Here is a 57,671-nt window from a genome sequence, read left to right on the forward strand (position 1 = left end):
AACAATAGTAAGGCCCAGCGATTTTATTGCACCACTATTCATTACCGAAGGAGAAAATGTGAAGGAAGAGATCAGCTCTATGCCAGGTTATTTCAGGTATTCTCTGGACCTTACCATTAAGGAAGCCAAAGAACTCTGGAGCCTGGGTATAAAAAGTGTGTTGCTGTTTGTAAAAGCACCGGACAGTGTAAAAGATAACAAAGGAACGGAAGCCGTTAATCCGGATGGATTAATGCAACGCGCCATCCGTGGCATCAAAAATGCCATTCCTGATATGGTAGTGATGACTGACGTGGCCCTGGATCCTTACTCTTCCTACGGTCACGATGGCATTGTGGAAGGTACTGAAATTGTGAACGATCGTACCGTGGAAGTACTGGCACGCATGAGCCTCAGCCATGCGCAGGCCGGCGCTGACTTTGTAGCGCCCAGCGATATGATGGACGGCCGTATTCTCGCCATCCGTAACATCCTGGAAGAAAATGGTTTCGATAAAACCGGTATCATGGCTTACAGCGCCAAATATGCATCCTGCTTCTATGGTCCTTTCCGTGATGCGCTGGATTCAGCTCCTGGATTCGGCGATAAAAAAACATACCAGATGGACTACGCCAATTCCCGCGAAGCCATCAAGGAAACACTGATGGACATTGAAGAAGGCGCCGATATCGTGATGGTAAAACCTGCAATGGCTTACCTGGATATCATGCGCATCATTAAAGATCGTACTACCGTTCCCGTTAGTGCCTACCATGTGAGCGGAGAATATGCGATGATTAAAGCAGCAGCAGAAAGAGGCTGGCTCGATGAAAACAAAGCCATCCTGGAAACAATGACCAGCATGAAACGCGCAGGTGCAGACCTGATTGCCACCTACTTCGCAAAGGACGTGGTACGACTGCTGAATGCATAATTTCCTATCTTGCATAAAATAATAAACCACCAACAGATGTACAGCAAAAGTGAAATGTTATTCGGGAAAGCAAAGCAGGTAATTCCCGGCGGTGTTAACTCTCCCGTAAGGGCATTTAAAAGTGTAGGCGGCACACCCATCTTTATGGAACGCGCAAAGGGCGCCTACATGTACGATGTAGATGGCAACACTTATATCGATTATATCAATTCCTGGGGCCCTATGATCCTTGGCCATGCTTATGAGCCGGTTGTTAAAGCCATCCAGGAATATGCTACCTACTCTACCTCTTTTGGTGCACCCACTGAACTGGAAATTAAGATCGCTGAGCTGATTGTATCCATGGTGCCTAATATTGACATGGTGCGTATGGTGAACTCCGGTACAGAAGCTTGTATGACAGCCCTCAGACTGGCAAGAGGCTATACCGGCCGTAACAAATTCATCAAATTTGAAGGCTGCTACCATGGTCACGCAGATGCGTTCCTCGTAAGCGCCGGCAGCGGCGTAGCTACGCTGGGTATTCAATCTGTTCCCGGTGTAACCGCTACCGTAGCCGAAGATACCCTCACTGCCCCTTACAACAATTTACCTGCAGTAGAACAACTGGTAGCTGAACAAGGCGCTGAAATCGCCGCCATTATTATAGAACCGGTAGCAGGCAACATGGGGTGCATTCTGCCGCAACCAGGCTTTCTGGAAGGACTGCGCAAGATCTGCGATGCAAACAATATCCTCCTCATATTTGACGAAGTAATGACCGGCTTCAGGCTGGCTCGTGGTGGTGCACAGGAATTACTGGGCATCAAAGCCGACCTCGTCACCTTCGGAAAAATTATTGGTGCCGGTATGCCAGTAGGCGCTGTAGCAGGGCCGAAAGCTATCATGGAAAACCTGGCCCCTGCCGGTAAAGTATACCAGGCGGGCACCCTGAGTGGTAACCCGATTGCCATGATTGCCGGATACACCTTGTTGCAAACGCTCAACAATAATCCTGTTATCTATCAGCAACTCGAAGAAAAAGCCAGCTACCTGGTAAATGGATTAAAAGAAGCCTTTGGCGCCGCAGGCATTGTACACAGCATTAACCACATAGGATCTATGCTGAGTGCACATTTCACGGAATATCCTATCGTGGATTTCTCCGCTGCTTCTGCCGCCAATAATGAGTTATTCAAACGCTTCTTCCACGCCATGCTGGAACGTGGAGTATACCTGCCACCTTCTGCTTTTGAAAGCTGGTTCATGTGTAATGCACTCACCACCGAAGATCTCGACAAAACCATCGCCGCAGCTAAATCAGCTATGCAGGCTATCAAATAGTTAACAATTCAATCCTGTGCTGAGTGGAAAAGGCTGTCTCATCTGTTGAGACAGCCTTTTATTATTTTCCCGAAAGAATTAAAGGGCACATTGCCATTCGCTATATTCTGTATAATCCTGACTTCTGGTACCATCAGGCCACTCATAATGGTACGTACACTTATATCTTCCCGGTGATCCCCCTACCCACTGTGATGCTGTATATTCTTTTGAACCTAGCGTGCAAACACCATTGATACATTTTTTGGAAGGACCGGTACAGGTTACGCATGGACAGGTACCGTTCTGATTGGCGTATGCCTGCGCATAAGCCTGTGCCTGCGCATTTGCATCTGCCACAGATATTGTTGATGAAAAAGCACCTGCCGGCAAATTCACCAATACCGAGCCTCCCGGCTGTACACTACAGTTATTCCTTGTATAGTTCTGATTAATAGCGGCACTCAAAAACCTGGTGCCACAAATAGGTTCATATTGATCAAAAACAGACCATAAACCAACGGTAGGGTTATCACTTGCAAACTTGCTCTTATAGGCACAAATGGTTAGAACATTTGGTTGAAAGGCCATATACATCTGCCGGATAGTTATACCTGATACATTATCCCATGGCTCTGCAGCATTTGACCCGTCTGCCAGGTCATGATACATCCCGGACGGTATCCATTTAGCTCCAAAAAAGTATTTCTCTCCCTCAATTAATGTCGATAAGGAATACAATTGACCTACAGTATTGCCTGCAAAAGGATCAGTTGCTTTCATAAAGCCTGCAGGATATCTGCGCAGGGCAAAATTAGTTCCGATGTATTGCGCCCATGACTCAGCCAATGCCATTACACCCGCATCTGTTCCGGTGCCGGAGCCATATGGATTTGAGCTTGCCGGCTGGGTCACGATCTCGGCGTTTATTAAAGTCAGATACCAGGAACTACCCACCTGATTAAACTGCGACGCATGACCAAGCTCATGAAACAGCGTTTGTGATAATTGTGAACTATAATAAGATGGTTCCGCATCACTGCCAACGTTGATAATCATGTCTGGGATAAGTACATTCATATAGCCAAGCAAGCTGGGAAACTGGGTAGCCAGATTAACGTTGCCGCCCCACATGCCATTTAATACTTTTTCTACGACACCTGTACCAAAATTAACATGCCCAAACAATGGCGTGCTCATATTTCCAAATGCACTACCACCGCTTCTCCACACAGCATAACATACCATATGGCCAGGCGCTGCCGGAATATTTTCCTGTGCGCAATACTGGTCATGATATGAATAAGCGTTCAGGATTTGCGACCAATAACGTTGTTTGGTATGCCCGTAAAAGTCAAAATTTTTGTTGTCGCGCATCGCACAACTACCCACCCCTCCGTAAATATAATTAGGACCAATCAGGAAGTCCTTCAGAATCGCCAACACACTGCCAACGGTGGTACTGGTGGTAGTGAGCGGCTTCAAATCCACCCGGTAATTACTGAACATGACCCCCATTATGGTACCAAAACTAAATCTGTAGGGGATTTCATAATACCCATTATCGTCTGTTTCCGTAGACACAGGAATGCCAAAAACAAGTGCCCACACTCTTGCACGCCTTACCGGCTCCATGGTGTTACGTTCCGTGTCCTGGTAACGCACCTGGCCATGCGGCTTTTTAAACAAACAGATGCCCAATAACTGCGGACTGAAACCCGCTTCCCGCATTGCCATACTAACAACGCCACTATCGCTGTCGGGGACATACAAAATGGTATCCAGCGCCTGATACTGCAAACTGGTAAAGGTGGGTAGCTTGTTTAATAATGTATCCCCTACCGGAGTGATCCCATATAACTTGCCATCCCGCAATTGCTGAATATTAGCTTCTGTCAGTGAGGAATCACCATATACCGCACCATTACCAAATGGAAAATCCATCATTTTTGAGCCGCTGCTGTTTTCAAAATACTTAAGCTGCTCAGGCGTCATATTGGTAGGATCTATGCGATAATAAACATATTGGGAATACACCGTAAGATCAAACGTAGCGCGGGCATTTCCACTTTTGGGACCTTCCGCCTTCAGTTTAGCCATCACCTTTTTCATATTACTAAGGGAAAAAGGATTGGTTCTGGGCACCAATTGTACCTGGGCCGGGGGGCTAACACTACCTGCTGCATTTTCGCGTTTACAATGCCAGGCAAATAAAACAAAACAGGCTACCAGTACTAACTGGATACTAACAATAAATTTTTTCATCAAAACAGGGATTAATATTGGTTAAGGATTCGGGTTAAAATGCAGTCTGGAAAAGAATAATGGGGTTAAGGTTAAGAATAGTCAATCTCCACAAACAATAGCTACAAGTTAAAAAAGTATTTCAATATAATGATAACTTCTTTTCCACATTTTTTTACTGGAAAGGTTTATCAACAGGTATCAGGAAAAATAATCTCATTACCGGTTATCCAAAAATATTTCCTTTACAATAAACTAACGGACAAATAAATTTAAAACGATTATTTTCGTGGCTCAATGAGCGAACGCCTGCACATATTAAAACGCTGGACAACCATTTGTTTCCTGCTGTGCCTACAGCTGGTAACCGGTGTCACGCCTGTGTTTTCAGCACATCGCCATTTAATGCTGCGCGATATCGCCATCCAGCAAACGCAGCAGGACCAATTAGAAAATCTCATCCATAAACTTCCGGTACAACTGGAAGCAGATGATGACGGCACTGATGTATGGCAGGTTACGAAACACCGGCGTAAAACCCGCTGGTATCTTTCCTCCACTGCGCCACAGGTAAGTACCGCCACCCGTATCGTATACCTCGATGCAGATAATACTGCACGCAGCATATATATTCCTATTAACAAAACCGGAGAATACGAACGTCAGAAGTCCTTTCTGCCAGCGTACTACTCATTCCTCTTCCGGTTTACCCCTTTCTGAATACACTACCTTTTCCATTTTTCATTTGTAATTTTTTTTAGGGAGATGCCTGCCTTTTCTGCTATCACCGCGGAATAGCATCTTACTGTGTTGTATTCACAAATTCCGGTAAAACCGGGATCAATATTTTATTGCTATGCGTCAATATACAGGGATCCTTACATCGCTGATCGCCCTTTTTATGGCTGGTTGTGCCACCAAAGGAGAAAGTACTAATAAAGAAGATTTAAAGACATTGCCAGTTACCGTACTGGTTACCAAAGATACCATCCTGCACCGCTCATACGTTACAGATATACAGGCAGTGCAAAACGTGGAAATACGTGCACGTGTAAACGGTTTCCTCGATAAAATATACATCGATGAAGGCCAGGAAGTTAAAAAAGGCCAATTGCTTTTCGGCATCAGCGACGCCGAATACCGCGCCGAACTCACTAAAGCAAAAGCAGTACTGAGCAGCATGATCGCAGAAAGCAAAGCGGCCGCACTGGAACTGGACCGCGTTACCATGCTGGTGGATAAAAAAGTAGTGGCCGCCTCTGAACTGGAGGTTGCCAAAGCCAAGCTGGCAGCGGCTCAGGCTAAAATCGAAGAAGCCCGGTCTGCTGCCGACAATGCCGAAATGCGCCTGTCGTACACCAGCATCCGCGCTCCTTTCGATGGGATCATTGACCGCATCCCACTGAAAAAAGGAAGCCTTATCAGTGAAGGTACCCTGCTTACTACGGTATCGGATACACGTGAAATATATGCTTACTTCAACGTATCAGAAACAGAATATCTCCAATACAACAAAGCATTAGCCAAAGGCGATAACAGCTACCGCCAGGTAGCACTGGTGCTGGCAGATGGCTCCGATTATCATCACATGGGCCACATAGAAACCATAGAAGGAGAATTTGAAGAAAACACCGGCTCTATCGCCTTCAGGGCACGCTTTCCCAACCCATCCAAACTCCTTAAACACGGCGCCAGCGGTAAAGTACGGCTCACCACCGAAATGGATAGCGCCATAATTATTCCGCAAAAAGCAGTATTCGAAATGCAGGACAAAAACTACGTATTTGTAGTAGATGCCGCCAATAAAGTGAAGATGAAAAACTTTATTCCGGCCGCCCGCTTTGCACATTTCTACATCGTGAAATCCGGTCTGCAACCCGGTGAACGAATCGTTTGTGAAGGCGTACGCAACATCCGCGACGGCATCGAAATTGCCCCGCGCAGCCTGCCTATGGATAGTTTACTGACTTTATAATCACGCGCTTTTAAGCCGAAATCAAGGAACCAATGTTTGACACTTTTATAAAACGACCGGTGCTATCACTGGTCATATCGCTTATTATCACACTGGTAGGCTTATTGGCCCTGTTCACCCTTCCAGTGACACAATTCCCGGATATTGTGCCGCCTTCCGTAACAGTAACGGCCAAATATACCGGCGCCAACGCGGAAGTATCGGCCAAGGCGGTATCTACCCCGCTGGAAAGAGCTATCAACGGCGTACCCGGTATGACGTATATGTCGTCTGTATCCAGTAACGACGGGATCACCGTAATCCAGGTATTTTTCCAGGTAGGAACAGATCCCGATCAGGCAGCCGTAAACGTACAAAACAGGGTAGCCACCATTATTGATGAATTACCGGAAGAAGTAATTAAAGCCGGTGTGACAACGGAAAAAGAGGTAAACAGCATGCTGCTCTACCTCAATATTATGAGTGAAGACACCACGCTGAATGAACAATTCATCTACAACTTTGCAGATATCAACGTACTCCAGGAACTGAAACGTATTGACGGAGTAGGTCGTGCAGAAATCATGGGGGCCAAGGAATACGCCATGCGCGTATGGCTGAAGCCCGATCGTATGCTGGCTTACAACGTTTCCGCCGATGAAGTCATCCAGTCTATCCGCAAACAAAATATCGAAGCCGCCCCCGGTAAAACCGGCGAAAGCTCCGATAAAAATCCACTGATGCTGCAGTACGTTTTACGATACACCGGTAAATTTTTTGAACCGGAACAATACCAGCAAATTGTACTCCGCGCCGGACAAGATGGCTCTGTACTTCACCTCAAAGACGTAGCCGACGTTGAGTTTGGCTCACTCACTTATAGCATGGTATCCAAAACAGATGGAAAACCTTCTGCGTCTATCATGCTCAAACAACGTCCCGGCTCCAATGCCCGCGAAGTAATTAACAACGTGAAGGCGAAAATGGAAGAAATGAAAAATACTTCCTTCCCGCCCGGCATGACCTTCAACTTTAACTACGACGTATCCCGCTTCCTCGATGCATCTATTCATGAAGTAGTGCGCACACTGTTTGAAGCATTCCTGCTGGTATTCATTGTAGTATTTATATTCCTGCAGGATTTTCGTTCTACCCTCATTCCTGCGCTGGCCGTGCCTGTAGCCCTGATTGGTACCCTGGCCTTTATGCAGATGATGGGCTTCTCTATTAACCTGCTCACACTCTTTGCACTGGTACTGGCCATTGGTATTGTGGTAGATAATGCCATTGTAGTAGTAGAAGCCGTACACGTAAAAATGAGTGAAGAGCATCTTCCGCCCCTGGAAGCCACGCTGGCGGCAATGAAGGAAATTAGCGGTGCATTGGTAGCCATCACACTGGTAATGTCGGCGGTATTTATTCCGGTAGCATTTTTATCCGGTCCGGTGGGCGTATTCTACCGGCAATTTTCCCTCACATTAGCCATTTCTATTGTTATTTCCGGTATCAATGCCGTAACGCTAACGCCTGCACTCTGCGCTATCATGTTGAAGGATACGCATGGTAAACCACGCAAAAAGAATCTCCTGCAGCGGTTTTTCAACAGCTTCAACAAAGGCTACAACGCCACTGAAAATAAATATGCCAGGTTGATCAGCTTCATCGCCGGCAGAAGACTCATTACTTTGGCCTGCCTTATATTTTTCTTCGCTGCTACCTGGGGCATCAGCGCCATCCTGCCTTCGGGCTTCATTCCTACGGAAGACCAGGGAATGATCTACGTAAACGTAACCACGCCTCCCGGCGCTACCGTGGAGCGTACAGAAGAAGTGCTGGACCAGGTACAGGCCATCGCCGCCAAACTGGGCGAAGTAGAATCTGTATCTACACTGGCCGGCTATAGCCTTGTCAATGAAGTAGCAGGCGCCTCCTATGGAATGGGTATGGTGAATCTCAAAACCTGGGATCAGCGTAAGGCATCCGTACAAGACATTATCGAACAACTGCAAAAACTCACCGCTGATATTGCCGACGCCAGCATTGAATTTTTCCCACCGCCCACCGTTCCTGGCTTCGGTAACTCCAGCGGGTTTGAATTACGGTTGCTGGATAAAAGCGGTAGCGGCGACTTACGCCAAACTGCCCAAATCACTAACCAGTTCATCGATGCATTAAAAAAACGACCAGAAATAGGAAGTGCTTTCACCAGTTTTGACGCGGAATTTCCGCAATACCTGATTCATGTGGATCAGGCCATGGCAGCCAAGAAAGGCGTGAGCATAGAAAATGCGATGAATAACCTGCAAACCTTAATGGGCAGCTTCTACGCCTCTAACTTCATCCGTTTCGGACAAATGTATAAAGTGATGGTGCAGGCGGATCCGCATTACCGCACCAAACCAGATGACCTGCTACGCCTCTACGTAAAAAACGACCGGGGCGAAATGGTGTCTTACTCCGACTTTGTAAAACTGGAACGCGTATACGGACCGGAGCAGCTGACCCGCTACAATATGTACACCGCCGCTATGATCAATGGTGACGCCAAACCTGGCTTCAGTAGCAGCCAGGCCATTGCAGCCGTACAGGAAGTAGCCGCCAAAGAACTACCCCGTGGATATAGCTATGAGTGGAGTGGTATGACAAGGGAGCAGATTCTTTCCGGCAACCAGGCGATTTATATTTTCATGATTGTACTCGTATTCGTGTACTTGTTGCTGGCAGCACAGTATGAAAGCTTCCTGTTGCCATTGCCGGTACTATTATCGCTGCCTGCCGGGATTTTCGGGGCCTTCTTATCGCTCAAATTACTGGGACTGGAAAACAACATCTATGCACAGGTAGCCCTGGTGATGCTGATTGGATTGCTGGGGAAAAATGCTATCCTCATCGTGGAATTTGCGATCCTGAAAAATAAACATGGCGCAACCGTACTAACAGCGGCAAAAGAAGGCGCAGTATCCCGTTTACGTCCCATTCTCATGACCTCCTTTGCTTTTATTGCGGGATTGATTCCACTTTGCATTGCTTCAGGCGCAGGCGCCATGGGCAACCGTTCCATTGGTACTGCCGCCGCAGGAGGTATGCTCATCGGTACCATTTTCGGGGTCATCATCATCCCCGGCTTGTATGTACTATTTGCATCTATGATCCCTCAGAAAAAGGTTTCACTTAAAGTTTACACAAATGAATAAACGTATTTATCAATATACATTATACGCTTGCCTGGCCACTACGGCCATGGCTTGCAGCACCCAAAAGGAAGTGCAGCTACCGGAACGTATTACCGTTCCCGTTAGCTCCACTTCCACCGGAGACACCCTTTCTCTTCAACACTTTTCGCAGGTATTCAGTGATCCGCATTTACGGGCACTGATCGATACTGCACTGCATCGGAACTTCGACCTGCTGTCTGCCGCGCAGCGTGTTACTACCGCGCAAGCCAACCTGATGATGGCAAAAAATGCGTGGCTGCCAACGCTCAACGTAGCCTTGTCTGCTGGTGTAGATAAATATGCGGATTATACCCTCAATGGCGTCGGTAATTTTGATACCAACCTGTCGCCTAACATTAATAAAGATCAACGTATTCCGGGCCCTACGCCCGAGTACTTCGCAGGCCTGAGAAGCAGTTGGGAAATAGATCTCTGGGGCAAACTCAAAAGCCAGCGCCAGGCAGCCTATGCCCGATTCCTGGGTAGCCAGCAGGGACGCCGACTGCTCACCACACAAATAGTGGCGGGTGTTTCCGGCCTCTACTACGAACTGGTAGCGATGGACAATGAACTCGCTATCATACAACGTAACATCAAGCTGCAGGAAACTGCTGTTGCCACTGTACATATTCAAAAAGACGGCGGACGTGCTACAGAACTGGCAGTACAACAATTTACCGCACAGCTGCTCAGTACACAGGCATTGGAATTTGGGGTAAAACAGGAAATTGCTGCACTGGAAAACCAACTCAATGCTTTATTGGGACGCCTGCCACAAACGATTACGCGCAGTCATCCGAAAGAATTACAAACATTACCCGGCGCTATCCAGCAGGGTATTCCCGGCCATTTGTTACTGCAACGTCCGGATGTACAACAGGCGGAACTGGAATTACAGGCCGCTAAAGCAGATGTAAAAGCAGCAAGGGCAGCTTTCCTCCCTTCCTTTACTATTACGCCTTATGCAGGGTTCAATGCGTTTAAAGCAGGATTGCTGTTTCAGTCGCCCGCATCCATTGCCTGGGGCGCAGCAGGGAGCTTAATGGCCCCTGTCTTCAATAAAAAACAACTAAAGGCACAGTATAATATCAGCACCGCCGGTGCATTTACGGCTTTCTACGATTATCAGCAGGCCATTGTAAATGGATACCAGGAAATTGCTTCTGCGCTGAATAAAGTGGATAACCAGCAACAGGCCTTTGCGCTGAAAAACAAGGAGGTATTGGTATTGCAGGAAGCCGTGTCAACGGCCAATGTATTATTCACTACCGGGTACGCCAACTACCTGGAAGTGATTACTGCACAAAAAAATGTACTGGAGGCTGAATTGGCGTTAGTTACTACCCGCCGGAACGTTTACCAGGGAATGGTTTCCCTGTACCGGGCGCTTGGAGGGGGCTAAGGCTTTTGTATTGTCCGGGATTAAACTGGTTATACTGATTTTTATTTTTCGATTTTAAAAGATATGAGAAGATAAATTCGTTTAAATCTTCCAAAAAGATCCAAATTCTTTCAAAATCAAAAAATAAAAATCAGTATAACCAGTTTAATCCCGGACAAGCCAAAATTCCAGTTATTTCTTCTTATGGGAAAATATCCAGGTCATTAACCCCGGTTCTACAAAAACATTGTCCCAGCTATTATGACCTACGCCGGCATATTCGGTATACTTCTCTTCTGCTCCCAGCGCTTTCAGTTTCGCGTCGTAGGCACGTGAAGCTTCGGTAGGTACTACCTTATCTTCTCCTCCATGGAAAATCCATACAGGCACTTTCTTCGCAAAACGGTGGGCTTCGGCCACATTGCCGGCGCCGCAAATCGGAAATGCTGCCGCAAATGTTTTAGGCCGGGTGCTGATCATATAAAAAGTTCCCATACCGCCAAGCGATAAACCACCTATATACACCCGCCTGGTATCTACTTTTCCACTGGCCAGTAAGCTATCCAGCAGAGAGTTCAGCAGGGCAGTAGGCGGTGTCGGGCCTTCATTGAGCGGGAAATCGCCACGGATAACTTTACCGCTACTGTCGCGATCAAACTTCATTGGCGCCCAGGTCTGATCCGGCGGACATTGCGGGAAAAGAACAAAAGCCGGGTACTTGGCGCGGATACTGTCACGCAGGAACATATCGCCGCCATGCAGCAACTGTGCATTGTTATCGGTACCCCTTTCCCCTGCCCCATGCAGAAAAATAACCAGCGGATATTTTTTATTGGTATCATAGTTTGCCGGTAACAGCAAACGGTAGCGAAGTACATCACCTTTACGGCTAAACGTTTGATAAGTATACTGTGGAAGATCCTGTGCAGCCGCTACTATACCAGCCAGGAGCAGGCAGCCAAGGAGAAAGCTTTTCAGATAACGCATATTAGAATTTTGTACCTAATATACTACCGGAAAATCAGTATTTCAGTGTGAAGTGTTGTTTGACTTTAAAATCTTTCCTGAAAAATACCAACCCAATGAAAAACAGGTCAATAGTCATGGTCACCTGCGGGTGATCCTGAATGGTATGCCAGGCGGCTTCCATATCTGGGGTCCAGTGGATATCATCAAATATAAAAACGGAATACTCGTCGGCAAACTGCAGGCATTGTTCAAAATATGCCAGCGTCGGCTCCCTGCGGTGGTTCCCGTCTATATAAACCCAGTCGGGTAACTGCATTTTTTTTAATACATCAGGCAGTACCGTATCAAAGTTGCCGGTGATTTGCTCAATGTTTTTGATATGCAGGGCTTCAAAATTTTTAGCGGCTCGGGCTGCAATATTAGGACAACCTTCGATGGTGTAAATGCGGGCATGTGGGGCCGCTTTAGCCATATACGCCGTAGAAAGGCCCATAGAAGTCCCTAATTCAAGGATTCTGCCTGGTTGGAGGTATTGTATCAGCCGGTAAAACAACTGCCCGAATTTAGGCTGTTTGGCGGCGTAACGGGTAATGTCCCGGACGCGGCGCTCGTTACCGGCTGATATCAGGGAACCAGCGCCAAGGTCGGTTACCTGGAGTGTTTCCTCACTTTTCAGTAATTGTTTGCGCAACTGTTCTATCTCCCGGAAAGCAGCATGCTGCTTTTTGTCCAGCAATACATCCTCTATGAGTGCATACACAAAAGGTGAATGTACATCATGACGATTGCCTGAAGTAAAAAAATACTTCAGATACTTTCCCGCTAAATTATACTGTTGCGCTAAACCCACTGACTATCTTAATTTTAGTAAATCTTTCCTTTCATCAAACCCCACATATGCAAACGATGCTGCAGGGATACCCTTAATACACCCAGGCCATAAATAGCGCTGCGCTTGAAATTGATACTGGAAGCCTCATCGAAATATTTAGTAGGACAAGTTACCTCTGCAATATCATATCCTTTCATAAATATCTGAGACACCATTTCATTGTCAAAAACAAAGTCGTCATTGTCAACATTATAGTTGATATTACGTAACACTTCTGCCGAAAAAGTACGGTAACCGGTATGATATTCACTCAACTTCTGGCCAATCAGAATATTCTGGGCCAATGTTAAACAACGGTTAAATATGTACTTATACATCGGCATTCCACCCTTCAGCGCGCCCTTGCCCAGGATTCTGGATCCAAATACCACCGGATACACATCGTTGGCAATAATACTGCACATTGCCATAATCAGCTTAGGCGTATACTGGTAGTCGGGATGCAGCATCACTACAATATCAGCTCCTAATTCCAACGCTTTGTTGTAACAGGATTTCTGATTTCCGCCATAACCCTTATTCTTGTCGTGACGAATCAGATGCTTAATACCCAGCTGTCGCCCTACTTCCAGGGTTTCATCCTTACTGGCATCATCTACCAATACCACATCGTCAACTATTTCAAATGGAATTTCCCGGAATGTTTTTTCCAGCGTAAGCGCTGCGTTGTAGGCCGGTAATACAACCACAATCTTTTTATTATTCAGCATGAAAGCGGATCAAATTTGGACGCAAAGGTAAGTCACCTGTCGATAATTAAAAATATATCATTGAAAACCATTATTTCACCACCTATCATGATTTAATTTTAACTGTTATTAATTATTTATCTTTGCATGATGATGTTTTTGGCATCATATTTTCTTAAATTTTTGTTAACAAAAAGCAAAAACAACATGTTAAAACACCTACCAACGGAAATGAAGCATGCTAAACGCTTGACACACAAGCCCGATGAGTCGTTACCGTTAGTACATCTGGCCCTAAGATGCTTTGCTACAGGATGGATTAAATTTATATCAGCACCTCTTGTTTTACTTTTTACACTCCAGACGGCGTATGCACAGGATCCGGAACTGAAAGGAACCGTTGCCCCTGTCATCAAAACCCAGGATACCACCATTCGTAAATTATTGGAAGAAGTACAACGGATTACAGATAATGACAAGCAGAATTCTAACGCTATTCAAGCGTTACTGCAGGGGAAGGACTTCGATAATATGACCAAATATGACCTGATCAAGAATAATATTATCAATGCCAGCGAAACTTACTACCTGCTGAATAAAAAAATAATAGATCTCAAGTCACGTACTACTACCAACAACCTGGATGTGTTCATTACTTCCCTCAACAACCCGGAAAGTAAAGCACTCGGGTTTTCCCTGAGCGACCGTATCGTAGAACTGGTAGAAAAAATCATTCTCAAGAATAAAGGAGATAAAAGTGAGAAGAATTCCAAGATTGTTGAATCTACCAAGTCGATCATCAACAGTCCTATCTTCCAAAGCTTTACCTCTCTTACGCCACCGCTGGCCATCGCCAATTCTGTGATGAACTTCCTGCATAGTGTGAGCGTAAATAACAAACAGATTAATCAGAAGTCATTACAGGAATTCGAAAAGGAGCTCAACAAATACGTTGTATATTATACTGCATTAAATGATGCCAACCAGAAGTTCGAATATGGCCTGAACTTTAACAAAGATCAATTGAGTCTCCTGCAGGACAACCTGTTTGATCACCTGTCGTTCACTGCTACTTCCATGAAGTTTCCGGCGCCGCAAAAAGGCAATCAGAGCCTGAGCCAAACCATGAATGAATATTTCATTGACTTCAAAAAAGAAAAAGTAGTAGACTACTTCAATAAACTGGAAGAAAAATATTCCAAAGGCAAACGGATCGATTATGAATCCCTGCTTCGCGAAAATTCTTCCCTGAAAGAAGTAAACAACCAGCTGGAAGACCTGGTATTACAAACCAAACGATTTGAAAATCTGTACAATGAGTATTTCACCCTGCTGGATTCTTACTATACCAAAGTAAACAGCTCGCTGAAAATTGCACAGGACAATGGTTTGGCAGATAAAAGTATTATCGATACCAAACAGGCAGAGTTCAGAAACCTGAAAACGGAAGCAGTAGGCGAAATACAGGCGTCTATCAACATCCGTGAGCTGTACACCAATACAGAAAAAATCAAGTATAGATACAGAATATTCTAGGCGGCGAAAGGCACCGGAAAGAGCTTAAAACAGCACAAAAAGCCATTGAGGCGAGTAACCTAAGCGTGTTAGTATGCGAAGTAGTTATCCGCCTCAATGGCTTTTTCCTTTGCGCTTTCTGCTTTAAGTTTTTCCTATAGATTTTATTGATACCTTTGCCCCATCAATTAGAGGAACATGACAACAGTTCAATTGGAGTATATTGTTGCGGTAGATACTTACAGAAGTTTTATCATGGCAGCGGAGAAGTGCTTTGTGACTCAGCCAACGCTCAGCATGCAGATACAAAAACTGGAGGATGAACTAGGCATTAAATTGTTTGATCGTAGCAAATTACCGGTAGTCCCTACAGAAATTGGTGTGTCGGTAATCGCACAGGCAAGGATTATCATCAAGGAAAATGCGCGCATCCGCGAAATCATTGCCGACCAGAAAAAAGAAGTACAGGGTAACCTGAAAGTAGGCATTATCCCTACCTTGGCGCCATACCTGCTACCCCGTATTCTCACCGGATTTATGAAGAAATACCCAAAGGTAAAACTGGAGATCTGGGAATATCCTACGGAACAGATTATGCAGCAACTGAAACAGGAATTGCTGGATTGCGGTTTGCTGGCTACTCCCCTGCATAATCCACACCTGGAAGAACATCCGCTGTTCTATGAATCGTTTGTGGTATACACCTCGAAAAGCAGCCCATTATTTGAGAAAAAAATAGTGAAGGCAGAAGAACTGGATATTAAAGAAGTGTGGTTACTGAATGAAGGGCATTGCATGCGCAACCAGGTACTGAATATCTGTAAGGATAAATTCACTATGGGAGACAACAAAAACCTGGAATACAACACCGGCAGTGTGGAAACGCTGAAAAGAATGGTAGATCTCAACGAAGGTTATACCATTTTACCGGAGCTGTCCTTACAGGACCTAACTACCCGCCAGTTGAATATGGTACGTTATTTTAAGGCCCCTGAGCCGGTAAGGGAAATCAGCCTGGTAACACATCGCCACTTCATTAAACAGGCGCTGATAGAAGCCTTTAAGAAAGAAATCCTGGTGCATGTACCGGATAAAATGAAGGCACAGAAGAATAAAAAAATAATAGAAATATTGGAGGAGCATAAAGCGTAAAGCAGAAAGCTTAAAGCTATTAAAGCGAATGACCAGAGCGAGTATTGAATTACTCATACGCTCTGGTCATTCGCTTTAATAGCTTTGTGCTTTCAGCTTTATGCTTTATGCTTTTTTAGCCGGTGTATAATATTTCATTGCTTCCGGCATCAGTTGCTGTAATTTCTGTACACGGGTAGCATCACTTGGGTGAGTGCTTAAAAATTCTGGTGGCTTTTGTCCATTGCTCATATTCGCCATACGGGTCCAGAAAGGAATAGATTCCTGTGGATTGTATCCGGCCATGGCCATGAAAATCACGCCCAGGTGATCTGCTTCCAGCTCATTGCCGCGGGAAAACGCCAGCATACCTAAATTACCCCCTACACCAAAAGCCTGGTTAAACAGGTTGACTGCAGTAGGATTCTTGTTCAGGGCTACAGCGCCTGCCACCTGTATACCTTGTACTACCAATCCCTGGCTCATACGCTCGTTACCATGGCGGGCAATAGCATGCGCTATTTCGTGTCCCATTACACAGGCCAGTGCTGTTTCATTTTGTGTAACGGGCAACAGACCTGTATATACCACTACTTTACCACCAGGCATACACCAGGCGTTCACTTCTTTATTATCAACGAGGTTGAATTCCCATTTGTAACTAGCGACTTCACTACCCATATTATTTTGGGTCATATACCGGGTAACGGCGTTGGCAATACGCTGTCCTACCCTTTTGACCATTTCAGCGTCTTTACTGGTTGATTGAGCCACTACCTTATTGGAGGATAAAAATGATTGGTATTCCTGCAGCGCCATAGACTGCATAGTGCTTTCAGGCAGGAGATTTAGCTGACTGCGACCAGTAATGGGGACACGTGTACATGCCGCCATAGCAAGGCTAGCAGTAAAGAACAAAACATACTTTTTCATGGGAGCATTAATTTAAAAGTGCGTTAAACGCAAAAAGCAAAAAGCAAAAAGCATGCACAATTTTGTTGGCCATGGCTTTTTGCTTGATGCTTTTTCTAATATAACTATTTACTAGTTCTTATCTTTCTTATTCTTAAACAACGGTACTTTACTTTCCACTCCTTTCAATAACCGTGTAATATTTTTCTGGTGGGTTAATACCACCATCAGCGCTACCGCTATTGCAAAGATGCGATAAAATATCTCTGGTTCATTAAAAATGTACAAAATCAATATCGGGAAGGCAATACTGGCAATAATGGAACTCAATGATACATATCTTGTTAAAAACAGGATCATTAAGAAAACTCCTACACAGCATAACGCTACCAGCGGCTGAATGGCCAGTACCAAACCAAATAAAGTGGCAATACCTTTACCACCCTTGAAATTTGCCCAAATAGGGAAAATATGGCCAACTACGGCAGCCAGACCAAGTCCTATCTGAAGATTCACCAGCTGTGTGAGGTTCGCCGGATCGTGGTAATAAGGAGCCAGATAAGCTAAGCGCACGGCTAACACACCTTTCAGCATGTCTACGACCATTACAAATGTACCAGCCTTGGGGCCCAGTACCCTAAAAGTATTGGTAGCACCGGCATTGCCGCTACCATACTCCCTGATATCCATACCAAAAACGCCTTTACTTACCCAGACAGCTGTGGGAACAGATCCAATCAGATAAGCACAAATAAGCAATAAAATTTCTACCATCACTACAAGTTAGGAATGCTAAGATAACAATTTCTGTGTTAAAATAGTGACAATATTAGAAAAGATTGTAACACAAAAGTTGGATTATCAACACTTTTTATATGTAACTTTTAATCTATTATGATACAGGGACTGCAAATTGCAGGGCCAGCCAGTTGTCCTTTTCTATTTTGCGTTCTTTTTTAAAGCCCTGGGTCTCTGCCGCAGCTACAATAACGGGCTCATCAGTTGGTAAAATGCCACTCAACAGTAATTTGCCTCCAGGTACAATCAGGCGATGCATATCTCCCATAAACCGTAATAAGATGTTACAGTTGATATTCGCCAGCAATATATCATATTTTTCGGTAATAGCATCAAGTTGATCCGCCTGCCAAACTTTTACTTTACGCATTTGGTTGGCGGAAATGTTTTCTTCGGTATTGTTAACCGCCCATTCATCATAGTCGATAGCATCTGCAGTGGCGGCTCCCATCATTTCTGCCAGGATCGCTAAAATACCGGTTCCCGTGCCAAAATCAAACACTTTCTTGCCGGAAAAATCGATATCCTGCATCAGCTTAATCATGGATGCCGTGGTGGCATGATGCCCGGTGCCAAAGGCCATCTTGGGCGTAATCACTATTTCATAGGTAGGCGCTGGTGTAAAAGGCGGATGAAAATCTGCCCGGATACCACAAAAATCATCTACCTGAACAGGTTCGAAGTTGCTTTCCCACACGGCATTCCAGTTCACCGGCAAAATCGTTTCCTTCGTATAGGTGACGCCGTGAGTACCCAGGATTTCCTGCAAGGCAGCCTCCTCGAAATCAGCTTCAGGAATATAGGCAATCAAATGATCGGTCTGTTCTTCAAAACCTTCATAATTCAATTCCGATAGCTGCGCAATCAACAGGTCAAACTGTTCTGCACCTGTACGCATTGTAATAGCAATATAAGACATAGCTTACAAAGGTAAGCAGAAAGGAGAAAGCAAAAAGCAGAAAGCTATTGAGGCGATTGATGAGAGCGAAGATTATTTTCTGCTTTAATCAATCGCCTCAATAGCTTTCTGCTTTTTGCTTTCTCCTTTCTGCTTCTTATATTTGATTAATAAATAATATAAAATATCCTATGAAAGCACTATTCCTCCTGCTGGCCGGCGTGGTATTATCCCTGTCCGGTATGGCCCAGGTGATTAAAGTTCGCCAACCGCTGGAACCCATCGCTGACTCTATCGTGTATCAGACCGAAAATGTAATACTGATTTTTGACCGCAGTCATCTCCGCGACTATATGGTTACCATGGACACCACGCTCCGGAATGCAAAGTACAGCAATAGAGTATTCAACAGCGTACAGCTTTCCCGCCTGAATGCCATTGATATGGGGAATCACTTCCTGAAAGCCTACTGCTACCTGGAAGACAGTACCAACAAAGACTTCAACTACAGTACCGGCAAAATGAATATGCTATGGGCAGAAGATGGTGGTATTATGTTGCCTTATGTGGAAGAAATACTGCCCGATCTGCTGGCGGCGGGCTCGTTGAGAGTAATTGACCGCATGACAAAGGCGGTGCAGCCCATCTACAAAATGATTGCAGAACCTATCCAGGGCAACAACTATCGCGTATTCCGCATGAACAGTGGCAAAGAGATTTTCAGAGAAAGCACTTTCCGGGTAGAACAACTTACTAAGAGATAGCAGAAGGCATAAAGCTGAAAGCAAAAAGCTATTGAGGCGATTGATTAAAGCGGAAAATAATCTTCGCTCTCATCAATCGCCTCAATAGCTTTTTGCTTTCAGCTTTATGCCTTCTGCTAAAAAAAAGCAGCCACCAAAGTGACTGCTTTCTTTTTTATTTAATTTCAGTTATCTGCTAGCTATAACAGTGCTTATTCAGCATCGAAAGTTGGCTCCTGTGGTTTGTCGTTACCGGAGTTGTAATTTCCGCCACCACGGTTACCATCACGGTTGAAATCACGTCTGTCGCCACCACCGCGTCTGTCATCACCGCCACGTCTGTCGTCACGGGGACCACGTCTGTCGCCACCACCACGTCTGTCATCACCACCGCGTCTGTCGTCGCGATACTCACGTTCGCCACGCTCTTCGCGTTCTGGTCTTTCCACATAACCTTCTGGTTTAGGCATCAGCACTTTGCGGCTCAGCTTAAACTTACCGGTTTTAGGATCAGTACCAGTCAGTTTCACTTTCACTTTTTCACCTTCTGTCAGTACACCTTCCATGGTTTCCAGGCGTTTCCAGGAAACTTCGGAGATGTGGAGCAAGCCTTGTTTACCAGGCATGAACTCAACGAAGGCGCCATAAGGCATGATAGATTTTACTACAGACTCATATACTTCCCCTACTTCAGGTACAGCAATGATGCCTTTTACCCATGCAACTGCTTTATCAAGACCTTCTTTCTGTGCAGAGAAGATGCTTACTTCACCAGTTTCACCAACTTCTTCGATGTTGATGGTAGTACCGGTTTCGCGTTGAATTTCCTGGATAATTTTACCACCTGGTCCGATTACAGCGCCGATAAATTCACGGTCGATGATAATCTTCTCCATACGTGGTGCATGTGGTTTAGGTTCAGGACGGGCAGCAGGAACCACTGCGTACATCGCTTCCACGATATGTAAGCGGCCTTTCTTGGCTTGTGCCAGTGCAGAGCGCATTACATCCATGCTTAAACCATCTACTTTAATATCCATCTGGATACCCACAATACCATCGCGGGTACCAGTTACTTTAAAGTCCATATCACCCAGGTGATCTTCATCGCCCAGGATGTCGGTCAATACCGCCCATTTGCCATCGGAGGCGCGGGAGATCAGACCCATTGCCACACCGGAAACGTGTTTAGGCAAAGGTACCCCTGCGTCCATCAGTGCCAGTGAACCGGCACATACGGTAGCCATGGAGGAAGAACCGTTTGATTCGAGGATATCAGATACTACACGCACGGTGTAAGCGTAGTCGCTGCCTGGCATCATTTGCTTCAGGGAACGCATCGCGAGGTTACCGTGTCCAACTTCACGACGGCCGGGACCGCGCATCATTTTCACCTCACCGGTAGAGAATGGAGGGAAATTGTAATGCAGGATGAATTTGGAATAATTGGAAACAGCAGCCGATTCAATCAGCAGCTCATCTTCTGGTGTACCGAGGGTAACAGTAGTCAGGGACTGTGTTTCACCACGGGTAAACAGGGCAGAACCGTGCGGAGAAGGCAGGATATCTGTTTCCATTGCCAGTGGACGAACCTGATCCAGTGCACGGCCATCCAGACGAACGGATTCATCCAGGATCATGTTACGGATCACTTCTTTTTCCAGATCATGCAGGTATTCTTTTACCAGCGGTTGATCTTCTTCCGGCAATTCTCCCAGGTGTTCTTTCAGCTCATCGCCGATAGCTGCAAACGCATCGCTGCGGTCGTGCTTGGCGGAAGCGGATTTAGCTACCTGGTAAATTTTATCTTTGGCAAAAGCTTCTACTTTCGCTTTCAGTTCTTCGTTCTGGTGAGGTTGTGCGTATTCACGTTTGCCTTTCACACCTTTCAGGTCGCGCAGCTCTTCCTGGGCTTTCACCTGCACTCTGATGGCAGCATGTGCCGCCTCAATAGCGCTGATCAGGTCTTCCTCCTGGCATTCTTTACTTTCACCTTCCACCATCATGATGTTCTTATCGGTAGCACCGATAATGAAGTCCATGTCAGCTTTGGCGAGTTCTGTACGGTTAGGGTTGATGACAATTTTACCATCGATACGTGCCACACGTACTTCGGAAATAATTTCCTGGATAGGAACGTCAGAAACAGCCAGTGCAGCTGAAGCAGCCAAACATGCGAGTGCATCCGGCATTACTTCAGGATCGGAAGATATCAGGGTAACAAGTACCTGTACTTCACAAAAATAGTTATCGGGGAACAGGGGGCGCAGCGCGCGGTCAATCAAACGGGAAATCAATACCTCAGAATCAGACAACCGGCCTTCACGCTTGAAAAAGGAACCGGGTATGCGGCCGGCAGAAGCAAATTTTTCCTGGTAATCAACTGTAAGGGGGAAGAATGACTGGCCTGGTTTGGGTTCTTTATTTGCTACCACAGTGGCCAGCAAAATAGCATTCCCTAAACGCACCGTAACCGCACCATCAGCCTGACGGGCCAACTTACCGGTTTCGATGGTCACCATACGACCGTCTCCTATATCGAACTTCACTGAAATAGGTGTCAGATTCATAATAAAGTGAGGATTAAAAATAAAGTTATCCTTTTTTGATCCCTAAGGAATAACAAAAGGTATACATACAAAAAAACTATTCCCAACCAAAAAGTTGGGAATAGCGCTATAAATAAGTCGTGGTTATTTTCTGATACCTAACTTCTCGATGAGGGCACGATAGCCTGTGAGGTTGGTTTTAGACAAATAAGAGAGCAAACGCTTTCTCTGGCCAACCATTTTCATCAAACCGCGGTGGGTAGAAAAATCCTTTTTGTTTTGTTTCAGGTGACCTGAAATGCTGTTGATACGCTCAGTCAGCAGCGCGATTTGTGCTTCTACAGAGCCTGTATTTTTTTCGCTTCCACCAAATTCTTTAAAAATATTGGCTTTCTTTTCAACAGTTAAGTAAGACATCTTTAAAAATAATAAGTAATAATAATGTTTTTTGTCGCTATTTTTCCGGTGCAAAGGTAATTTAAAAAATAGGAATTACCAATTAACAGGAAATTAATAATAAATGAGAGATAATAAACATCTGTAAACATTTCTCCTTCAACAACTCCTAAGAAGAAAAATTCACTGCTGCATTATCTGTTACATGCCCATTTTCAGTACGCAGTACTCTCGACGGGAATTTTTGCAATACAATATAATCATGTGTGGCCATTACAATGGCAGTTCCCTCCCGGCAAATACGGAATAATAACTGCATAATACCATCGGAGGTTTCCGGATCCAGGTTACCCGTAGGCTCATCTGCCAGGATCAGCTTGGGCGAGTTAAGCATGGCACGCGCTATATCTATACGCTGCTGCTCTCCACCTGAAAGCTCATAAGGCATTTTAAAACCCTTGGTACCCAATCCAACCTTCTCCAGTACGTCGGCAATCTTATTCTCCATTTCCTTCGGATCCTGCCAGCCAGTAGCCCGTAAAGCGAATTTTAAGTTATCATGCACGTTGCGGTCTGTCAATAACTGAAAATCCTGGAATACCACACCCAGATTCCGGCGAAGATACGGCACTTTTTTCCAATCCATCTTCTTCAGATCGAAACCAACTACCTGCCCCGTACCATCATTTAATGGCAGATCACCATACAAAGTCTTAAGCAGACTGGATTTCCCCGTGCCGGTTTTCCCGATGAGATAAACAAATTCTCCTTTATTCACCGTGATATTCACATCTGATAAAATCAATGAATGCCCCTGGTATATGCTCGCGTTGGTTAATTGTATGATAGGTTGTTCAGGCGTCATGTCCTTGCTGTTTTTACATCTGTTGCGGACAAAAATAACTAATTAAAAAATAACTCGTTGTGTTAATGTGTCAAATATTCCCCGCAGGTACCTGTCTCACAAAAACTAAAAAAATAGTTGTTAAACTAAAAAATTAGTTATAATTTAGAATTACAAATTTCAACTTGTTATGAAACAGCTTACCAAAGCCGAAGAGCAGATTATGCAGGCACTATGGGAAACAGGTCCCGCTTTCGTAAAAGACATTATTGAAGTAATGCCGGAACCCAAACCCCATTACAACACAGTATCTACTTTAATCAAAATCCTGATCGAAAAAGGATTTGTTGACTTTAAAGCCTATGGTAAATCACACCAATACTTTGCACTGATCACCAAAGACGCCTATAGCCATAAAACCGTCAACAACATCGTTAAAGGATATTTCGATGGCTCTTTCAGTAATATGGTGTCTTTTTTTGTGAAAGAAAAGGAATTAAGCATCTCTGAACTGGAGAAACTGGTACAAAGTATTAAAGACGCACAAAAACCAAAATCATGACAGTGCTGCTTACCTACCTCGCCAAAGTGATTGTATGCTCTGCTGTATTGTATGCATATTATTATATAGCATTGCGTAATAACCGCTTCCATCAATGGAACCGCTATTACCTGGTACTGATCACCATTGTATCACTGCTCACTCCTATGCTGCAGATCCCACTTCCCGGCCAGGAAACACCAACACCCTCCACTGTGCTTACTTACACAACCCGTATCATTACCCTGCGTGAATCAGTAATCCCACCCGCCAGCCCGGTAATCAGCTCCGCCATGCTGATGAACATCGGATACTCGCTGATCATTGCATTACTGATCACCCGCATCCTCGTAAGCCTGGTGAAAATAAAAAAACTGATCAAACGCAGCACGGTACAACAGGTACCGCCCTACCACTTTGTGGAAAATGAAGACATTAAAGCTCCCTTTTCCTTCTTTACCTATATATTCTGGGGATCCAACACTTCACTGAATAGTCCCGAGGGACAACAAATCCTGAAACATGAACTGGTACACCTGCAGGAGAAACACAGCACCGATAAGCTTTTCATGGAAATAGTGACGGCTGTTTGCTGGATCAATCCCTTCTTTCACCTGATCAAACGGGAACTCGCCCTGGTACATGAGTTCCTGGCAGATAAAAAAGCAGCCGGAGAAGAAGTAGCGGGCTACGCCCAAACCATTTTGCAGATGGCCTTTCAAAGCAAGCAATTCAGTTTTACAAACGATTTTTTTCATCCGCCAATAAAACGAAGAATCCTTATGCTTACACAATTTTACACGCCCAGGTACAGTTACCTCAGACGTATACTGGTACTGCCGCTGGCCGCATTCATTTTCTGTTCACTCGCTTTCGTGGCTGATAAGCACCCATCCGCCATTCGGGTGCTTACCTCCACCAGCAACAATGAACCAGTTGATCCGAAACTTGCCGCTACCACCACACCCGGTGATACAACACCCGTTAAAAAGGCAAAGCCTGTCAACACACCATCCCCCAATGAAATCTTCACCTTTGTAGAACAACCACCCGTATTCAAAGGTGGAGAAGACTCACTCGCCGCTTATTTAGCACGTAACATCCGGTATCCAAAGACAGCCCAGGTAAAAAATACGGCAGGTACTATATTTGTTCAGTTCGTGGTAGATAAAGATGGGACCATCAAACAAGTTAAAACAGTAGGAAAAAAACATGGCGATGGTCTCGAAGAAGAAGCGGTACGGGTAGTGAAAAGTATGCCTAAATGGAAGCCCGGACGCCAGAACGGAAGAAACGTAGCAGTACAGTTTAATTTACCTATACGTTTTATGCTGGAACCAGCCAAAGTACAATTCACACCACCCACCAGCCACGAAGAAATTTTCACCTTCGTAGAAGAACCTCCTATTTTCCCTGGTGGCGAAGAAGCGCTGGCTAAATATCTCTCTAAAAATATCAAATACCCAAGAGATGCCCAGGAACATGGCACGAAAGGAACGGTGTTTGTACAATATATCATCAACAGTGACGGTACCATCAAAGACGTAGCCACAGTAGGCGCTAAAAAAGGCAATGGGCTGGAAGATGAAGCCATCCGGGTGGTGAAAGCGATGCCTAAGTGGAAGCCTGGTAAACAGAACGGGCGCCTGGTAGCTGTACAGTATAATTTACCAATACGATTTACACTACAAGAATAAAATTATCAGCACAACAAACACTAAAAAACAATCGATAGATGTCCCGGTTTCTACCGGGACTTTTTTATGGAATTATGTGAGGGCTTCATCTATATCTAAAATCATTTATGCCTGTGCGTTATGATCGTCACAAATACCCGCTGCTGTTAGCTGCTTTCTACACGTTTTTCACAATAGCAGCAGCACCTTTCCCTATTTTCATTTATCACCATTATGACACTGACACAGTATCACCAGCTCAAAAGAAAATTAAATCAAAGGCAAATATTTCTAAGCCCGGGGAAGAGGTGTTTACTTTCGTAGAAGTATATCCTTACTTCCCGGGAGGAGAAGATTCACTGCAGACCTATCTCAGGAAAAATATAAGACTGCCGGAAGCCGCTGCAAGGGCTGGCATAAGTGAAAATATACTGGTGAAATTCATTGTTGACAGGACCGGAATTCTCAAAGATATACACGTTGCAGGCACTCCTAAAGGATATGGATTAGAAGAAGAGGCCTTAAGAGTAGTTACCAATATGCCTAAATGGAAACCTGCTAATTTCAGCGGGCGGCATGTCAGCGTTTATGATAGTTTGCTGATTCATTTTACACCAGTTGCTAACCGTAATATTGCGGTAAAAGAAGATGCTTTCATTTGTGGATTAGAAGAAGAAATGCCTTCTTTCCCTGGTGGGGAAGAACAACTGGTTAAGTACCTGGAGAAAAATATAAAATACCCCACCGCTGCTCTAAAAGCCAGTATAAGCGGCACTGTTTTTATACAATTCACCATAGGGCCCACAGGAATTATCCACAACGTTCATCCTGTTGGGGCGTCACCAAAGGGATATGGACTGGAAGCAGAAGCTATACGTGTGGTGAAGAGCATGCCTAAATGGAAACCGGCCAGGCGGGATGGCAAAGCAGTGGAGGTACTATTTAACCTGCCTGTCCGCTTTACCCTTACTGAACCAATAGACAGGCACAAAAAAATCAGTCCACGTTATACGCCACTAGTGCATTAGCACCCGGCCATTTGTTATTCTTTCGCTTTAATCACATCTTTGCAGGCATATATACCCAACTCCCATGCCTTTTAAATATCTGTTCCCTGTAGTAGCAATTGTGGCATTAGCTGCCACACAAACGCCTGTATCCGGCAATGTATCTGTTTCATCCACTGCGGCAGCCGACAGCAATCCACGTCCAATACGAAGAAGCGGTGATACCACTTTTTATGACAATGGATACGTCTTTGTTGAAAGACCTCCAGTGTATCCTGGAGGATGGGAAAAAATTGACATGTACCTGGCTGACAATATCCGTTATCCCAAAGCCGCCTGGAAAGCAAATGTAGGCGGTATTGTCAGAGTGAAATTCATATTGGATTCCACAGGACAGGTAACGAAGGTACAAGCATTGGATAGCCTGGGATATGGATTGGAGGAAGAAGCCACGCGGGTAGTGCAGAAAATGAAACGGTGGCAGCCTGGTATGCAACAGGGCAAACCGGTTAATGTTGAGTTTATGCTCCCTATTCGTTTTTCGATTCGACAATAAAAAAATCCCGCCACACATATAGCATGGCGGGATTCTTTTTTAAAAAGATATATTAATACTCAAACGTACCTGCAGGCGCTATCACCGTTACTTTCTTTTCCGGCGCTGCTTCTACTCTACCGATAATTTGTGCGTCGATATTAAAGCTTTTGGAAATGGCAATAATATCAGCTGCAATTTCAGCAGGTACATACAGTTCCATTCTGTGGCCCATGTTAAATACCTGGTACATTTCTTTCCAGGGTGTACCGGATTGTTCCTGGATCAGTTTGAATAACGGTGGCACCGGGAACAGGTTATCTTTAATCACATGCAACTGCTCAATAAAATGCAGCACTTTGGTTTGTGCACCACCACTGCAATGCACCATGCCATGTATTTGCGGACGGAATTGCTCCAGCACTTTTTTAATTACAGGTGCATAGGTACGGGTAGGAGATAATACCAGCTTGCCGGCATCTACTGCACCAAATCCTTCGATATCTATTTTATCCGTCAGCGATTTTTTACCGCTGAACACCAGTTCAAAAGGAATATTTGGATCAAAGCTTTCCGGGAATTTTTCCGCCACCGCTTTGTTAAATACATCGTGACGGGCGCTGGTCAAACCATTGCTGCCCATGCCGCCGTTGTATTCAGATTCGTATGTAGCCTGACCGTAAGAAGCCAGTCCTACCACTACATCACCTGCCTGGATACGATCATTTGAAATCACATCTGATTTTTTCATGCGACAGGTAACGGTAGAGTCCACGATGATGGTACGCACCAGGTCGCCCACATCAGCAGTTTCGCCACCGGTAGAATAGATGCTGATACCATGACTGCGCAATTCAGCCAGAATTTCTTCTGTGCCATTGATGATAGCGGCAATCACTTCTCCTGGCAACAATTGTTTGTTACGGCCAATGGTGGAAGATAACAGGATATTATCAGTGGCGCCTACGCAAAGCAGGTCGTCCATGTTCATGATAATGGCATCCTGGGCAATACCTTTCCAAACGCCCAGATCACCGGTTTCTTTCCAATAAATGTAAGCCAGGGAGGATTTGGTACCGGCACCATCTGCGTGCATAATATTGCAATATGCATCATCACCCCCTAAAATATCAGGGACTATTTTGCAGAATGCTTTAGGGAAAAGTCCCTTATCAATATTCTTAATGGCATTATGCACATCTTCCTTACCTGCTGAAACACCGCGCTTGGCGTAAATATTATTATCCACCGGGAAATAAATAAGTATGTAAATAAAAAATAAACTGAACAAAGATGCTCTTCAGGCTGCAAAAGTAACAGATTCCACGCAGAATGCCCGCCGAATGTGTTAGATTTGCACGGCGTTTTTGATAGTATTGAATTTTATGCAGGTTCACAGGGACTTAGACCACTTACCGGAATTTCGGAATGCTGTTATTACCATTGGCACTTTCGACGGCGTACATGCCGGCCATCGCTTCATTATCCAGCAACTGGAGCAGGCTGCCCGTGATTGTAACGGCGAAACCGTCATTGTTACTTTTGACCCGCATCCCCGGGAAGTATTATTACCCAGCCCGAATAATATCCGGTTACTCACCACTTTGCCGGAAAAAATTGCCCTGCTGGAGCGCGCTGGCATTGATCACCTCGTGGTAGTACCCTTTACTAAATCGTTTTCTGAAATGCCTGCCCGCAGCTACCTGGAAGATTTCCTGGTGGCCCGTTTCCGTCCGCATACCATCATCATTGGCTATGACCACCGTTTTGGCCATAACCGGGAAGGCGGACTGGAACTATTGGAAGCAGAGCAACAACAATATGGATTTAAGCTGATTGAAATTCCACAGCAGGTAGTGCACGACCTTACCGTAAGCTCTACCAAAATCCGTAAAAGCCTGCAGGAAGGCCATATCAGCCTCGCCAATGAATTGTTGAACTACACCTATTTTATGACCGGTACTGTAGTACATGGGGATAAAATGGGCCGTCAGCTGGGTTATCCCACTGCCAATCTTCACCTGAACGATGAAAGGAAACTGATTCCGGCAGAAGGCATTTATGCGGTCCGCGTGGGTGTAAGCGGCCATAGTTCGCTGCTTCCAGCTGTAATGAGTATCGGTTTCCGTCCTACTTTTAACGGCACGGATCTGCGACTGGAAGTGCACCTGTTTGATTTTAATGAAGACTTATACGGACAGGAACTGACGGTATACTTTGAATCATATATCCGCTCCAACCTGAAGTTTGATAAGATTGATGCCCTGATAGTACAGATGGATAAGGATTCCGCGCAGGCGAGAGAAATATTGGCGGAATTGGATTAAAATTCTTCTCCCAGTAACTCCACTGGCTGTTGCTTCTTTTTAGACCGTTTCATTAACCGGATACCGCCTAACAGTAATAAAATAGCCATCACCAGGATCACTATTGCCGCTACAATTGCCTGTGGTGGCATATGTCTTACAATCCCCAATGGCTGTACGCTGACCACATTCAACACCAATACCAACATAAAAAAGCCGCTCAAAAAAAAGCACAAACACGCCAATAGTACTTTGTACAGCTTTCTTCCTTCCAATGACATAACAGACAATTAAATTATCCAGTAATAATTTTCTTCTCCTTCACACCAGTTAACGGCTTCAACATTCCATACCCGATTCTAATCAGGAAAAATGCGCCTGCACCAACCAGGGCTTGTAAGATCCAGAAACGGAGGTCTGATTCTTCCGGAGTGATGCCGGGGGTGTTTGACAAATTTCTTCCCAAATTACCCAACACGCTCAACAACAATGTGGGTCCGATAAGCAGGTACAATATGCCCAGAAATTTCCTGAATCCTGTTGATAGCGGCTGTTTACGCGCCAATGCTCCGGATACCCAAATACGCATAAATAAACGATAACCCAACCAGCACATGAGATAAGCAAGGCCTAAAAAAATGAGTAACACGAGTATGCCTGCAAATCGCCCACCCGCGACCTCTCCCAACTGGCGCATGTTGTCGGTAAAAAAGACGAGTCTGGCCACGCTGATTACAAGGATAATACCCGTGGTGACAGAAAAGAAAGCTACAATACATTTCAGTACCGCATACAGGCGTTGCATAGGGAATAATTGTAATGCAATAATAGCTTTTAATTCATCACTTTGTACATCAATTCTTTCATAAGTTCTCCGTCTTCTACCCCACTATCGTTAATGCCTATACTCCGCAGGTTATATTGATGTAACAGCAGGATCGCTTTTTCTGTACCTTCTGGTCCGTATTGTCTGGCGGCGTTCATATAATCTTTTACAAAGAAGGGATGTACACCCAATGCGGCAGCTACTTCTTTTTCTGCACCTTTTACGCTGAAGATGAGATTTACTTTTGCGAAAAAGTTATAGAGGGCAGGCAGGGTCATTTGTATGGGTGCTGCTTTAGGATTGGCGGCAAAGTATGCGATGATCTTGAATACTTTGGCCGTATTCTTTTGCCCCACCGCATTTTGCAGCTCAAATACGTTGTATTCTTTACTAATGCCTACATATTTCTCAATATCTCCTTCGTCAATTTTCTTCTGGGCCGGCAGGTTTACCAGCAACTTATCTATTTCATTGGCGATACGGGAAAGGTCGTTGCCGATATGATCTACGAGCAGGATAGCTGCTTTCTGCGAAATGGCCAGTCCTCGGCTACTTACATATGATTCTGCCCAGGCAGGCAGCTGGTTATCATATAATTTTTTGGTAGACAGGAGTACGCCTTTGTCTTTAATGAGCTTCGCCATTTTGCTCCTGCCATCAATTTTGCCTTGTTTATGTGCTACCACGAATATAGTGGAAGACAGGGGGTTGTCGATATAAGCTTCCAATTTAAGCAGGTCGCGCATGGCCTGTGCTTCTTTGAGCAGTACCACTTGTCGTTCTGCGAACATAGGATATCGGCGGCAGGCGTTGATCACGGTGCTCCAGTCGGTATCTTTGCCATAAAGCACAGTGAGGTTAAAACCTCTTTCGGCCTCTGGCAACAGTTCATGTTCAGCGTAGCTGGTAACCTGGTCAATAAAAAAGTCTTCCTCTCCTTCCAGCCAGTATAACGATTTAAATTTTTGTTGTTTCCAATCCCTGATGATATCCTGATAATCCATGTATTAGCTTTTAGCCTTTAGCGGTTAACTATTGGCAGCTTTTAGCGATTTATTTTACAATAACGATGTCTTCCTGTTTGAGCGCCGGCAGTCGTTTAAACTTCAGCATAAGCTGAGCTACTGCAAGGACATCTTTCTGGCAATAGGCGGCGATGCGTTCGAGATCTTTTTGTTCCCAGTATACGCTGGCTACCATGCTGCCGTCGATATCGTCTTTGGGCGTTTCAATACCCATTACGGCGGTCAGGAGTTTCAGGGAAATATAGTGTTTAAAGTCCCCGAAGCGCCATAGATGCAGGGTATCGAGCATGGGAACTTCCCAGGGTTTGAATCCGTGCAACTGTAATGGCTGGGGCAAAGATAATTGATGGATAACAGACCTCCTGCAAATAAAAGGAATATCAAATTCTTTGATATTATGCCCTGCGAACTGGAAGCGGGGGTGTTTCGCATAGAATTTATTGATTAATTCTAAAAAACCGCTGAGTACAACTGATTCATCATCATTATAAAACGATTTCAGCCGTAAAGTATAGCGGTTATTTTCCAGGCTAAAGAAGCCAGCAGAAATGCAGACGATTTTCCCGAATTCTGCGTAGATGCCAGCCCTGTCAGCATATGTAGCATCCTCATTTCCGGAAACTGGCGCAGTTTTTGCAATTTTGTCACGCCAGAGCTGTTGCATGTCATCAGGTAATTGTTCCAACGAAGGAGCAGCCGGAGTTGTCTCTATGTCTAACAGTAATAATTGATCTAACGCAATATTTGGAAGCACGATTGAAAAACTGTTTTATATCTATTTATAAAATATGAATAATATAACTACTTTTGAATAACGATTTTTAACCATATAACAATTAAACATAAAACTCACAACTATGACGGAGAACACATTTAATACTCCTGCGCCGGGATCACCCGGACCAGAAAAACCACGTAGCCGCAATGGTCTAATTTACGGTATTTTAATCGCAGCATTAGCCGGTACGTGGATATATATGTTATACGATAAGAACAAAACCAGCGACCAACTCGTACAAAAGAACACCCAGATAGATTCTATCTCTTCTTCACGTGACGCTTTGCAACAGGAATATAATGCAGCCAATGCCCGTTTGGATGATCTGATTTCACAGAACACCCGTATGGATAGTCTTGTTAAAACAAAAGATAAGGAAATACAGGATATGAAAGCCAGGATCTCCAGCATCCTGAGCAACAAAAATGCTACACAGGCGCAACTGGCAGAAGCCCGTCGTTTGATTGAGCAACTGAAATCCAATATCGAAGGTTATCAGCAAACCATTGAGCGCCTGGAAGGTGAAAAGATTGTACTGGCCGGTGAAAGAGATGTAGCGCGTAAAGAACGCGACTCTGTATCTACTGTAAAAGACAGTTTGAATAAGAAAGTGGACCTCGGATCTGTATTGCATGCATCCAATATTAAGCTGCAACCTATCCGTGTTAAACACAACGGCAAAGAAGTAGAAACCAGCAAAGCAAAACGCGCTGATATGATGCGGGTAACTTTTGACTTGGATGATAACCGTATTGCGCCAACCGGCGACAAAGAGATCTTTGTTGCGATCACTGCACCGGATGGCGCGCCGTTGGCAGTTGAAGCACTGGGCTCCGGTCGTTTCACACTGGAAGATGGTACGGAAAAATTATACACTGCGAAGAAAACAGTTTCCTATGTAACTGGTCAGAAACAAACCGTTACTATGGACTGGAAACAGAATTCTGATTTCAAACCAGGTGACTACTCCGTGGAGATCTATCACAATGGTTATAAAATTGGCCAGGGTAAAGTAACCTTGAAAAAAGGCGGATTGTTTTAATAGCCAGTAGCTGTTAGCTATAAACATAAAAGCGAATGCCCGAAGCAGATCTGCTCCGGGCATTCGCTTTTATAATATTTGCTCAAAATTTCCGTTTTATAGCTTCAATCCTTCATTTTTAAGCTTTCTACCTACTTTCCCTGATATTTTTTTCGCTTATCTAATTTGTTAATGATTAGTTATTGACAAAAAGATATATATAAAAATAAAATTAAATTAACGTTCTTTGCTGGCATAATTAAAGATAGCCGGAGGCCACTGTGTACCCAGACCAATGCTTGAGAAGAAGAATGTGACAGGCAATTTAATATGCCCAGTTAAACCCGTTTTTTACAGTTATGAAAACTGATTTCAGTCCATTTGTAGCATCCTGAAGTCATCGGTTTTATATGCTGTTGAAAAGGTAACAAAGTAATAGATTCTTCCCTCAAACCATCGTCTATTGTCGCAGCCTTTTGTTATTAATGGATTAGATAAGAAGCCCAATTAAAACTGAAGCATGGAAGACATGAGTAAAATAGTGTACGTTGTAGATGATGATGAAATTTTTCATTTCATTATCAAAAAAATGTTGGGGCAGCAAAGCAGTGACCTTGTAGTAACCTCTTTTCTTTGTGCAGAAGAGGCCCTGGAACAGCTTTCCAGGAATCCACAGCCTACATTGCCCTCTCTTATTATTCTTGATATGAATATGCAACGGATGAACGGATGGGATTTTATAGAAGCGTACAGAGGATTAAAAACATCGCTCAAAAATACCATCCCGATTATCATGTGTTCCTCCTCCGTAGATGTAAGGGATATGCAAAAAGTGCAGCATACACCAGAGCTGATGGCATATATCACGAAGCCATTGGATAAAAATAAACTCAAAGTAATTGAGGAATATTTATAGGAGCGTAAAGCATAAAGCTGAAAGCAAAAAGCTATTAAAGCGATTGACCAGAGCGGATAAGTAATTTACTTAATACTTGCTCTGGTCAATCGCTTTAATAGCTTTTTGCTTTCAGCTTTATGCTTTATGCTAATACAGCAGTGCCATACATTTCTTCACGCAGTGCTTTCACACGCTCATCCGCCAGGTACTCATCAAAAGTCATCAGTCGATCAATGATACCTTTAGGCGTTAATTCGATAATACGATTCGCTACTGACTGCATAAAGGTATGGTCATGTGTGGTGAACAATACCACGCCTTTATAGTTGATCATGCTTTCGTTGAAAGACTGGATAGATTCCAGATCCAGGTGGTTGGTAGGCTCATCGAGTATCAATACGTTAGGATCCTGCAGCATCATGCGGCTGGTCATGCAACGTACTTTTTCCCCTCCACTCAGTACGGAAGTCTTCTTCATAATTTCATCTCCACCAAATAACATCTTACCCAGGAAACCACGCAGGAATGGCTCATCCACGTCTGTAACATGTGGTGGCACATACTGACGTAACCAATCCATCAGGTTCAGGTCTTTATTGGTAAAGAAAGCGGCGTTATCGTTGGGCAGGTAAGCGCTGGTAACGGTGGTCCCCCACTCATATTTACCACTATCTGCCTGTGCTTCGTTGTTAATAATTTCAAAGAAAGTAGTAAGTGCCAGGTGATCCTTAGACAGGAATGCAATCTTATCGTTTTTATTCACAGAGAAGGTTACATCAGTAAAGAGCTTGCGGCCATCTACCAGTTTTTCCAGCTTTTCTACGTTCAGGATCTGGTTACCTACTTCACGCTGTTGCTTGAAGATGATACCCGGATACTTACGGTTAGAAGGCTGAATATCTTCCACCACCAGTTTTTCCAAAGCTTTCTTACGCGAAGTAGCCTGTTTACTTTTGGAGGCGTTTGCACTGAATCGGGCGATAAAGTCCAGGAGGTCTTTACGCTTATCTTCCATTTTCTTATTCTTATCCGCAATCTGGCGGGCCATCAACTGGGATGATTCGTACCAGAAAGTGTAGTTACCGCTGAAGATCTGGATCTTTGCGCGATCCACATCAGCCACATGCGTACATACGGCATCCAGGAAGTGACGGTCGTGCGATACTACGATCACGATGTTTTCATAATCGGCCAGGAAGTTCTCCAACCAGCCAATAGTTTCCACATCGAGGTCATTCGTAGGCTCATCCAGTAACAGGATGTCCGGGTTACCAAACAGGGCCTGTGCCAGCAAAACACGCACCTTCAGGCTACCAGCAATATCCTTCATCAGGGTGCTATGCAGCTCTTCTTTTACACCCAGATCGCTCAACAGTACCCCTGCATCGCTTTCTGCGGTATAACCGCCCATTTCACCATATTCTGCTTCCAGTTCGCCTGCACGCATACCGTCTTCTTCGGTAAAATCTTCTTTGGCATAAATAGCATCTCTTTCGGCTGCTATTTGCCAAAGCTTCTTATTACCCATTAATACGGCATTCAGTACGGTAACCTCATCAAATCCAAAGTGATTCTGCGAGAGTACGCTCATGCGTTCACCCGGAGTGATTTCCACAGTACCTTTATTCGGTTCTATTTCACCGGACAATATCTTCAGAAAAGTAGACTTCCCTGCTCCATTGGCCCCAATCACACCATAACAGTTCCCTTTTGTGAAATTGAGGTTTACTTCGTCAAACAATACTCTCTTTCCAAAAGAGAGCGTTACGTTTTTAACACTGATCATGCTGGCTATGTAAATTTTGAAGCCGCAAAGATACAGATTTTATGCGGGCTTTCCAAGCAGACAGCGATCTTCATATGGCTATTTAAAATCATACTTAATCATCTTCTTAATATTTATTTATATATTTTTCATCTCCCAAGTAATCCTGATCCCCTATTTACAGTAGCATCTATACCTCTGACCGGAACCAGCCTCCCGGGAGTTCACTATTTCATTACTCAGCGGCTTGATATGTATAACCTTTCTTGCCGTATCTTTAGCGCACAAAAATTAATACGATGACAGCTTACAACCAGATATTCGAGAATAACCGCCAATGGATCGCTTCCAAATTAGCCACAGATGCAGAGTTCTTCGATAAAATGGCTGATTCTCAAAGCCCCGACTACCTTTATATTGGTTGTAGTGACAGCCGGGTACCCACTAATGAAATCATGGGACTCGGAGCAGGTGAAGTATTTGTACACCGCAACATTGCTAACCTGGTACCGAATACTGATCTCAATGTCATGAGCGTCATCAATTATGCCGTAGTACATCTGAAAGTAAAACATATTGTTGTTTGCGGACACTATAACTGCGGTGGTGTAAAAGCCGCTATGCAGGCTAAAGACCTTGGTATCCTGAATCCATGGTTACGTAACATCCGCGATGTTTACCGTCTGCATATGGACGAACTCAATGCCATTACAGATGAACATGAACGTTACAACCGCCTGGTAGAGCTGAACACACAGGAGCAATGTATCAACGTAATTAAAACAGCTGCAGTACAGAAATCCTATGTAGCCAATGGCTTCCCTACTGTGCATGGTTGGGTATATGACTTAAAAAACGGTATCCTCAAAGATCTGCAAATAGATTTTGAAGGTGTACTGCACGAAATACAAAAAATTTATGATCTCACAGGTTCCGGCCTGATGCTAAAAGATGGTGAATAACATGGGTCCTATTGGTGTATTTGACTCCGGCTACGGTGGCTTAACCGTACTTAAGGAAATTGTAAACGAGCTTCCGGGATACGACTATATTTACCTGGGAGACAATGCCCGCGCCCCTTACGGGAATCGTGGCTTTGATACCATTCACGCCTATACGCTGGAATGTGTGCAAAAGCTATTTGACCTGGGCTGCCCCCTGGTGATCATTGCCTGCAATACCGCTTCTGCCAAGGCACTCCGCACTATTCAACAAAAGGACTTGCCACGCATTGCACCGGATAACCGTGTGCTCGGCGTTATCCGTCCCACGTCAGAAATGGTAGGTACCCTTACGCAAACCGGGGAAGTAGGTATCCTGGCCACCAATGGCACGGTATCTTCCGAGTCTTATCCACTGGAAATTCATAAGTTTTTTCCTCATGTAAAAACCTATCAGCTGGCCTGCCCGATGTGGGTTCCGCTGATAGAGAATAATGAACATGAAAGCGATGGCGCCGACTACTTCGTAAAAGAATACCTGGATAAAATATTGTCAATATCTACCGACATTGATACACTGGTATTAGGTTGTACCCACTATCCATTACTGCTGAAAAAAATCAAACAGTATTTACCGGGCGGCATTAACTTATTGTCGCAAGGTAAAATTGTAGCCCATAGCCTAAAAGATTATCTCAAGCGTCATCCGGAAATGGAAAGCCGCCTGAGTAAGCAGCAGCAGCAACAATTTTACACCACAGATGATCCGGCTATTTTCGATAAAATGGCGGAAATATTTTTTGGTAAAACAGTTACTTCTAAAAAGATGCAAACCAAATAATCATCTTTTTATTACATAATAAAACAAAGGCCGTCACGCGCTATGCGTGACGGCCTTTGTTTTATGTGATTTTCTGTTTGTTTATTTTCCTTCCAGCTTCAGCAGGAATGCATACTCCAGCGCCACCAGCTTCAACGACTTAAATCGTCCGGAAGCCCCACCATGACCGCCATCCATATTGGTTTGCAGCAATAGTAAGTTGTGGTCAGTTTTTAATTCTCTCAGCTTAGCCACCCACTTTGCCGGCTCAAAGTATTGTACCTGTGAATCATGCAACCCAGTGGTGACTAACATATTCGGATAAGCTTTTGCCGTTACATTGTCATAAGGTGAATAAGACTTCATGTAATCATACGCATCTTTATTCTTAGGATTACCCCACTCATCAAATTCGCTGGTGGTTAACGGAATAGTTTCATCCAGCATGGTGGTAATCACGTCTACAAACGGCACCTGCGCAATAATGCCATGAAACAGCTGTGGTGCCATATTAGCCACTGCACCCATTAATAAGCCACCGGCGCTGCCTCCCATCGCATACAGGTGTGCGGAATCTGTATAATGTGATGCCACCAGGAAATTTGCGCAGGAGATGAAGTCGGTGAAAGTGTTTTTCTTCTTCATCATTTTCCCGTCTTCATACCATTGCCGGCCCATTTCCTGTCCTCCGCGTACATGTGCAATGGCAAATGCAAAACCACGATCCAGCAGACTTAACATATTGGAACGGAAAGTGCAATTGGTACTGACACCATAAGAACCATATCCATACAGCAATAGCGGGCTTTTCCCATTTTTCTCAAATGTTTTTTTATACACAATGGAAACAGGAATTTTGGTTCCATCTGAAGCAGTAGCAAACAATCTTTCTGAAGTGTAATCTTTAGGATCATAACCACCCAGTACTTCCTGTTGCCGCTTCAATTCACTTTTACCGGTTTCCAGGTTGTAGTCGTATACGGAGTTTGGTGTGATCAGGGAGGTATAATTATACCGCAATTCCTTACTATCCATCTCCGGGTTTTGGCCAACAGACGCATCGTAAGCTGGTTCTGCGAAAGGCAGGTATTTGTCTGCATGGGTCTTATCATTGATCACCCGTATCATGGTTAAACCACCTTTGCGTTCTTCCAGTACGGTAAAGTCTTTGAACAGCTCCAATCCTTCCAGTAACACATCCGGGCGGTTAGGGATCAGTTCTTTCCAGTTCTGGCGGGCAGTTTTATCCAATGGAGATTCCATCAAACGGAAGTTGAGCGCCTCCCAGTTGGTAACGATATAAAATTTATCATCGCGGTGATCAATGGAATACAACATGTTTTTCTCACGGGGATGAAATACCCGGAATGCTTCATTAGGTTTGGAAGCATCGAGTATACGGCTTTCCGACGACAACGTACTTCCGCTATTGATAACAATGTATTTTCCGGATTTTGTTTTTGTTACGTCTACATCAAAGGTTTCATCTGCTTCATGAAATACTTCTTTGTCGGTGGGTGTACCCAATGTATGCCGCAACACACGGTCTGATCTCAGGGTAACTGTATCTTTACGTGTATAGAACAGGGTTTTGTTATCACCGGCCCAAACGCTGGTACCATCTGTTTGACGGATAACGTCTGTCAGCGTTTCGTTTGTTTCGAGATTTTTAATGTGGATCACATATTGTCTGCGACTTACTGTATCCAAGCCATATGCCATCATCGTAGCATCAGGACTGATACTTACACCGGTAACCTGGCAATATTCATGTCCTGCTGCAAGATCGTTTACATTGAGGATCACCTGCTCCGGCGCTTCCAGGCTTCCTTTTTTGCGACAGTAAACCGGGTATTCCCTGCCTGTTTCAAAACGGGTGTAATAATAAAAGCCATTTTTCAGATAGGGTACGCTCATATCTGTTTCTTTGATGCGTGATTTCATTTCATCAAAGAGTTGCTCCTGCAATTTTTTCTGTGGCGACAAGATCGTGTCTACATAGGCATTCTCTGCATTGAGCCATGCCAGTACCTTTGGATTTTCGCGTTCGTTCATCCAGTAATAATTGTCGATACGCTTATCACCGTGGATATTGAATTCTTTGGGAATTTTTTCTGCAACAGGAGGTTTAATATCTGCCTGGTCGTTCATAGTATGCTTCTTTTCATTACAAGACAAAAGGACCGTTCCCAAAAGCAACAATATATTACCCTGGAAGTTCTTTAACATAGGGAATAGTTTTAAATAGTATGGTAAAATGCAAACAGCTCTACAAATTACGAATTCTCTTTACACTATTTTCATGTTTACAGGATCCCAGTTCAGCAGTTTCTTGCTGAAATAGCTTTCATTGGTCAGCAATGCAGGACCTGCTGCGCGTAAGCCGAATACGGCATCTTCCACTACTGGTTTACCGGTGCGCATAGATTCGAAGAAATTGGCAAAGTGTTCTACCCTGTCATCATATCCTTTGGGCGCTGCATAGGCGCTGGATGTTTCGATGGTGTTTCTTTTATCGGCAGGGTATTTGGCGTTATACTGCGCCACATAAGCAGCCTGTTGTGCTTTGGTAAAGGTGTTGAAGGTATCCCATCCGCCGTAGCCGGGAGCTTCAGGCAGCTTATGTTTTTTGATTTTAAAATCATTCCAGCCCATTTCCAGTACCCCATCAGTGCCAATGAGGCGGGTGTATTCGCCACCGCCGCTACCGTCGGCGAAGTTAACGCGGAGCGTCATCTGGAAAGAAGGATGTTCCTTTGTTTCCGGGTAATCGAAAATAGCAACAACGGTATCGGGAACATCGCGGCCGTCTTTCCATTGTACCAGGTTGCCACTGGCGTAGATAGATGTAGGTCCCAGCGAGCCTGTGATGAAATGCAGCCCGGTAATCAAATGCACAAAGAGATCGCCGGGGATGCCGGTGCCATAGGCTTTGTAGTTGCGCCAGCGGAAAAAGCGTACCGGGTCGAAAGGCAGTTTGGCTGTATCTTTCAGGAAGGTATCAAAGTCGATGGTAGCAGGCGACGCATCTGTGGGAATAGAGTACTGCCAGGCACCTAATGCACTATGGCGGTCCATCCTTGCTTCTACCACGTTTAACCGGCCGATTTCACCGGCCTGGTAACGTTTACGGGCTTCCGCCAGGGCCACGCTGCTAACGCGCTGGCTACCCACCTGGAAAACAGCTTTAGTGCGCTGTTGCGCAGCAATCACTTTATGGCCTTCTTCAATCTGCTGTACCATCGGTTTTTCGCAGTATACCGCCTTACCGGCTTCCATAGCGTCTATAGCAATAGTATCATGCCAGTGGTCGGGGGTGGCCACAATGATAGCGTCTATATCTTTTCTTTTCAGTAGTTCGCGGTAATCGCGGGTGGTGTATATTTTGGGACCGTATACTTCTTTTACGCGGGCCAGGTGACCGTCATATAAATCGGCGGCACCTACAAACTCAACACCGGGCACTTTGAGTGCGGCGTCTACATCGCCAAATCCCATGATGCCCATGCCCACACAGGCGATGCGTATTTTATCATTTGGAGAGATTCTTTTTTCTGGCTGCAGCAACTGTACTTGTTCCGGTGTTTTTGCCATCGCTGCTAACTGGCCAATCCCCAGCAGTGCGGCGGTGCTACCTACGTGTTTTATAAATTTCCTACGTGATTCAGACATATGGTTTTATTTTAAAAAGGGATTCATCGATCCCACATATTAGTTAAAAATTTTAAAAAGATAAATTTCAAAGGATAAGCGGAAAATGCAGGTAAAAAAAAGCCTTCCCGTTACCGGAAAGGCTTTTATAGAGAATACGACGAATATTATTTTTCGGAAGAAAAACCAGCGCTAATAAACTCCCGGTTTAGGCGGGCGATATTAGTGAGGGAAATTTCTTTAGGGCATTCTGCTTCGCAGGCGCCGGTATTGGTACAGCTACCAAAACCTTCCTTATCCATTTGCGCCACCATGTTGAGTGCACGGGATTGTTTTTCAGGATGGCCCTGTGGCAGCAATGCCAGTTGAGATACTTTTGCAGATACAAACAGCATCGCAGAAGAGTTTTTACAAGCGGCAACGCAGGCACCGCAACCAATACAGGCAGCAGCAGCAAATGCGAGGTCTGCTTTGGTTTTATCAACCGGGATGCAGTTAGCATCCTGGGCATTACCGGTGTTCACGGAGATATAACCACCTGCTTCAATAATGCGGTCGAATGCAGATCTGTCTACAGTCAGGTCTTTTACTACCGGGAAAGCGCCTGCTCTCCATGGTTCTACGGTAATGGTATCACCATCTTTGAAAGCGCGCATGTGCAGCTGGCAGGTAGTAGTACCATCCCATGGACCGTGTGCGCGGCCATTGATGTGCATAGAGCACATACCACAGATACCTTCGCGGCAATCGTGATCAAAAGCAACGGGCTCTTTTCCTTCGTTGATCAGTTCTTCATTCACCACGTCAAACATTTCCAGGAAAGACATTTCAGAAGAAATGTTTTTAGCCTGTAAAGTTTCAAATCTACCCTGATCGTTTTTGTTTTTCTGCCTCCACACTTTTAATGTGAGGTTCATGTTATAATGTTCCATATACCTTGGACAATTATTTGATTTATAATCCTGGTCAGCTGTTACGCAGCCGGCCAATAACCATTATTTGTAGCTACGTTGTGTAGGTTTACATTCTTCGAATACCAGTGGTTCTTTGTGCAGTTCATACTTGCCTTCGCCTTTGTATTCCCATGCAGCCACATAGCTGAAGTTTGCGTCGTCACGTTGTGCTTCCCCATCTTCTGTTTGAGATTCTTCACGGAAGTGGCCACCGCAGGATTCGCGACGATTGAGTGCATCCATACACATTAATTCTCCCAGTTCCAGGAAGTCGGCTACACGGCCGGCTTTTTCCAGCTCAGGATTAAATTCGTTGGCTTCACCTGGTACACGTACATCTTTCCAGAATTCAGCACGCAGTGCTTTGATTTCTTCGATGGCTTCCAGCAATCCTTTTTCGTTACGTGCCATACCGCATTTGTCCCACATGATTTTTCCCAGTTTTTTATGGAAGAAATCAACAGATTTGGTGCCTTTGGCAGCGAATAATTTATTGATGGTTTCTTTAACCCTGTTTTCTGCTTCCACGAAAGCAGGATGGTCAGTAGGAATCGCTTTGGTACGGATTTCATCTGCCAGGTAGTTACCTACAGTGTAAGGGATAACGAAGTAACCATCTGCCAGCCCCTGCATCAATGCAGATGCACCTAAGCGGTTAGCACCGTGATCAGAGAAGTTGGCTTCTCCCAGAGAATACAGACCAGGAACGGTAGTGCTGAGTTCATAATCTACCCAAAGTCCACCCATGGTATAGTGTACTGCAGGGTAGATACGCATTGGCTGTTCGTAAGGATTTTCACCGGTGATTTTGGCGTACATGTCAAACAGGTTACCATATTTCTCGGCTACTACTTCTTTACCCAGCTTAATGATTTCTTCTTTGGATACGTTGCCCATCTGGCGTTTACCCACTTCTACTTTACCATAGCGTTCAATGGCAGCGGCGAAGTCGAGGTATACGGCCTGTTTGGAAGTACCTACGCCATAGCCGGCGTCGCACCTTTCTTTTGCTGCACGGGAAGCCACGTCACGGGGAACGAGGTTACCGAATGCAGGATATCTTCTTTCCAGGTAATAATCCCTTTCTTCTTCAGGAATATCGCTGGCTTTGCGGGTATCGTTTTGTTTCTTCGGCACCCAGATACGACCATCGTTACGCAGTGATTCTGACATCAGGGTCAGTTTCGACTGGTGATCGCCGGAAACGGGGATACAGGTAGGGTGAATTTGTGTGTAGCAAGGGTTCGCGAAGTAAGCACCATTCTTGGTTGCTTTCCAGGCGGCTGTTACGTTAGAGCCCATTGCATTGGTGGACAGGAAGAACACGTTACCATAACCACCACTGCAGATCAGTACTGCATGGCCGAAATGACGCTCCAGTTCACCGGTGATGAGGTCACGGGCAATGATACCACGTGCTTTACCATCAATTTTCACGATGTCAAGCATTTCGTGGCGATTGTACATCGTTACGTTACCCAATGCTACCTGGCGTTCCAGTGCGGAGTAAGCGCCGAGGAGCAACTGCTGACCGGTTTGGCCGGCAGCATAAAAAGTACGTTGTACCTGTGTACCACCGAAAGAGCGGTTACTTAACAGTCCACCGTATTCACGTGCAAAGGGAACACCTTGTGCCACGCACTGATCTATAATATTACCACTCACTTCTGCCAAACGGTGTACGTTTGCTTCACGTGCGCGGTAGTCACCACCTTTTACTGTGTCGTAGAACAAACGGAAAACGGAGTCACCATCGTTCTGATAATTCTTGGCCGCGTTGATACCACCCTGAGCGGCAATACTGTGTGCGCGGCGCGGACTATCCTGAAAGCAGAATGCTTTTACTTTATATCCCAACTCGCCTAATGAAGCCGCTGCGGATGCACCAGCCAAACCAGTACCAATGATAATCACTTCCAGATTACGCTTATTGGCAGGGTTTACCAATTTACAATGTCCCTTGTAGTCTTCCCATTTGGAATTTAATGGTCCGGCAGGAATTTTTGCGTCAAACATATATCCTTACTTTACAGAATTATTTGAAATAAATATAAACGGGAATGATAGCAAAGCCAACAGGGATTGCTATTCCAAACAGCCAGATACCGATAAAGCTGAGTAAGCCGTTGTATTTCTTGTGATTTAAACCGAAGGTCTGACAGGCACTTTTGAATCCATGGATCAGGTGGAAGGATAAGCCGATCATACCAATTACATACAATGCAACCAACCATCCATTTTTGAAGGTTTCATAAGATAAGGCATACAGATCCTTTAATGGTTCCACGCTTCCTTCGTAAGTACGGGTAGGTAAAGTACCATAGTGGAATTGTCCCCAGAAATTCACCAGGTGAATAACGATAAAAACAAGGAGAATGCTTCCCATGATCGCCATCTGACGGCTGAACCAGGAAGATGTTTGATTACCCGGATTAATGGCATATTTCACCGGACGGGCAGCTCTGTTGCTGAATGTGAGCTGTAACGCAATAAAGGCGTGCAGTATGATCACAATTTTCAGCCCCCAGGCAATAAACTGAATCAGGCTGTTATGTCCCATGAACGCGGCATACGCGTTAAAGGCCTTGCCTTCGTCGTTGTACAATAACTGGAAATTTCCCGCCAGATGTACGATCACGAAACTGCAAAGAAACAAGCCGGTAGCACCTACCAATAACTTCTTACCGATAGAGGTATTAAAGAACTGTGACCACTTCATAAGTAAAATTCTAAGCTTCCTAGTATAAAAAGATGATTGAAATGTCGCGCAAATTTAACGCAGGAAAAATAAAAAAAAATGATATTTATCAGGTTTTCATATGCATAAACATTTGATAAAATATATTATCAAATGAAAATCAATATATTCAGAATGATTATCTTTCATTTTTTACTGAAAATTTAATATCATTCTAAGCGCTTCAGCATGATGTTATCCACCATATTAAACAGATGCATTGGCTGATATGTTCGCCATTTATCATCATCCAATAAATGTACATAATGATGCAGCCGCGCCTTTTCAAACTCTTCACGGGTTTGTATAGGCATATTCAAACTAACGATCCATCCGCCCTCATCGCGGATATCGTCCCACCATTCTTCGTAATAGCAATCATCTGAAGAATGAAAATTCATCACATTTTCCGTAATAAGGATGAATTTCGTGATCCCTTGTGCAATCAGCGTATCAATGATATTACGCTTCAGGGTCATGATATCATTATCAATGGCATCATTCCATTCTCCCAATAATTCTATGATAGTAAAGTTGAATTGGTAATCCGTGTACAGGATTTTCATATACAGGTTACGTGAACCAAATTCATCCCATTGCGGATGTATATAATAATTATATACGGAGTTGGAATATTCAAATTCACTGTATTCTCTTCCATAGAAAGGAGAATACTCATCTTCCTCTGCAGCGTACAAGTGCCGCCAATTGTAATATGGCTCTATGTTATGCATACCTGGTTTATCAATGACCAAAGGTCAGGTTAAATCATTTTTTCTCAAAATCATCCACCGCTTTTTTTACACTGCCAGCCTTTAGAAGCAGTTCCTGTGCCTGTTGATAGTCGGTGAGCGACAACTGTTCCATCAGCATTTTTACGCCGCGGTCTACCAGCTTTTCGTTGCTGAGTTGCATGTTCACCATTTTATTATCTTCTACTCTGCCCAGTTGAATCATGACAGCGGTGGAAAGCATATTCAATACCAGCTTCTGTGCAGTACCGCTTTTCAGGCGTGTACTTCCGGTCACAAATTCCGGACCTACTACTACTTCAACCGGGAAATCTGCTGCTGCAGATACCGGCGTATCCGGGTTACAGCTGATGCTGCCGGTAACGATTCCATGACGACGACATTCGTTCAATGCACCAATTACATAAGGTGTGGTGCCACTGGCAGCGATGCCTACTACTACGTCTTTATCGGTAATATTATACGCCTGCAAATCAGCCCAGCCCTGCTGGCGGTCATCTTCTGCAAACTCCACGGCCTTGCGGATAGCTGAGTCGCCACCGGCAATTAATCCTACTACCAGGCCTTGTGGCACGCCAAAGGTAGGCGGGCATTCTGATGCATCCACCACACCCAAACGGCCGCTGGTACCTGCGCCCATATAGAACAGGCGTCCACCGGCGAGCATTTTATCGGCCACGGCAGTGACCAGTTTTTCTATTTGCGGAATTGCTTTTGCTACGGCCAACGGAACCGTCTGGTCTTCCTGGTTCATATTTACCAACAACTCGTTTACACTCATTTTCTCCAGGTGACGATAGTGGGATGTTTGTTCCGTTACTCTTATAAATGCCATATTTTATTTTGTTGAAAATGATTAACGATGATACTCTACCAGGCCTTCCATAGGGGTGCGCAGCACCTTTCCCATTGGCAGCTCATACAGCTCACACAGCTCACGGAGGATGTCGCGGAAATGCCAGGCTATGCCCCCGGTAAAATGCAGCGAGGTAGTCCAGCTTTCGCGGTATTTGTAAATATGATTAAAGAAGAAATCGTTCAATCCATCTTCCAGGATGTTCTGGATCATGAAGTGTTCACGGTTCTCAGAAAGGAAAGTGGCGAATCCGGCCAGGTAGCGGTTCGCTAACGGTTTGCGGTATACGTTTTCCAGGATCTCGTCTTTGTTGGTATTGTATTTATAATCAAAGCGCGCCAGCAGGTCTTCATCAAAACTCTGATACAGGTAGTATTGCAGCACTTTCCTGCCCAGGTAGGCCCCACTGCCCTCGTCGCCCAGTACGTAGCCCAGGCCGGGGTTGTTCTTTATTATCTTCTCTCCATCATAATAACAGGAATTGGAACCGGTACCTAAAATACTGACAACGCCAGCTTCATGCCCGCATAAGGAACGTGCTGCCCCCATCAGATCATGCTGTATATCCGCCACGGCATCGGGCCATACGGCTTTTATGGCGTCGGACACGAGCTGGATATTTTTAGGCTGCGACAAACCCGTTCCGTAAAAATACACAGCATCCACATGGCTGCCGGCAGGCAACTGAGGCGCCAGCTCTGTATCCAGGATGGCTTTTATCTGTTCCGCTGTTTGAAAATAGGGACTTACCCCCTGTGTATTCAACGTTAGCGGCTGATCTGCACCGAGCACCCCCCATTCTGTCTTGGTAGATCCGCTGTCTGCTATCAACTTTATTCCAGCACCCATATCCGGTTATTTATGAAATTAAAGAATCCTAAAAGTTTGCACCTGATTTATGCTATTTTTGTCACAATTTAAACAAAAGGGTATCATATAAACAAATAGCCCCCTTTGAACTTTAAAGGATGATGATACATGTATGCGGCAGTTTGCTTTCCGCCAGGTGCCAATACTACATGGATAAAGATTGGTCATATAAATTAGCGGGATAATAATCTGATTATGTCTAACAGGAAGTTGAATGTTTTTTTACCTCTTCTCTTTGCAGTTGTATTAGCCCTGGGCATGTTCCTTGGTCACAAAATGCCGGGATCGAACAATGGAGGCGCCACTGTATTTTTTAACAAACCTAACCGGGGGCCCTTACAGGAAGTAATGGACCTGATCAAAGCTAAATATGTAGATTCTCTCAATACCGACGATTTACAACAGGAAGCTATAGAAGGCATCCTCGCTCACCTGGATCCACACTCTATCTATATACCACCGGCAGAACTGCAACGGGTAAATGAAGATATGGAAGGCAACTTTCAGGGTATCGGCGTAGAATTCAATATCACCGCAGATACGGTGAATGTAATCAGTGTACTGAGTGGCGGTCCTTCTGAAAGTGCGGGCCTCCAAACCGGCGATAAAATCCTGAAAGTAAACGATAGCCTCATTGCCGGCAACAACATCACCCCGGATAAAATCCGCAAATTATTACGTGGTCCGGCAGGTTCCATCGTGAACACGGTCATATTAAGACAACAGCAACAACTGAAAGTTCCTATTACCAGGGGCGTGATTCCTTTATACAGCGTAGATGCCAGCTACATGGCTGCGCCGGGAGTAGGCTATATCAAGATCAGCAAGTTCTCCGCCACCACCTACGATGAATTTATGAAGGCCATCCGTGGCCTCGAAAAACAGGGCATGAAGAAACTGGTGATCGACCTCCGGCAAAATCCAGGCGGTTACCTGGACGCAGCCACCCGCATCGCCGATGAGCTGCTGGAAGATCAGAAACTGATTGTATACACCAAGGGGAAAGACTTTCCAAGAACAGATTATAAAACCAAACGCCCCGGCATGTTTGAAAGGGGCGCCCTGGCTGTCCTCACCGATGAAGGTTCTGCTTCTGCCAGCGAAATCCTTGCAGGTGCCGTACAGGACTGGGATCGCGGAACTATCATTGGCCGCCGTACCTTCGGTAAAGGCCTGGTACAGGAACAATATGACCTCGACAATGGTGGGGCACTGCGCCTGACTGTTGCCCGTTATTATATACCTTCCGGCAGAAGTATCCAAAAGCCTTATGGTAAAGGTCTGGACTATGATGATGATATTGCAGAACGTTATCATCATGGTGAAATGGTGAATAAAGACAGTATCAAGATCACAGATACCGTTCCTTATAAAACAGCTTCCGGCCGTCGCGTTTACGGTGGTGGCGGTATTACACCGGATATTTTCATGCCGTTTGATACTTCCCGCTTTACACCTACCCTCACGGCCATTTATACACGTAATACGTTCAGCAACTTTGCCTACCAGTATTACACCAGCCACAAAGAAGTATTTGGTCCTTATAAAGACGCCGCCACTTTTGCCAAAAACTTCCAAACCACTCCTGCACTGATGGATGATTTTAAAACCTATGCTAAAAAAGACAGCGTACCTGGCCTGGATCACCTGAATGCAAAGGATGAAGTGGAAATCCGCAATCGCCTCAAAGCGATGCTGGCCCGCCAGTTGTTCAGAACAGAAGGCTATTATGAAGCTATCAATGCAGCGGATCCTGTAGTGAAGAAAGCATTGGAAGTAGTAGAAAAAGAGAAGAATTAAGGAATTTTGGAAAGACGGCATTCATTAGATGCTGCCGGTTTCCCCGGTTATTATTTCAATGTTTTGACCGGCATTATAAATAGTTTGGGGAGATGGGAATAACGATGTTATTCCCATCTCCCCAAACTACTTCAGGAGCATAATAAAAGCGAAAGGAGATGTAGTGTACATCTCCTTTCGCTTTTATCTTTTAACCGGTGGTTACTACTGATTTTTACGTTGCATCTTAGGCAGTGACTGTACAATGAGGTCATTCATTACGTTCACAGCTTCATCGAGGTAAATATCTTTTGTTCTGATCTTCAGCCAGTCTTTGTTACGGGCAATTTTAGAAGAATCTCCTCCAAACTTATCCATATCAGATTTGATATTGATGATGTTCAGTTCTTTCACTTTATCATTTACCGCGTCATATTTCTTCAGGGCAGCAGTATTTGATTTTTGCTCTGATTTATACGTTTGCAGGTTCAATGAGTAAGTTTCCTGTTTTTCCAGCTTTTTCAGCGTGTTCAGGTTTTCGTTGAGCAGCTTGAAAGCGGGGCTGGTAGCCATTCTCTTCTCACTATTTCTTTTCAGCGACTCTGTATTTACCGGGTTATACCAGGCATTGAATGGAGCGCGTGGAATTTCATCGTATGCCAGGGCATCTGAGTCTTTACGTTCTGCTACTTCATAATATGGATCTGGTAATACGATATCAGAAGCTACACCTTTCAGTTGAGTAGAACCGCCATTAGCGCGATAGAATTTCTGTTGGGTCAGTTTCAGGGCGCCGAGGCTGCCGCCATCTTTCACCGGATAGAAGTCGTCCAGGTTGAAGAGACGTTGTACGGTACCTTTACCAAAAGTTTGTGTGCTACCGATGATAACGGCGCGTTTGTAATCCTGCATAGCTGCGGCCATGATTTCAGATGCGGAAGCGCTGTATTCATTTACCATGATTGCCAGCGGGCCTTCGTACTGTACATTTTTATCACGATCGCGTAATACCACTGCTTCGCCGCCTCTGGAGCGCACCTGTACAACCGGGCCTTCCGGAATAAACAGGCCGGCCATTTGTACAACGTCCTGCAGCGAGCCACCGCCGTTAAAGCGGAGATCCAGGATAATACCTTCTACTTTTTCCGCTTTCAGTTTGGCTACTTCTTTAGCAACGTCTTCTGCGCTGCGGGCGCCGTTACGGTCGTTGAAGTCGGCATAAAACTCAGGCAGGTAGATGTAACCAATTTTATGTTGTCCGTTGATGATAGCGGATTTAGCGAAAGTTTCCTCCGTTACAATTTCATCACGAACGATGGTAATATCTTTTGTAGTACCATCTACACTTCTTACCGTCAGTTTAACAGGAGTTCCTTTTTTACCACGAATCAGTTTCACGGCATCTTCTACAGGGTAGCCGGTGATGTCTACCGGTTCAGCGTTACCTTGTGCTACTTTCTGGATAACATCGTTGGCTTTTAACTGGCCTTGTTTCCAGCTTGGGCTACCAGTTACGATACTCACCACGCGGATTTTATCGCCTTCTTCCTTCAGTTGTGCCCCGATACCAAAAAATTTACCGGCCATTTGTTCTTCGAACGCGCGTTTTTCATCAGGCGGGAAGTAGTCGGTATGTGGATCCATGGTAGTGGTAATGGCATTTACATACAGGTTAAACCGATCGTTATCATTTTGCCTGTTTTTCAGACGTTCAAAATAGCGGTCGTACAGTTGTTTTACTTTTACGCGTGCTTCTGCCTCCAGTTCGGCGTCAGTTTTCACTTTCACGGTATCTTTTCCTTTATCTTTCTCACGCATTTCCTGCAGGTCGGTCAGCTTCTCCAGCGTGCGGTATTTCAACACTTTGCGCCAGGCTTCTTTCCTTGCATTTTCATCTGCGGGATAGTCAATCTTATCAGGATCGAGGGTTACCTTCTCATCTACGGTGAAGTCAAATGGTTTAGCCAGAATTTCCGGGTAAATAGTGGCGGCTTCTGCTACCCGTTGTTTGATGAGGGTGTTGATGCTGCGGAAGCAATCGATGGGCGCTCCTTTCAGTTCATCATCAATATGGGTGGATAAGGGTAATAATTTGTCCACATCTGTTCTCAGGAAAAATTTCTTTTCCGTGTCCAGGCTACGCAGGTATTTATTAAAAACTTCGGTGGAAAATTTATCATCGATGGCTTTGGGCTGGTAATGTCCTTCTTTCAGCATTTGTCCCACGAGGTTCATGATCACCTCATAACGGCCCGGAGGGTCTTCGTTATGGCCCAGCTTATTAAAAGCCAACACGCCTGCGGAGATGCTAAGCAGCACTACCGGTATAATCACTTTCAGTCTCATATGTATCTCAATTGAACGTAAACGTTATCAAATCAAATATAAAATAAAATCACCCGTTGGGGGTGTAATTTATTCCTTTTAACAAAAAATTGGGCCAAACGGGTGCTGGGAGAGATATGCGGCGGAAAATACCTGAAATTCCGCACTCCGGCGCGTTTATACGGTACCCGTTATATAACGGTGCAGACACCTGGAATGTTGCTGGTGCTACTCTTTCACCAGTTTATACACTGCTCCGTGGAAGCCATCGTTGCCGGAAGTGCTGGTGAGGGCATAGAGCTCTCCCTGTTCATCTTCTCCCCAACTGAGTAGTTGCATATTGCCATTAGGAAGGCCTGACAACTGTAGTGGCGCCCGTTCCCATTGATTCCCTTTTGATTCCAGCACAAAAGTTTTTCCATTATAGTCTCCGAAAACGTACAATCCCTGCAGGGAAGGAATGGCGGCGCCGCGGTACACGTAGCCACCGGTGATACTTATCCCCAGATCGTGGTCGTATTCATGGATAGGCTTGATGAACTGGGATTTATCTGCACCCGGAGGAACGTTATAGTCGTGATACCCTTCCAGTATCCGCCAGCCATAATTACCACCTTTAATGATAATATCCACTTCTTCATACTTATCTTGTCCTACATCTCCTGCGAAAAGCAGCTTACTTTTCCGGTCGAAAGAGAACCGCCATGGATTGCGAAGGCCATAGGCCCATATTTCCGGGCGTACGTCGGGGTGGTTGACAAAAGGATTATCCGGCGGGACAGTATAAGGTGTACCATCGACATTTATTCTTAATATTTTGCCCAGTAAGGTGTGCAGGTCCTGACCGTTGCCGGTAGTGCCGTGTTTATCGCCACCACCGCCGCCGTCGCCTAATCCGATGTAGAGATAACCATCGGGGCCGAATTGCAGCTGGCCTCCGTTGTGATTGGATTCAGGTTCATCTACCTCCAGCAAAATGCGGCGGGAAGCCGGATCAGCGATATTTGGATTGCCGGCCGCCGTAGTAAACTCCACCAAACGGCTGGTATGGTTAAACCCATTTTTCACAGTGGGCGCGCTATAGTACACATAAAATTTATGATTGCTCCGAAACTCAGGATGGAAGGCCATTCCCAGCAGTCCTCTTTCATCATATCCTGGATTTATGCTCACCATATCGTGGCTAACATCCAGGAAGGGAGTGGGCAACGTTTTGTTTTGCTGTACGATCCATACTTTCCCTTCTTTCTGACAAAAAAATAACCTGCCGGAGCCATCACCAGGTACTGCCATGTTTACGAGAGACAGGAATTTATCTGTTACCAACTGTAGCTTCGCTTTATGAACCGGGGCTGCTGGCTCTTGTTTGGCGTCACTGCCGGTGCAGGCAGCCAATAAGAAGAATGCGAGCAATAGATATTTCATGATGCTGCAGTATTGATGCAGAATAAAGATAGCTATTAGCGATTAGCTTTTAGCAGTTAGCAATGCAGCGGAAATTATATATGTAGTCCTGGATGCCTTAGCTAACTGCTAGAAGCTAATCGCTAACTGCTATTTTGTATCTTCGTACAAAACTCATCAGGTTGGACACAACGACACCGAAAAAGAACGACCCATACGCTTCGCTACGCTTTCCGGAATTCAATTACTACCTTGTAATCCGCTTTGCGCTTGTATTTGCGCTGGCCATGCAGTTTGCGATTATTGAGTGGAAAGTATATGAAATTTCCAAAGACCCTTTTTCATTGGGATTAATTGGTTTGTCGGAAGTAATTCCGGCGGTATTATTATCCCCATTTGCGGGACACATGGTCGACAAACGAGAAAAACGGGGCATGTTGCTCAAATGTGTGATTGCCTATCTTTTTATCAGTTCGGGATTATTTCTGCTAACCTGGGATCAGGCCGTAGCAGGCATTTCCAGGCATTGGGTATTGAACCTGATCTATCTGCTGGTATTCCTGGGTGGTATTGTGAGAGCATTTACCAGTCCGTCTAATTTCACCTTAATGTCTTTGCTGGTACCGCGGGAGTTATACGCCAACGCTTCTACCTGGAGTAGTTCTGCGTGGCAGGTAGGTGGTGTGTTGGGCCCTGCGTTGGGAGGATTATTTATTCACTGGTTTGGTGTTCACTGGTCTATGTTGATTGTGGTGTTCATCTTCCTGGCGCCGTTATATAGTTTGCTGAACATAAAGCCCAAGCCTATCTATTACAAATCGAGGGGAGAAAGTTTTGTAACGGGATTAACAGAGGGGATGCGGTTTGTATGGAAAACCAAGGTGGTATTGAATGCTATGGCACTGGATATGTTTGCGGTGCTGTTTGGTGGTGCAGTGGCCATGTTACCTGCATTTGCCACTGATGTACTGCATGTGGGATCACTGGGTTATGGATTATTAAGATCTGCTCCCGCGGTAGGCGCGTTGATCACCATGTTTATACTGGCGCATAAGCCGTTGGTAAATAAACCCGGCATTAAGCTGCTGGCGGCGATTTTCGGCTTCGGATTAACAATTATATTATTTGGGTTATCTACCAGCTTTTACCTGTCTATCTTTGCTTTGCTGATCAGTGGGGCATTGGATGGTATCAGCGTGATTATACGTCAAACTATTCTGCAACTGAAAACGCCGGACGACATGCGTGGACGGGTAGCAGCAGTTAGCTCTATGTTTGTGGGTTCTTCCAATGAGCTGGGAGCGTTTGAGAGTGGCTTTATGGCCAGGGCCATTGGTTTGGTGCCTTCAGTAGTATTTGGCGGATGTGTGACATTGGGTGTGGTGATTACCACTTATGTGATTTCGCCGGCTATGCGGAAACTGGATCTGAAACCGTAGGAGCAGAAAGCAGAAAGCAGAAAGCATAAAGCTATTGAGGCGAATGATCAAAGCGAATTAATATCCGCAATGGTCTTTCGCCTCAATAGCTTTATGCTTTATGCTTTATGCTTTTCTACAATTTCATGGCTTCTTTCAACCGTTCGAGCACATAATACACTGCGGGGCAGGTGGTGCTGTTTTCGTAGGTGATATTTGGGCGTTTGAAGAAGTCGTAGCTATCTGTGTAGGGATAGTTGGCGCAATCGCCGGGACGTGCATCATAGATGCTGCAGTAGTTGTCGGCACCGAGGAATGGGCAGGGCGTGAACTTCAGCACATAGTCCTCGTCTTTATCCACGCGGAGGTAGGTGTCTTTGAAATCGCCTTCTTTCATGCCCAGGAATTTGGATATGCGCCGTATATCGGGGCCGGTGAAGCGGGGGCTGATGGTTTTACAGCAGTTGCCACATTCGAGGCAATCGATTTTACTGAATGCTTCGTCATGCAGGTCTGGCAACAGTTTCTCCACCCCTTTACCACGGCGGGTTTGCAGTTTGGTCAGGAACTGTTTATTGGCCTTTTGCTTCTCCTGGGCTTTTTGTTGCCAGTCTTCTAATATTTTGCTCATTTGTTGCAAAGATAGGTATTTCGTACTTGGACAAAAGTATGACATATACATCCTTTAACTTTTCCTCATTTATCACTGTTTTCCCCCGCCAACAGTGATTGTTTGGCTGTTCTTTAAAATCTGCATAGCTTTGCGCATTCTATTTCAAATTACCTGCTTTACATCATGAATCTTTTTGATATTCAACAAAATGAATTCGTGCACCGTCACATAGGGCCGAATGAAGCGGAGACCAACCAGATGCTCGAAACCATTGGGGCCTCCAACCTGGAACAGCTGATCAGCAAAACAGTTCCGGGTACCATCCGCATGCAACAGCCGCTGGCTATTCCTGCTGCGATGAGTGAGAGTGATTACCTCCGCCACCTGAAGGAAGTTTCACTGAAAAACAAGGTTTACCGTAATTATATCGGACAAGGTTACTTCGATACCATTACACCCAGTGTTATTCTGCGTAATGTATTTGAGAACCCAGGATGGTATACCCAGTACACGCCTTACCAGGCGGAGATTTCCCAGGGTCGCCTGGAAAGTTTGCTGAACTACCAGACCATGGTAGCTGACCTGACAGGTTTACCTATCGCCAACGCCTCCCTGCTGGATGAAGCGACTGCTGCTGCTGAAGCGATGACCATGTTCTTCAACGCGTTGAATAAAGATCATGACCATGTAACCAGGCCTAAATTCTTTGTAGACAATAACGTTTATCCGCAAACACTGGATGTTATCTATACCCGTGCTACCCCACTGCATATTGAGGTAGTAGTGGGCGACTACAAAACTGCCACTTTCGATGAATCTTACTTTGGTGCGCTGATCCAGTATCCTGACAACGTAGGAGGTACTGCTGATTACCGTACTTTCATAGACAGCGTACATGCAGTAGGTGCATTTGTAGGTATGGCAACAGACCTGCTGGCACTGACCCTGCTGACTTCTCCCGGTGAGATGGGTGCTGATGCTGCTTTTGGTTCTGCGCAACGCTTTGGCGTTCCGTTGGGCTTTGGTGGTCCGCATGCAGCTTTCTTCTCTGTAAAAGATGAATTCAAACGTTCCATCCCGGGCCGTATCATTGGTGTGAGCATTGACGCCAATGGTGGCCGTGCACTGCGTATGGCGCTGCAAACACGTGAGCAGCATATCAAACGTGAAAAAGCTACTTCCAACATCTGTACTGCACAGGCATTGCTGGCTAACATGGCTGCCATGTATGCAGTATACCACGGTCCGGAAGGCCTGAAAAATATTGCTACCCGCGTTGCCCTGCTGACCAATACCCTGGCCGGCAAGCTGAAAGCGAAAGGACTGAAACTGGTAGCTAACAACTTCTTTGACACCATCGTGGTGGAAAATGTGGATATTAAAGCTGCCGCAGAAGCTGCAGGCATTAACTTCCGCTATTTTGCCAATGGTAATGTAGGTATCTCACTGGACGAAACCGTTACACTGGCTGATGTCAACGATATCCTGCATGTATTTGGCGCCGGCACAACCGACGCAGCAGAAGTATCTAACGGTACTACCGGTATTGCAGCAGATTTACAGCGTACTTCTCCTTACCTGCAACACATCGTGTTTAACAGTCATCACAGTGAATCACTGATGATGCGTTACCTGAAGATGCTGGAAAATAAGGATCTGTCGCTCAATACTTCCATGATCTCCCTGGGTTCCTGCACCATGAAACTGAATGCAGCTACTGAGATGATTCCGTTAAGCTGGGCACACTGGAGCAAAATGCATCCTTTTGCTCCTAAAAACCAGGTGGGTGGCTATTTACAAATGGCCAACGAACTGGGTGAATACCTGAGCAAAATTACCGGTTTTGATTCCTGCAGCCTGCAACCTAACAGTGGTGCACAGGGTGAATATGCCGGCTTGCTGGTGATTCGTGAATACCAGAAGAGCATTGGCCAGGGCCACCGTAACATCATACTGATCCCGATCAGTGCACACGGTACCAACCCTGCATCTGCAGTAATGGCGGGCTTCAAGGTAGTAATTGTAAAAGCACTGGAAAACGGTTATATCGATGTGGAAGATCTGAAAGCAAAGGCTGCTGCTCATAGCAAAGACCTGGCTGGTATCATGATCACTTACCCATCTACTTACGGTGTGTATGAAGAAAGTGTGAAAGAAATTTGTGCTACCATACACGAACACGGCGGACAAGTGTACATGGACGGCGCCAATATGAACGCACAGGTAGGCTTAACTGCCCCTGGTTTGATTGGAGCAGACGTATGTCACCTGAACCTGCACAAAACCTTCGCTATTCCTCATGGCGGCGGTGGTCCCGGCATGGGCCCTATCTGCGTAGCCAAACACCTGACACCATTCCTGCCAGGCCACGTTACGCTGAATGATGGCAAACCATCCAATGCAGTATCTGCTGCACCATTCGGTTCTGCCAGCATCCTGCTCATCTCTTACGCTTACATCCGTATGCTTGGATTCAATGGTGTAAAAGCAGCTTCTGAATACGCGATCCTGAATGCCAACTACATGAAGGCAAGACTGGAAAAAGCATATGATATCCTGTACACTGGTGTTAACGGCACCTGCGCACACGAATTCATTGTAGACCTCCGTCCGTTTAAAGCATCTGCTGGTATTGAAGCGGAAGATGTAGCAAAACGTTTGATGGACTACGGTTTCCACGCTCCTACTATGAGCTTCCCGGTACCAGGCACTGTCATGATTGAGCCTACCGAAAGTGAAGATAAAGGGGAACTGGATCGCTTCTGCGATGCGTTACTGGCTATCCGTGCTGAAATTGCTGCGGTAGAACAAGGCGCTGTAGATAAACAA

Annotated in this window: 48 protein-coding genes (2 of these 48 only partly in view); 21 read left to right on the plus strand and 27 right to left on the minus strand. The window is 45.1% G+C overall.

What is annotated here, in order from left to right; genetic code table 11:
- Together hemB and hemL are read left to right on the plus strand one after the other, a co-directional pair.
- Positions 1-913: the 3' portion of a porphobilinogen synthase gene (gene hemB / locus J7623_RS02890; protein WP_366838374.1), read on the plus strand. It extends 65 nt beyond the left edge of the window; only the last 913 of its 978 coding nucleotides appear in the window; its start codon lies off the left edge, out of view; the stop codon is at positions 911-913.
- A gap of 36 nt (positions 914-949) precedes the next feature.
- On the plus strand, positions 950-2,236 hold the full coding sequence (hemL, locus tag J7623_RS02895; RefSeq protein ID WP_291916965.1) for a glutamate-1-semialdehyde 2,1-aminomutase: 1,287 nt from the start codon (positions 950-952) through the stop codon (positions 2,234-2,236).
- A 78-nt stretch (positions 2,237-2,314) separates the two neighbouring features.
- Here the strand turns inward: hemL and J7623_RS02900 are convergent, their stop codons facing one another.
- Positions 2,315-4,480: a DUF5977 domain-containing protein gene (locus J7623_RS02900; protein ID WP_291916967.1), complete on the minus strand. Its 2,166-nt coding sequence runs from the start codon at positions 4,478-4,480 to the stop codon at positions 2,315-2,317.
- A gap of 276 nt (positions 4,481-4,756) precedes the next feature.
- Between J7623_RS02900 and J7623_RS02905 the strand changes: the two genes are divergently transcribed.
- The 4 genes from J7623_RS02905 (at position 4,757) to J7623_RS02920 (ending at position 11,030) form a co-directional block, all read left to right on the plus strand.
- Complete coding sequence (locus J7623_RS02905) at positions 4,757-5,179, plus strand: hypothetical protein (RefSeq protein WP_291916969.1); 423 nt, start codon at positions 4,757-4,759, stop codon at positions 5,177-5,179.
- A 136-nt stretch (positions 5,180-5,315) separates the two neighbouring features.
- Positions 5,316-6,434 (plus strand): efflux RND transporter periplasmic adaptor subunit, encoded by a 1,119-nt coding sequence (locus J7623_RS02910; RefSeq protein WP_291916970.1) that lies wholly within the window; start codon positions 5,316-5,318, stop codon positions 6,432-6,434.
- A gap of 32 nt (positions 6,435-6,466) precedes the next feature.
- Positions 6,467-9,607 carry an efflux RND transporter permease subunit gene (locus tag J7623_RS02915; protein WP_291916971.1) on the plus strand — a complete coding sequence of 1,047 codons (3,141 nt, stop codon included), beginning with the start codon at positions 6,467-6,469 and terminating at the stop codon, positions 9,605-9,607.
- Entirely contained in the window at positions 9,600-11,030 is a 1,431-nt protein-coding gene (locus J7623_RS02920) for an efflux transporter outer membrane subunit (protein ID WP_291916972.1), read from the plus strand. The genes J7623_RS02915 and J7623_RS02920 overlap by 8 nt, the downstream gene beginning before the upstream one ends.
- Before the next feature lie 171 nt (positions 11,031-11,201).
- Here J7623_RS02920 and J7623_RS02925 read toward each other — a convergent pair whose 3' ends face one another.
- From J7623_RS02925 to J7623_RS02935, 3 genes are read right to left on the minus strand one after another with little or no spacing between them, the layout of a single operon-like run.
- Positions 11,202-11,996 carry a PHB depolymerase family esterase gene (locus tag J7623_RS02925; protein ID WP_291916974.1) on the minus strand — a complete coding sequence of 265 codons (795 nt, stop codon included), beginning with the start codon at positions 11,994-11,996 and terminating at the stop codon, positions 11,202-11,204.
- A gap of 34 nt (positions 11,997-12,030) precedes the next feature.
- Positions 12,031-12,828, minus strand: a complete 798-nt coding sequence (locus J7623_RS02930) for a class I SAM-dependent methyltransferase (RefSeq protein ID WP_291916975.1) — start codon at positions 12,826-12,828, stop codon at positions 12,031-12,033.
- A 14-nt stretch (positions 12,829-12,842) separates the two neighbouring features.
- A complete protein-coding gene (locus J7623_RS02935) occupies positions 12,843-13,580 on the minus strand; it encodes a glycosyltransferase family 2 protein (protein WP_291916976.1) in 738 nt (245 codons plus the stop codon).
- A gap of 186 nt (positions 13,581-13,766) precedes the next feature.
- Between J7623_RS02935 and J7623_RS02940 the strand changes: the two genes are divergently transcribed.
- Positions 13,767-15,095 (plus strand): hypothetical protein, encoded by a 1,329-nt coding sequence (locus J7623_RS02940; protein ID WP_291916977.1) that lies wholly within the window; start codon positions 13,767-13,769, stop codon positions 15,093-15,095.
- A 177-nt stretch (positions 15,096-15,272) separates the two neighbouring features.
- On the plus strand, positions 15,273-16,226 hold the full coding sequence (locus J7623_RS02945) for a hydrogen peroxide-inducible genes activator (RefSeq protein ID WP_291916980.1): 954 nt from the start codon (positions 15,273-15,275) through the stop codon (positions 16,224-16,226).
- A gap of 105 nt (positions 16,227-16,331) precedes the next feature.
- Here J7623_RS02945 and J7623_RS02950 read toward each other — a convergent pair whose 3' ends face one another.
- The 3 genes from J7623_RS02950 to prmA form a co-directional block, all read right to left on the minus strand.
- Entirely contained in the window at positions 16,332-17,138 is an 807-nt protein-coding gene (locus J7623_RS02950) for a M48 family metallopeptidase (protein ID WP_291916982.1), read from the minus strand.
- 111 nt (positions 17,139-17,249) lie between these two features.
- Entirely contained in the window at positions 17,250-17,891 is a 642-nt protein-coding gene (gene plsY, locus J7623_RS02955; protein WP_291916984.1) for a glycerol-3-phosphate 1-O-acyltransferase PlsY, read from the minus strand.
- Between the two features lie 118 nt (positions 17,892-18,009).
- The gene (gene prmA / locus J7623_RS02960) at positions 18,010-18,834 is read right to left on the minus strand and encodes a 50S ribosomal protein L11 methyltransferase (protein ID WP_291916986.1); all 825 of its coding nucleotides are present in this window, start codon (positions 18,832-18,834) and stop codon (positions 18,010-18,012) included.
- A 170-nt stretch (positions 18,835-19,004) separates the two neighbouring features.
- On the opposite strand from prmA, the gene J7623_RS02965 reads away from it, so the two are divergent.
- Complete coding sequence (locus tag J7623_RS02965) at positions 19,005-19,577, plus strand: hypothetical protein (protein WP_291916988.1); 573 nt, start codon at positions 19,005-19,007, stop codon at positions 19,575-19,577.
- Between the two features lie 191 nt (positions 19,578-19,768).
- On the opposite strand, the gene J7623_RS02970 is transcribed toward J7623_RS02965, so the two are convergent.
- The 3 genes from J7623_RS02970 to J7623_RS02980 all read right to left on the minus strand — a co-directional run bounded on the left by J7623_RS02970 (position 19,769) and on the right by J7623_RS02980 (position 23,366).
- The gene (locus tag J7623_RS02970) at positions 19,769-22,126 is read right to left on the minus strand and encodes a polyribonucleotide nucleotidyltransferase (RefSeq protein WP_291916989.1); all 2,358 of its coding nucleotides are present in this window, start codon (positions 22,124-22,126) and stop codon (positions 19,769-19,771) included.
- 123 nt (positions 22,127-22,249) lie between these two features.
- Positions 22,250-22,522 carry a 30S ribosomal protein S15 gene (gene rpsO, locus J7623_RS02975; protein ID WP_079470431.1) on the minus strand — a complete coding sequence of 91 codons (273 nt, stop codon included), beginning with the start codon at positions 22,520-22,522 and terminating at the stop codon, positions 22,250-22,252.
- Positions 22,523-22,670: 148 nt separating this feature from the next.
- Positions 22,671-23,366, minus strand: a complete 696-nt coding sequence (locus J7623_RS02980) for an ATP-binding cassette domain-containing protein (RefSeq protein WP_291916994.1) — start codon at positions 23,364-23,366, stop codon at positions 22,671-22,673.
- Positions 23,367-23,535: 169 nt separating this feature from the next.
- Here J7623_RS02980 and J7623_RS02985 point away from each other — a divergent pair, with 169 nt between their 5' ends.
- From J7623_RS02985 to J7623_RS03000, 4 genes are all read left to right on the plus strand, one after another.
- Positions 23,536-23,907 (plus strand): BlaI/MecI/CopY family transcriptional regulator, encoded by a 372-nt coding sequence (locus J7623_RS02985; RefSeq protein ID WP_291916996.1) that lies wholly within the window; start codon positions 23,536-23,538, stop codon positions 23,905-23,907.
- Positions 23,904-25,583 (plus strand): TonB family protein, encoded by a 1,680-nt coding sequence (locus J7623_RS02990; protein WP_291916998.1) that lies wholly within the window; start codon positions 23,904-23,906, stop codon positions 25,581-25,583. Before J7623_RS02985 ends, J7623_RS02990 begins: the two co-directional genes overlap by 4 nt.
- A 107-nt stretch (positions 25,584-25,690) precedes the next feature.
- Positions 25,691-26,590, plus strand: coding sequence for an energy transducer TonB (locus tag J7623_RS02995; RefSeq protein ID WP_291917000.1), 900 nt, complete (start codon positions 25,691-25,693; stop codon positions 26,588-26,590).
- Positions 26,591-26,654: 64 nt separating this feature from the next.
- A complete protein-coding gene (locus tag J7623_RS03000; protein WP_291917002.1) occupies positions 26,655-27,125 on the plus strand; it encodes an energy transducer TonB in 471 nt (156 codons plus the stop codon).
- Between the two features lie 52 nt (positions 27,126-27,177).
- Here the strand turns inward: J7623_RS03000 and J7623_RS03005 are convergent, their stop codons facing one another.
- Entirely contained in the window at positions 27,178-28,353 is a 1,176-nt protein-coding gene (locus tag J7623_RS03005) for an AIR synthase related protein (RefSeq protein WP_291917005.1), read from the minus strand.
- 136 nt (positions 28,354-28,489) lie between these two features.
- Between J7623_RS03005 and J7623_RS03010 the strand changes: the two genes are divergently transcribed.
- The gene (locus J7623_RS03010) at positions 28,490-29,431 is read left to right on the plus strand and encodes a bifunctional riboflavin kinase/FAD synthetase (protein ID WP_291917007.1); all 942 of its coding nucleotides are present in this window, start codon (positions 28,490-28,492) and stop codon (positions 29,429-29,431) included.
- Here the strand turns inward: J7623_RS03010 and J7623_RS03015 are convergent.
- The 4 genes from J7623_RS03015 to J7623_RS03030 are packed head-to-tail and all read right to left on the minus strand — an operon-like array spanning position 29,428 to position 32,015.
- The gene (locus J7623_RS03015; RefSeq protein ID WP_291917010.1) at positions 29,428-29,691 is read right to left on the minus strand and encodes a hypothetical protein; all 264 of its coding nucleotides are present in this window, start codon (positions 29,689-29,691) and stop codon (positions 29,428-29,430) included. The genes J7623_RS03010 and J7623_RS03015 overlap by 4 nt on opposite strands.
- Before the next feature lie 14 nt (positions 29,692-29,705).
- Positions 29,706-30,215 carry a hypothetical protein gene (locus J7623_RS03020; RefSeq protein WP_291917012.1) on the minus strand — a complete coding sequence of 170 codons (510 nt, stop codon included), beginning with the start codon at positions 30,213-30,215 and terminating at the stop codon, positions 29,706-29,708.
- A gap of 29 nt (positions 30,216-30,244) precedes the next feature.
- Positions 30,245-31,240 (minus strand): DNA polymerase III subunit delta, encoded by a 996-nt coding sequence (gene holA, locus J7623_RS03025; protein ID WP_291917014.1) that lies wholly within the window; start codon positions 31,238-31,240, stop codon positions 30,245-30,247.
- Between the two features lie 49 nt (positions 31,241-31,289).
- Positions 31,290-32,015: a ribonuclease H-like domain-containing protein gene (locus J7623_RS03030; protein ID WP_291917017.1), complete on the minus strand. Its 726-nt coding sequence runs from the start codon at positions 32,013-32,015 to the stop codon at positions 31,290-31,292.
- A 103-nt stretch (positions 32,016-32,118) separates the two neighbouring features.
- Between J7623_RS03030 and J7623_RS03035 the strand changes: the two genes are divergently transcribed.
- Together J7623_RS03035 and J7623_RS03040 are read left to right on the plus strand one after the other, a co-directional pair.
- Positions 32,119-33,081 (plus strand): hypothetical protein, encoded by a 963-nt coding sequence (locus tag J7623_RS03035; protein WP_291917019.1) that lies wholly within the window; start codon positions 32,119-32,121, stop codon positions 33,079-33,081.
- 499 nt (positions 33,082-33,580) lie between these two features.
- Positions 33,581-33,976, plus strand: coding sequence for a response regulator (locus J7623_RS03040; protein ID WP_291917021.1), 396 nt, complete (start codon positions 33,581-33,583; stop codon positions 33,974-33,976).
- Positions 33,977-34,100: 124 nt separating this feature from the next.
- Here the strand turns inward: J7623_RS03040 and J7623_RS03045 are convergent, their stop codons facing one another.
- Complete coding sequence (locus J7623_RS03045; RefSeq protein WP_291917023.1) at positions 34,101-35,744, minus strand: ATP-binding cassette domain-containing protein; 1,644 nt, start codon at positions 35,742-35,744, stop codon at positions 34,101-34,103.
- 278 nt (positions 35,745-36,022) lie between these two features.
- Between J7623_RS03045 and J7623_RS03050 the strand changes: the two genes are divergently transcribed.
- Together J7623_RS03050 and murI are read left to right on the plus strand one after the other, a co-directional pair.
- Positions 36,023-36,685, plus strand: coding sequence for a carbonic anhydrase (locus tag J7623_RS03050; protein WP_291917025.1), 663 nt, complete (start codon positions 36,023-36,025; stop codon positions 36,683-36,685).
- Positions 36,675-37,505 carry a glutamate racemase gene (murI, locus tag J7623_RS03055; RefSeq protein ID WP_291917027.1) on the plus strand — a complete coding sequence of 277 codons (831 nt, stop codon included), beginning with the start codon at positions 36,675-36,677 and terminating at the stop codon, positions 37,503-37,505. The genes J7623_RS03050 and murI overlap by 11 nt, the downstream gene beginning before the upstream one ends.
- Before the next feature lie 81 nt (positions 37,506-37,586).
- Here murI and J7623_RS03060 read toward each other — a convergent pair whose 3' ends face one another.
- From J7623_RS03060 to J7623_RS03095, 8 genes are all read right to left on the minus strand, one after another.
- Positions 37,587-39,713, minus strand: a complete 2,127-nt coding sequence (locus J7623_RS03060) for a S9 family peptidase (RefSeq protein WP_291917029.1) — start codon at positions 39,711-39,713, stop codon at positions 37,587-37,589.
- Positions 39,714-39,773: 60 nt separating this feature from the next.
- Positions 39,774-41,156, minus strand: coding sequence for a Gfo/Idh/MocA family oxidoreductase (locus J7623_RS03065; protein WP_291917031.1), 1,383 nt, complete (start codon positions 41,154-41,156; stop codon positions 39,774-39,776).
- A gap of 146 nt (positions 41,157-41,302) precedes the next feature.
- A complete protein-coding gene (locus tag J7623_RS03070; RefSeq protein ID WP_291917032.1) occupies positions 41,303-42,067 on the minus strand; it encodes a succinate dehydrogenase/fumarate reductase iron-sulfur subunit in 765 nt (254 codons plus the stop codon).
- Between the two features lie 63 nt (positions 42,068-42,130).
- The gene (locus tag J7623_RS03075) at positions 42,131-44,104 is read right to left on the minus strand and encodes a fumarate reductase/succinate dehydrogenase flavoprotein subunit (RefSeq protein WP_291917034.1); all 1,974 of its coding nucleotides are present in this window, start codon (positions 44,102-44,104) and stop codon (positions 42,131-42,133) included.
- A gap of 19 nt (positions 44,105-44,123) precedes the next feature.
- Complete coding sequence (locus J7623_RS03080; RefSeq protein ID WP_291917036.1) at positions 44,124-44,807, minus strand: succinate dehydrogenase cytochrome b subunit; 684 nt, start codon at positions 44,805-44,807, stop codon at positions 44,124-44,126.
- A gap of 188 nt (positions 44,808-44,995) precedes the next feature.
- Positions 44,996-45,559, minus strand: coding sequence for a hypothetical protein (locus tag J7623_RS03085; RefSeq protein ID WP_291917038.1), 564 nt, complete (start codon positions 45,557-45,559; stop codon positions 44,996-44,998).
- A 34-nt stretch (positions 45,560-45,593) separates the two neighbouring features.
- Positions 45,594-46,412, minus strand: coding sequence for an N-acetylmuramic acid 6-phosphate etherase (murQ, locus tag J7623_RS03090; protein WP_291917040.1), 819 nt, complete (start codon positions 46,410-46,412; stop codon positions 45,594-45,596).
- 21 nt (positions 46,413-46,433) lie between these two features.
- The gene (locus J7623_RS03095; RefSeq protein ID WP_291917042.1) at positions 46,434-47,282 is read right to left on the minus strand and encodes an N-acetylglucosamine kinase; all 849 of its coding nucleotides are present in this window, start codon (positions 47,280-47,282) and stop codon (positions 46,434-46,436) included.
- A gap of 216 nt (positions 47,283-47,498) precedes the next feature.
- Here J7623_RS03095 and J7623_RS03100 point away from each other — a divergent pair, with 216 nt between their 5' ends.
- Positions 47,499-49,103: a S41 family peptidase gene (locus J7623_RS03100; protein WP_291917044.1), complete on the plus strand. Its 1,605-nt coding sequence runs from the start codon at positions 47,499-47,501 to the stop codon at positions 49,101-49,103.
- A gap of 204 nt (positions 49,104-49,307) precedes the next feature.
- Here J7623_RS03100 and J7623_RS03105 read toward each other — a convergent pair whose 3' ends face one another.
- Together J7623_RS03105 and J7623_RS03110 are read right to left on the minus strand one after the other, a co-directional pair.
- A complete protein-coding gene (locus J7623_RS03105; protein ID WP_291917046.1) occupies positions 49,308-51,428 on the minus strand; it encodes a carboxy terminal-processing peptidase in 2,121 nt (706 codons plus the stop codon).
- 207 nt (positions 51,429-51,635) lie between these two features.
- Positions 51,636-52,832 carry a PQQ-dependent sugar dehydrogenase gene (locus tag J7623_RS03110; RefSeq protein ID WP_291917048.1) on the minus strand — a complete coding sequence of 399 codons (1,197 nt, stop codon included), beginning with the start codon at positions 52,830-52,832 and terminating at the stop codon, positions 51,636-51,638.
- A 161-nt stretch (positions 52,833-52,993) separates the two neighbouring features.
- Between J7623_RS03110 and J7623_RS03115 the strand changes: the two genes are divergently transcribed.
- Positions 52,994-54,250 carry an MFS transporter gene (locus tag J7623_RS03115; RefSeq protein ID WP_291917050.1) on the plus strand — a complete coding sequence of 419 codons (1,257 nt, stop codon included), beginning with the start codon at positions 52,994-52,996 and terminating at the stop codon, positions 54,248-54,250.
- Positions 54,251-54,365: 115 nt separating this feature from the next.
- Here the strand turns inward: J7623_RS03115 and J7623_RS03120 are convergent, their stop codons facing one another.
- Positions 54,366-54,860, minus strand: coding sequence for a YkgJ family cysteine cluster protein (locus J7623_RS03120; RefSeq protein WP_291917052.1), 495 nt, complete (start codon positions 54,858-54,860; stop codon positions 54,366-54,368).
- A gap of 165 nt (positions 54,861-55,025) precedes the next feature.
- On the opposite strand from J7623_RS03120, the gene gcvP reads away from it, so the two are divergent.
- Positions 55,026-57,671, plus strand: partial view of an aminomethyl-transferring glycine dehydrogenase gene (gcvP, locus tag J7623_RS03125; protein ID WP_291917054.1) — the 5' portion only. It continues 216 nt past the right edge of the window; 2,646 of the gene's 2,862 nt are visible here — the first part of the coding sequence; the start codon lies at positions 55,026-55,028; its stop codon lies beyond the right edge, outside the window.

This window comes from Chitinophaga sp. (assembly GCF_017745275.1).
Lineage (GTDB): Bacteria > Bacteroidota > Bacteroidia > Chitinophagales > Chitinophagaceae > Chitinophaga.

What these genes read in the sequence shown, in the direction of transcription:
- hemL (WP_291916965.1), top strand. Translation starts at nt 950, where the DNA reads ATGTACAGCAAAAGTGAAATGTTATTCGGGAAAGCAAAGCAGGTAATT.
- J7623_RS02900 (WP_291916967.1), bottom strand. Translation starts at nt 4,480, where the DNA reads ATGAAAAAATTTATTGTTAGTATCCAGTTAGTACTGGTAGCCTGTTTT.
- J7623_RS02905 (WP_291916969.1), top strand. Translation starts at nt 4,757, where the DNA reads ATGAGCGAACGCCTGCACATATTAAAACGCTGGACAACCATTTGTTTC.
- J7623_RS02910 (WP_291916970.1), top strand. Translation starts at nt 5,316, where the DNA reads ATGCGTCAATATACAGGGATCCTTACATCGCTGATCGCCCTTTTTATG.
- J7623_RS02915 (WP_291916971.1), top strand. Translation starts at nt 6,467, where the DNA reads ATGTTTGACACTTTTATAAAACGACCGGTGCTATCACTGGTCATATCG.
- J7623_RS02920 (WP_291916972.1), top strand. Translation starts at nt 9,600, where the DNA reads ATGAATAAACGTATTTATCAATATACATTATACGCTTGCCTGGCCACT.
- J7623_RS02925 (WP_291916974.1), bottom strand. Translation starts at nt 11,996, where the DNA reads ATGCGTTATCTGAAAAGCTTTCTCCTTGGCTGCCTGCTCCTGGCTGGT.
- J7623_RS02935 (WP_291916976.1), bottom strand. Translation starts at nt 13,580, where the DNA reads ATGCTGAATAATAAAAAGATTGTGGTTGTATTACCGGCCTACAACGCA.
- J7623_RS02940 (WP_291916977.1), top strand. Translation starts at nt 13,767, where the DNA reads ATGTTAAAACACCTACCAACGGAAATGAAGCATGCTAAACGCTTGACA.
- J7623_RS02945 (WP_291916980.1), top strand. Translation starts at nt 15,273, where the DNA reads ATGACAACAGTTCAATTGGAGTATATTGTTGCGGTAGATACTTACAGA.
- J7623_RS02950 (WP_291916982.1), bottom strand. Translation starts at nt 17,138, where the DNA reads ATGAAAAAGTATGTTTTGTTCTTTACTGCTAGCCTTGCTATGGCGGCA.
- plsY (WP_291916984.1), bottom strand. Translation starts at nt 17,891, where the DNA reads ATGGTAGAAATTTTATTGCTTATTTGTGCTTATCTGATTGGATCTGTT.
- prmA (WP_291916986.1), bottom strand. Translation starts at nt 18,834, where the DNA reads ATGTCTTATATTGCTATTACAATGCGTACAGGTGCAGAACAGTTTGAC.
- J7623_RS02965 (WP_291916988.1), top strand. Translation starts at nt 19,005, where the DNA reads ATGAAAGCACTATTCCTCCTGCTGGCCGGCGTGGTATTATCCCTGTCC.
- J7623_RS02970 (WP_291916989.1), bottom strand. Translation starts at nt 22,126, where the DNA reads ATGAATCTGACACCTATTTCAGTGAAGTTCGATATAGGAGACGGTCGT.
- rpsO (WP_079470431.1), bottom strand. Translation starts at nt 22,522, where the DNA reads ATGTCTTACTTAACTGTTGAAAAGAAAGCCAATATTTTTAAAGAATTT.
- J7623_RS02980 (WP_291916994.1), bottom strand. Translation starts at nt 23,366, where the DNA reads ATGACGCCTGAACAACCTATCATACAATTAACCAACGCGAGCATATAC.
- J7623_RS02985 (WP_291916996.1), top strand. Translation starts at nt 23,536, where the DNA reads ATGAAACAGCTTACCAAAGCCGAAGAGCAGATTATGCAGGCACTATGG.
- J7623_RS02990 (WP_291916998.1), top strand. Translation starts at nt 23,904, where the DNA reads ATGACAGTGCTGCTTACCTACCTCGCCAAAGTGATTGTATGCTCTGCT.
- J7623_RS02995 (WP_291917000.1), top strand. Translation starts at nt 25,691, where the DNA reads ATGCCTGTGCGTTATGATCGTCACAAATACCCGCTGCTGTTAGCTGCT.
- J7623_RS03000 (WP_291917002.1), top strand. Translation starts at nt 26,655, where the DNA reads ATGCCTTTTAAATATCTGTTCCCTGTAGTAGCAATTGTGGCATTAGCT.
- J7623_RS03010 (WP_291917007.1), top strand. Translation starts at nt 28,490, where the DNA reads ATGCAGGTTCACAGGGACTTAGACCACTTACCGGAATTTCGGAATGCT.
- J7623_RS03015 (WP_291917010.1), bottom strand. Translation starts at nt 29,691, where the DNA reads ATGTCATTGGAAGGAAGAAAGCTGTACAAAGTACTATTGGCGTGTTTG.
- J7623_RS03020 (WP_291917012.1), bottom strand. Translation starts at nt 30,215, where the DNA reads ATGCAACGCCTGTATGCGGTACTGAAATGTATTGTAGCTTTCTTTTCT.
- holA (WP_291917014.1), bottom strand. Translation starts at nt 31,240, where the DNA reads ATGGATTATCAGGATATCATCAGGGATTGGAAACAACAAAAATTTAAA.
- J7623_RS03035 (WP_291917019.1), top strand. Translation starts at nt 32,119, where the DNA reads ATGACGGAGAACACATTTAATACTCCTGCGCCGGGATCACCCGGACCA.
- J7623_RS03040 (WP_291917021.1), top strand. Translation starts at nt 33,581, where the DNA reads ATGGAAGACATGAGTAAAATAGTGTACGTTGTAGATGATGATGAAATT.
- J7623_RS03045 (WP_291917023.1), bottom strand. Translation starts at nt 35,744, where the DNA reads ATGATCAGTGTTAAAAACGTAACGCTCTCTTTTGGAAAGAGAGTATTG.
- J7623_RS03050 (WP_291917025.1), top strand. Translation starts at nt 36,023, where the DNA reads ATGACAGCTTACAACCAGATATTCGAGAATAACCGCCAATGGATCGCT.
- murI (WP_291917027.1), top strand. Translation starts at nt 36,675, where the DNA reads ATGGTGAATAACATGGGTCCTATTGGTGTATTTGACTCCGGCTACGGT.
- J7623_RS03060 (WP_291917029.1), bottom strand. Translation starts at nt 39,713, where the DNA reads ATGTTAAAGAACTTCCAGGGTAATATATTGTTGCTTTTGGGAACGGTC.
- J7623_RS03065 (WP_291917031.1), bottom strand. Translation starts at nt 41,156, where the DNA reads ATGTCTGAATCACGTAGGAAATTTATAAAACACGTAGGTAGCACCGCC.
- J7623_RS03070 (WP_291917032.1), bottom strand. Translation starts at nt 42,067, where the DNA reads ATGGAACATTATAACATGAACCTCACATTAAAAGTGTGGAGGCAGAAA.
- J7623_RS03075 (WP_291917034.1), bottom strand. Translation starts at nt 44,104, where the DNA reads ATGTTTGACGCAAAAATTCCTGCCGGACCATTAAATTCCAAATGGGAA.
- J7623_RS03080 (WP_291917036.1), bottom strand. Translation starts at nt 44,807, where the DNA reads ATGAAGTGGTCACAGTTCTTTAATACCTCTATCGGTAAGAAGTTATTG.
- J7623_RS03085 (WP_291917038.1), bottom strand. Translation starts at nt 45,559, where the DNA reads ATGCATAACATAGAGCCATATTACAATTGGCGGCACTTGTACGCTGCA.
- murQ (WP_291917040.1), bottom strand. Translation starts at nt 46,412, where the DNA reads ATGGCATTTATAAGAGTAACGGAACAAACATCCCACTATCGTCACCTG.
- J7623_RS03095 (WP_291917042.1), bottom strand. Translation starts at nt 47,282, where the DNA reads ATGGGTGCTGGAATAAAGTTGATAGCAGACAGCGGATCTACCAAGACA.
- J7623_RS03100 (WP_291917044.1), top strand. Translation starts at nt 47,499, where the DNA reads ATGTCTAACAGGAAGTTGAATGTTTTTTTACCTCTTCTCTTTGCAGTT.
- J7623_RS03105 (WP_291917046.1), bottom strand. Translation starts at nt 51,428, where the DNA reads ATGAGACTGAAAGTGATTATACCGGTAGTGCTGCTTAGCATCTCCGCA.
- J7623_RS03110 (WP_291917048.1), bottom strand. Translation starts at nt 52,832, where the DNA reads ATGAAATATCTATTGCTCGCATTCTTCTTATTGGCTGCCTGCACCGGC.
- J7623_RS03120 (WP_291917052.1), bottom strand. Translation starts at nt 54,860, where the DNA reads ATGAGCAAAATATTAGAAGACTGGCAACAAAAAGCCCAGGAGAAGCAA.